Origin of the sequence: Streptomyces sp. NPDC002209 (assembly GCF_042890265.1) — a bacterium.
Taxonomy (GTDB): domain Bacteria; phylum Actinomycetota; class Actinomycetes; order Streptomycetales; family Streptomycetaceae; genus Streptomyces.
In genome coordinates, this window is record NZ_JBIARX010000005.1 from 55,248 (window position 1) to 110,306 (window position 55,059).

The 55,059-nt window shown below is 72.8% G+C and carries 55 protein-coding genes (2 of these 55 running past the window's edge); 23 read left to right on the forward strand and 32 right to left on the reverse strand.

Translation table 11 applies throughout. The features are described from left to right. A protein-coding gene (locus ACFYXK_RS11865) for a CoA-binding protein (protein ID WP_383519240.1) crosses the window boundary here: on the reverse strand, positions 1-119 show its 5' portion. Its footprint begins 286 nt before the window's first position; only the first 119 of its 405 coding nucleotides appear in the window; it begins with the start codon at positions 117-119; the stop codon falls past the left edge of the window. Positions 120-295: 176 nt separating this feature from the next. On the opposite strand from ACFYXK_RS11865, the gene ACFYXK_RS11870 reads away from it, so the two are divergent. Continuing rightward, positions 296-715: a hypothetical protein gene (locus ACFYXK_RS11870; RefSeq protein ID WP_389411002.1), complete on the forward strand. Its 420-nt coding sequence runs from the start codon at positions 296-298 to the stop codon at positions 713-715. On the opposite strand, the gene ACFYXK_RS11875 is transcribed toward ACFYXK_RS11870, so the two are convergent. Then, a complete protein-coding gene (locus ACFYXK_RS11875) occupies positions 712-2,001 on the reverse strand; it encodes an IS110 family transposase (protein WP_389411003.1) in 1,290 nt (429 codons plus the stop codon). The two genes, ACFYXK_RS11870 and ACFYXK_RS11875, sit on opposite strands and share 4 nt — an antisense overlap. 543 nt (positions 2,002-2,544) lie before the next feature. Between ACFYXK_RS11875 and ACFYXK_RS11880 the strand changes: the two genes are divergently transcribed. From ACFYXK_RS11880 to ACFYXK_RS11890, 3 genes are all read left to right on the forward strand, one after another. Then, positions 2,545-3,171 (forward strand): YigZ family protein, encoded by a 627-nt coding sequence (locus ACFYXK_RS11880; protein WP_054225047.1) that lies wholly within the window; start codon positions 2,545-2,547, stop codon positions 3,169-3,171. A 136-nt stretch (positions 3,172-3,307) separates the two neighbouring features. Beyond that, a complete protein-coding gene (locus ACFYXK_RS11885) occupies positions 3,308-4,474 on the forward strand; it encodes an exonuclease SbcCD subunit D (RefSeq protein ID WP_389411004.1) in 1,167 nt (388 codons plus the stop codon). Beyond that, entirely contained in the window at positions 4,471-7,482 is a 3,012-nt protein-coding gene (locus ACFYXK_RS11890) for an AAA family ATPase (RefSeq protein WP_389411005.1), read from the forward strand. The genes ACFYXK_RS11885 and ACFYXK_RS11890 overlap by 4 nt, the downstream gene beginning before the upstream one ends. Here the strand turns inward: ACFYXK_RS11890 and ACFYXK_RS11895 are convergent. Next, the gene (locus tag ACFYXK_RS11895; protein ID WP_030300211.1) at positions 7,472-7,918 is read right to left on the reverse strand and encodes an Lrp/AsnC family transcriptional regulator; all 447 of its coding nucleotides are present in this window, start codon (positions 7,916-7,918) and stop codon (positions 7,472-7,474) included. The two genes, ACFYXK_RS11890 and ACFYXK_RS11895, sit on opposite strands and share 11 nt — an antisense overlap. Before the next feature lie 94 nt (positions 7,919-8,012). Between ACFYXK_RS11895 and ACFYXK_RS11900 the strand changes: the two genes are divergently transcribed. Continuing rightward, complete coding sequence (locus tag ACFYXK_RS11900) at positions 8,013-8,540, forward strand: rhodanese-like domain-containing protein (RefSeq protein ID WP_389411006.1); 528 nt, start codon at positions 8,013-8,015, stop codon at positions 8,538-8,540. A 129-nt stretch (positions 8,541-8,669) separates the two neighbouring features. Here ACFYXK_RS11900 and ACFYXK_RS11905 read toward each other — a convergent pair whose 3' ends face one another. From ACFYXK_RS11905 to ACFYXK_RS11920, 4 genes are all read right to left on the reverse strand, one after another. Continuing rightward, positions 8,670-10,373 (reverse strand): DUF885 domain-containing protein, encoded by a 1,704-nt coding sequence (locus ACFYXK_RS11905; protein WP_389411007.1) that lies wholly within the window; start codon positions 10,371-10,373, stop codon positions 8,670-8,672. Positions 10,374-10,533: 160 nt separating this feature from the next. After that, positions 10,534-11,988 carry a GNAT family N-acetyltransferase gene (locus ACFYXK_RS11910; protein WP_389411008.1) on the reverse strand — a complete coding sequence of 485 codons (1,455 nt, stop codon included), beginning with the start codon at positions 11,986-11,988 and terminating at the stop codon, positions 10,534-10,536. A gap of 173 nt (positions 11,989-12,161) precedes the next feature. Further along, positions 12,162-13,757 (reverse strand): alkaline phosphatase D family protein, encoded by a 1,596-nt coding sequence (locus ACFYXK_RS11915; RefSeq protein ID WP_389411009.1) that lies wholly within the window; start codon positions 13,755-13,757, stop codon positions 12,162-12,164. A 106-nt stretch (positions 13,758-13,863) separates the two neighbouring features. Continuing rightward, positions 13,864-14,715: an alpha/beta fold hydrolase gene (locus ACFYXK_RS11920; RefSeq protein ID WP_389411010.1), complete on the reverse strand. Its 852-nt coding sequence runs from the start codon at positions 14,713-14,715 to the stop codon at positions 13,864-13,866. A gap of 368 nt (positions 14,716-15,083) precedes the next feature. Between ACFYXK_RS11920 and ACFYXK_RS11925 the strand changes: the two genes are divergently transcribed. Beyond that, positions 15,084-15,845, forward strand: a complete 762-nt coding sequence (locus tag ACFYXK_RS11925) for a GntR family transcriptional regulator (protein WP_389411011.1) — start codon at positions 15,084-15,086, stop codon at positions 15,843-15,845. 543 nt (positions 15,846-16,388) lie between these two features. On the opposite strand, the gene ACFYXK_RS11930 is transcribed toward ACFYXK_RS11925, so the two are convergent. From ACFYXK_RS11930 to ACFYXK_RS11940, 3 genes are all read right to left on the reverse strand, one after another. Beyond that, the gene (locus tag ACFYXK_RS11930; RefSeq protein WP_389411012.1) at positions 16,389-17,546 is read right to left on the reverse strand and encodes an ROK family transcriptional regulator; all 1,158 of its coding nucleotides are present in this window, start codon (positions 17,544-17,546) and stop codon (positions 16,389-16,391) included. A gap of 116 nt (positions 17,547-17,662) precedes the next feature. Continuing rightward, positions 17,663-18,313 carry a response regulator gene (locus ACFYXK_RS11935; RefSeq protein WP_383519265.1) on the reverse strand — a complete coding sequence of 217 codons (651 nt, stop codon included), beginning with the start codon at positions 18,311-18,313 and terminating at the stop codon, positions 17,663-17,665. Between the two features lie 4 nt (positions 18,314-18,317). Then, complete coding sequence (locus ACFYXK_RS11940; protein WP_389411013.1) at positions 18,318-19,493, reverse strand: sensor histidine kinase; 1,176 nt, start codon at positions 19,491-19,493, stop codon at positions 18,318-18,320. A 108-nt stretch (positions 19,494-19,601) separates the two neighbouring features. Here ACFYXK_RS11940 and ACFYXK_RS11945 point away from each other — a divergent pair, with 108 nt between their 5' ends. The 3 genes from ACFYXK_RS11945 to ACFYXK_RS11955 are packed head-to-tail and all read left to right on the forward strand — an operon-like array spanning position 19,602 to position 21,764. Further along, on the forward strand, positions 19,602-20,513 hold the full coding sequence (locus ACFYXK_RS11945; RefSeq protein ID WP_389411014.1) for an ABC transporter ATP-binding protein: 912 nt from the start codon (positions 19,602-19,604) through the stop codon (positions 20,511-20,513). Between the two features lie 26 nt (positions 20,514-20,539). Continuing rightward, entirely contained in the window at positions 20,540-21,289 is a 750-nt protein-coding gene (locus ACFYXK_RS11950) for an ABC transporter permease (protein WP_389411015.1), read from the forward strand. A 40-nt stretch (positions 21,290-21,329) separates the two neighbouring features. Then, positions 21,330-21,764 (forward strand): hypothetical protein, encoded by a 435-nt coding sequence (locus ACFYXK_RS11955; protein WP_389411016.1) that lies wholly within the window; start codon positions 21,330-21,332, stop codon positions 21,762-21,764. A gap of 5 nt (positions 21,765-21,769) precedes the next feature. On the opposite strand, the gene mug is transcribed toward ACFYXK_RS11955, so the two are convergent. The 5 genes from mug to ACFYXK_RS11980 all read right to left on the reverse strand — a co-directional run bounded on the left by mug (position 21,770) and on the right by ACFYXK_RS11980 (position 27,049). After that, positions 21,770-22,324 carry a G/U mismatch-specific DNA glycosylase gene (gene mug, locus ACFYXK_RS11960; protein ID WP_389411328.1) on the reverse strand — a complete coding sequence of 185 codons (555 nt, stop codon included), beginning with the start codon at positions 22,322-22,324 and terminating at the stop codon, positions 21,770-21,772. Beyond that, positions 22,321-23,754 carry an adenylosuccinate lyase gene (gene purB, locus ACFYXK_RS11965; RefSeq protein ID WP_030300188.1) on the reverse strand — a complete coding sequence of 478 codons (1,434 nt, stop codon included), beginning with the start codon at positions 23,752-23,754 and terminating at the stop codon, positions 22,321-22,323. Before purB ends, mug begins: the two co-directional genes overlap by 4 nt. A 71-nt stretch (positions 23,755-23,825) precedes the next feature. Continuing rightward, positions 23,826-24,617, reverse strand: a complete 792-nt coding sequence (locus ACFYXK_RS11970) for an SGNH/GDSL hydrolase family protein (RefSeq protein WP_389411017.1) — start codon at positions 24,615-24,617, stop codon at positions 23,826-23,828. A 69-nt stretch (positions 24,618-24,686) separates the two neighbouring features. Further along, positions 24,687-25,712 carry a hemolysin family protein gene (locus ACFYXK_RS11975; protein WP_389411018.1) on the reverse strand — a complete coding sequence of 342 codons (1,026 nt, stop codon included), beginning with the start codon at positions 25,710-25,712 and terminating at the stop codon, positions 24,687-24,689. Then, positions 25,709-27,049 (reverse strand): hemolysin family protein, encoded by a 1,341-nt coding sequence (locus tag ACFYXK_RS11980; protein WP_389411019.1) that lies wholly within the window; start codon positions 27,047-27,049, stop codon positions 25,709-25,711. Before ACFYXK_RS11980 ends, ACFYXK_RS11975 begins: the two co-directional genes overlap by 4 nt. A 197-nt stretch (positions 27,050-27,246) precedes the next feature. Here ACFYXK_RS11980 and ACFYXK_RS11985 point away from each other — a divergent pair, with 197 nt between their 5' ends. Next, entirely contained in the window at positions 27,247-27,672 is a 426-nt protein-coding gene (locus tag ACFYXK_RS11985) for a GNAT family N-acetyltransferase (protein WP_389411020.1), read from the forward strand. 60 nt (positions 27,673-27,732) lie between these two features. Here the strand turns inward: ACFYXK_RS11985 and ACFYXK_RS11990 are convergent, their stop codons facing one another. Then, positions 27,733-28,398, reverse strand: coding sequence for a class I SAM-dependent methyltransferase (locus ACFYXK_RS11990; protein ID WP_389411021.1), 666 nt, complete (start codon positions 28,396-28,398; stop codon positions 27,733-27,735). A gap of 247 nt (positions 28,399-28,645) precedes the next feature. Here ACFYXK_RS11990 and ACFYXK_RS11995 point away from each other — a divergent pair, with 247 nt between their 5' ends. Beyond that, positions 28,646-29,239 (forward strand): hypothetical protein, encoded by a 594-nt coding sequence (locus ACFYXK_RS11995; RefSeq protein ID WP_389411022.1) that lies wholly within the window; start codon positions 28,646-28,648, stop codon positions 29,237-29,239. Between the two features lie 69 nt (positions 29,240-29,308). Here the strand turns inward: ACFYXK_RS11995 and bioD are convergent, their stop codons facing one another. The 3 genes from bioD to bioB are packed head-to-tail and all read right to left on the reverse strand — an operon-like array spanning position 29,309 to position 32,589. Next, positions 29,309-30,028 (reverse strand): dethiobiotin synthase, encoded by a 720-nt coding sequence (gene bioD, locus ACFYXK_RS12000; protein WP_389411023.1) that lies wholly within the window; start codon positions 30,026-30,028, stop codon positions 29,309-29,311. Between the two features lies 1 nt (position 30,029). Then, complete coding sequence (locus ACFYXK_RS12005) at positions 30,030-31,343, reverse strand: adenosylmethionine--8-amino-7-oxononanoate transaminase (protein ID WP_389411024.1); 1,314 nt, start codon at positions 31,341-31,343, stop codon at positions 30,030-30,032. Then, the gene (gene bioB / locus ACFYXK_RS12010) at positions 31,336-32,589 is read right to left on the reverse strand and encodes a biotin synthase BioB (RefSeq protein ID WP_389411025.1); all 1,254 of its coding nucleotides are present in this window, start codon (positions 32,587-32,589) and stop codon (positions 31,336-31,338) included. The genes ACFYXK_RS12005 and bioB overlap by 8 nt, the downstream gene beginning before the upstream one ends. 156 nt (positions 32,590-32,745) lie before the next feature. Here bioB and ACFYXK_RS12015 point away from each other — a divergent pair, with 156 nt between their 5' ends. Then, positions 32,746-33,918, forward strand: a complete 1,173-nt coding sequence (locus ACFYXK_RS12015; RefSeq protein WP_383519296.1) for an 8-amino-7-oxononanoate synthase — start codon at positions 32,746-32,748, stop codon at positions 33,916-33,918. A 4-nt stretch (positions 33,919-33,922) separates the two neighbouring features. Here the strand turns inward: ACFYXK_RS12015 and ACFYXK_RS12020 are convergent, their stop codons facing one another. Beyond that, positions 33,923-34,147: a DUF397 domain-containing protein gene (locus tag ACFYXK_RS12020; protein ID WP_389411026.1), complete on the reverse strand. Its 225-nt coding sequence runs from the start codon at positions 34,145-34,147 to the stop codon at positions 33,923-33,925. A gap of 12 nt (positions 34,148-34,159) precedes the next feature. Further along, the gene (locus ACFYXK_RS12025) at positions 34,160-35,044 is read right to left on the reverse strand and encodes a helix-turn-helix domain-containing protein (RefSeq protein ID WP_389411027.1); all 885 of its coding nucleotides are present in this window, start codon (positions 35,042-35,044) and stop codon (positions 34,160-34,162) included. 194 nt (positions 35,045-35,238) lie between these two features. Between ACFYXK_RS12025 and ACFYXK_RS12030 the strand changes: the two genes are divergently transcribed. Continuing rightward, the gene (locus ACFYXK_RS12030) at positions 35,239-35,688 is read left to right on the forward strand and encodes an ATP-binding protein (RefSeq protein WP_266669249.1); all 450 of its coding nucleotides are present in this window, start codon (positions 35,239-35,241) and stop codon (positions 35,686-35,688) included. A gap of 7 nt (positions 35,689-35,695) precedes the next feature. Here the strand turns inward: ACFYXK_RS12030 and ACFYXK_RS12035 are convergent, their stop codons facing one another. Beyond that, positions 35,696-36,085 (reverse strand): VOC family protein, encoded by a 390-nt coding sequence (locus tag ACFYXK_RS12035; RefSeq protein ID WP_389411028.1) that lies wholly within the window; start codon positions 36,083-36,085, stop codon positions 35,696-35,698. A gap of 339 nt (positions 36,086-36,424) precedes the next feature. Here ACFYXK_RS12035 and ACFYXK_RS12040 point away from each other — a divergent pair, with 339 nt between their 5' ends. From ACFYXK_RS12040 to ACFYXK_RS12070, 7 genes are all read left to right on the forward strand, one after another. Then, complete coding sequence (locus ACFYXK_RS12040; protein ID WP_030300160.1) at positions 36,425-36,727, forward strand: urease subunit gamma; 303 nt, start codon at positions 36,425-36,427, stop codon at positions 36,725-36,727. Between the two features lie 14 nt (positions 36,728-36,741). Next, on the forward strand, positions 36,742-37,053 hold the full coding sequence (locus ACFYXK_RS12045; protein ID WP_267000816.1) for an urease subunit beta: 312 nt from the start codon (positions 36,742-36,744) through the stop codon (positions 37,051-37,053). Further along, a complete protein-coding gene (locus tag ACFYXK_RS12050) occupies positions 37,046-38,767 on the forward strand; it encodes an urease subunit alpha (protein WP_389411029.1) in 1,722 nt (573 codons plus the stop codon). Before ACFYXK_RS12045 ends, ACFYXK_RS12050 begins: the two co-directional genes overlap by 8 nt. A 30-nt stretch (positions 38,768-38,797) precedes the next feature. Next, the gene (locus tag ACFYXK_RS12055) at positions 38,798-39,472 is read left to right on the forward strand and encodes an urease accessory protein UreF (protein WP_389411030.1); all 675 of its coding nucleotides are present in this window, start codon (positions 38,798-38,800) and stop codon (positions 39,470-39,472) included. 51 nt (positions 39,473-39,523) lie between these two features. After that, positions 39,524-40,210 carry an urease accessory protein UreG gene (ureG, locus tag ACFYXK_RS12060; RefSeq protein WP_389411031.1) on the forward strand — a complete coding sequence of 229 codons (687 nt, stop codon included), beginning with the start codon at positions 39,524-39,526 and terminating at the stop codon, positions 40,208-40,210. After that, positions 40,207-41,082: an urease accessory protein UreD gene (locus ACFYXK_RS12065; protein WP_389411032.1), complete on the forward strand. Its 876-nt coding sequence runs from the start codon at positions 40,207-40,209 to the stop codon at positions 41,080-41,082. The genes ureG and ACFYXK_RS12065 overlap by 4 nt, the downstream gene beginning before the upstream one ends. Positions 41,083-41,273: 191 nt before the next feature. After that, positions 41,274-42,938 (forward strand): alpha/beta hydrolase, encoded by a 1,665-nt coding sequence (locus ACFYXK_RS12070; protein WP_389411033.1) that lies wholly within the window; start codon positions 41,274-41,276, stop codon positions 42,936-42,938. 76 nt (positions 42,939-43,014) lie between these two features. On the opposite strand, the gene ACFYXK_RS12075 is transcribed toward ACFYXK_RS12070, so the two are convergent. From ACFYXK_RS12075 to ACFYXK_RS12100, 6 genes are all read right to left on the reverse strand, one after another. Then, positions 43,015-43,725: a lysophospholipid acyltransferase family protein gene (locus ACFYXK_RS12075; protein WP_389411034.1), complete on the reverse strand. Its 711-nt coding sequence runs from the start codon at positions 43,723-43,725 to the stop codon at positions 43,015-43,017. Positions 43,726-43,913: 188 nt separating this feature from the next. Further along, on the reverse strand, positions 43,914-44,072 hold the full coding sequence (locus tag ACFYXK_RS12080) for a hypothetical protein (protein ID WP_266669261.1): 159 nt from the start codon (positions 44,070-44,072) through the stop codon (positions 43,914-43,916). Positions 44,073-44,104: 32 nt separating this feature from the next. Beyond that, entirely contained in the window at positions 44,105-45,067 is a 963-nt protein-coding gene (locus ACFYXK_RS12085) for a cytochrome c oxidase assembly protein (protein WP_389411035.1), read from the reverse strand. Positions 45,068-45,175: 108 nt separating this feature from the next. After that, positions 45,176-46,201 (reverse strand): 6-phosphofructokinase, encoded by a 1,026-nt coding sequence (locus ACFYXK_RS12090; protein WP_389411036.1) that lies wholly within the window; start codon positions 46,199-46,201, stop codon positions 45,176-45,178. A gap of 214 nt (positions 46,202-46,415) precedes the next feature. Then, a complete protein-coding gene (locus ACFYXK_RS12095) occupies positions 46,416-47,144 on the reverse strand; it encodes a glutamine amidotransferase (protein ID WP_327131155.1) in 729 nt (242 codons plus the stop codon). Between the two features lie 19 nt (positions 47,145-47,163). Next, positions 47,164-48,402, reverse strand: a complete 1,239-nt coding sequence (locus ACFYXK_RS12100; RefSeq protein WP_053790204.1) for a MurT ligase domain-containing protein — start codon at positions 48,400-48,402, stop codon at positions 47,164-47,166. 123 nt (positions 48,403-48,525) lie between these two features. Between ACFYXK_RS12100 and def the strand changes: the two genes are divergently transcribed. Next, complete coding sequence (gene def, locus ACFYXK_RS12105; protein ID WP_389411037.1) at positions 48,526-49,089, forward strand: peptide deformylase; 564 nt, start codon at positions 48,526-48,528, stop codon at positions 49,087-49,089. Positions 49,090-49,118: 29 nt separating this feature from the next. Here def and ACFYXK_RS12110 read toward each other — a convergent pair whose 3' ends face one another. Then, on the reverse strand, positions 49,119-49,763 hold the full coding sequence (locus ACFYXK_RS12110; RefSeq protein WP_030300130.1) for a TetR family transcriptional regulator: 645 nt from the start codon (positions 49,761-49,763) through the stop codon (positions 49,119-49,121). A 192-nt stretch (positions 49,764-49,955) separates the two neighbouring features. Here ACFYXK_RS12110 and ACFYXK_RS12115 point away from each other — a divergent pair, with 192 nt between their 5' ends. Next, entirely contained in the window at positions 49,956-51,188 is a 1,233-nt protein-coding gene (locus tag ACFYXK_RS12115; protein WP_389411038.1) for an acyl-CoA dehydrogenase family protein, read from the forward strand. 58 nt (positions 51,189-51,246) lie between these two features. Here ACFYXK_RS12115 and ACFYXK_RS12120 read toward each other — a convergent pair whose 3' ends face one another. Then, entirely contained in the window at positions 51,247-51,999 is a 753-nt protein-coding gene (locus ACFYXK_RS12120) for a hypothetical protein (protein ID WP_389411039.1), read from the reverse strand. Between the two features lie 444 nt (positions 52,000-52,443). Between ACFYXK_RS12120 and ACFYXK_RS12125 the strand changes: the two genes are divergently transcribed. Continuing rightward, positions 52,444-52,629 carry a DUF5999 family protein gene (locus tag ACFYXK_RS12125; protein WP_030300124.1) on the forward strand — a complete coding sequence of 62 codons (186 nt, stop codon included), beginning with the start codon at positions 52,444-52,446 and terminating at the stop codon, positions 52,627-52,629. Positions 52,630-52,773: 144 nt separating this feature from the next. Here the strand turns inward: ACFYXK_RS12125 and ACFYXK_RS12130 are convergent, their stop codons facing one another. Then, positions 52,774-54,876, reverse strand: a complete 2,103-nt coding sequence (locus tag ACFYXK_RS12130; protein ID WP_389411040.1) for an ATP-binding protein — start codon at positions 54,874-54,876, stop codon at positions 52,774-52,776. Positions 54,877-54,960: 84 nt separating this feature from the next. Then, positions 54,961-55,059: the final stretch of a fibronectin type III domain-containing protein gene (locus tag ACFYXK_RS12135; protein WP_389411041.1), read on the reverse strand. It continues 858 nt past the right edge of the window; 99 of the gene's 957 nt are visible here — the last part of the coding sequence; its start codon lies off the right edge, out of view; it ends in the stop codon at positions 54,961-54,963.

Below are 55,059 nucleotides of genomic sequence, written 5' to 3' on the forward strand. Positions count from 1 at the left end.
TGGAGCGTGCGGGCCACTCCGTAGGCCGCCCGGTCCTCGTTGTTGGACAGGCCCACCACGGCCCAGGTGTCGCCGAGCTCGGTGAGGATCTTGCGGATGGTTGCCGGGTCGCCGTACACGGGTGCCGCCTCCTGTTGCCTTCGGACACGGTCCGGTGCTCCGGTCCGCACCCGTCACCAACCGAAAGGACGCATGTCCGATTCCCCGTAGACACCTCAGGGTCCTAACTGGTCAAGTCGCACGCCCATAGCCGCTGTGTAGCCTGTCGATCTGTTCGAACGGCAGGAGGGCGCGGGTGGACGTCGAAGGAGCGCATGCGGGGATCCAGCTCCCTGAGGGGCCCTGGTGGGACTGGGACGGCGGACAGCTCAGGCTCGCTGCCAACTACGACCTGTCGTATTACCACTGCCTGGAACTGGTCTTCGGTGATCCGCTCTTAGCCAACTGCCCGTCGGCGTTTCACGATCCGACCTTCCGCGCACCGTCGCGCGACGAGCTCCTCAGAGTCACTCGTCAGCTCGGCGAGAAGCCGCCCGTCGTGGTCGCCTTCGAGGCCGACGCGGGAGGGCAAGAGCCAGTCTCGTGCCTGATCGCCGCAGAGCGACTCGACATCGTCCAGGAAACCGTCCTGCGCCACTGGCGTGAGGATGCAGTACCCGGTCAGCGCTTCGCTCCCTGGGTCCGGTCCCCGGACCAGCGGGCGGTCTCTGGTTAGGCGGCCGCAGCGCCCACCTGGTCGGGCGGAGCTGGGAAGGCAAGGGCCTCGTCATATCTCTGGTCCTGCTGGAGGCAGTGGTAGAGCTGGCCGATCATGCGGTTGAAGAGGTTGCGCTGGGCGGCGGCGTGCCAGTCCGCATGGTTGTCGCGGCGGCGCCGGTAGTGGGCCTTGGCGCCGGGTGAGGCGGTGATCGCGGAGAACGCCCACAGGTATCCGGCGTGGTTGAGGCGGTCGTTCTTCACCCAGCGTCGGGTGATGCTGGACTTTTTGCCGGAGGCCCGGGTGATGGGTGAGGCGTCGGCGTATGCCTTCAGTCCACGGGCGTCGGCGAACCGTTTTCGGTCGTCTCCGATCTCGGCGAGCACCCGGGCGCCGAGCTGGGTGCCGAGGCCGGGGAAGCTGAGGATGATCTCAGCGTCCGGGTGCTGAGGGAACGCCTCTTCGACTGCCTCGGCCAGGTTGTCGGCGGCGGTGCAGGCGGCCTCCAGCTGGACCAGGAGGGCAAGCATCTGCTTGCCGAGCGCGTCCTCGACCAGCTGCGGCTGGTGGGCCCACTCGGTTCGGAAGACCTCACGCAGCCGCTCGGCGTCGGCGGCGATGCCCCGCTGACGACCGGCCCGCTTGAGCGCGGCCTGTAACTGCGTACGAGTCAGCCGAGCAGCCTTGGTCGGGGTCGGCGCCGTCTTCAAGAGCTCGTGCGCCTCGGGCCGGCAGAGCCCGTTCTTCCAGGATTCGACGGCCGCGAGGGCGGCCGGGTAGTACTCGCGAAGCAGGGAGCGGAGCTGGTTGGAAGTCTGCTGCCGGTTCCAGGTGGCGTCCTGCTGAGCGCGCGCGAGGACGGCGACGGCGCGGGCAAGGTCACTGTCCTGGGGAAGTGGCCGGTGGGCGTGCATGTCGGTCCGCAGCACGTTTGCCAGGACTAGGGCGTCGCCGGGGTCGGACTTCTTGCGGGAGACGGAGTGCCGGTCGCGATAGCGGGCGGCGGCCATCGGGTTGATCGCGAACACCTGCCGTTTGCCGGTCCTCAGCACAGTGACGAGCAGGCCGCGGGAGGTTTCGATCGCGACCGGGATCGGGTTGCTTTCGGTGTCGCCGTACTCGGCGAGCAGGTCCAACAGGATCTTGTAGCCGGCCGCGTCGTCGGTGATGTGCCGCTTGGCCAGTAACTGGCCGCTGTCGTCGACCAGGGCGACGTCGTGAGTCTTCTCCGCCCAGTCGATGCCGCAGTAGATCAAGATTCTTCCCCTCCCAGTGTTCGGTGTTTGCGCTGGTTGCGAGCGCATGCGGGCCACGCAGCGACCTAATCCCAGGACTCGGCGCGAGGGCCGGTCCGCCACCTCAGTAGCCGTTCGTGGCACCAGCTCGCCCCGCGGGCCTCGGTCTATTCGGGAGCTCAAGAAAGCTCGGGCGTATTGAGAGGTCACCGTGGGGCGGGCTCGCACCACCAACACCAACGAGTGATCTAGGTGATGGTGTTGACGGGTGAGGGTGTCGGGTGGCGCCGATCTGCCTGGAGACCTCAAGGATCCTGGCGTCAGTAGGCGTCCACCCGGCACCCACAGGCACCAACACCCATCAGGGCACCGTGGCTGTACTGCGAGGCGCCGGGCGCCGCCGTTCTCCACTGAGGCGCCAGGCCGGGTAGGAACAAGGCGTACGCCCGGAGCCCACACAGCACAACTACGGCGAGCACCAGAACCGCCCACCGGTCTACGGGGAGGCTTCACGAGCCCGGGTGGAGCCAGATGTGACGGCCCTGGTGCTCGAGCGGCCAGCCCGGTTCTCCTCCGGCCGGACCGCTCTTAACCACGGATTAGGGTGGAGCGGTGAAGTCAGACCAGTACGTGACGGTGGCCCGCGAGGGCGTGCACGAGTCCGAGATCAACCGCTCGCGCTTCCTGTGCTCGCTCGCGCCCGCCGCGACCGAGCAGGAGGCGCAGGAGTTCATCGCGCGCATCCGCAAGGAGCACCCCACCGCCACGCACAACTGCTTCGCGTACGTCATCGGGGCCGACGCCTCCGTCCAGAAGGCCAGTGACGACGGCGAGCCCGGCGGCACCGCCGGGGTGCCGATGCTGCAGATGCTGATGCGGCGCGACATCCGGTACGCGGTGGCCGTGGTCACCCGCTACTACGGCGGCGTCAAGCTCGGCGCCGGCGGCCTGATCCGGGCCTACGGCGGCGTCGTCGGCGAGGCCCTCGACGAGCTCGGCACCCTCACCCGCCGCCGCTACCGGCTGGCCACCGTCACCGTGGACCACCAGCGGGCCGGCAAGACCCAGAACGACCTGCGCTCCACCGGCCGGACCGTGGTCGACCTGCGCTACGGGGCCGCGGTCGAGATCGAGGTCGCGCTGCCCGAGGCCGACCTGCCCGCCTTCGAGGCCTGGCTCGCCGACAGTACGGCGGGCAGCGCCACCCTCACCCTCGGCGGGGAGACGTACGCCTCCTGAGGACGAGCCTGCGCCGACGAGTCCTGGGGGCCCCGGCGACGCGTTAGCGTAGAGGGGCTCAGCGAGCGGGAGACGACCGGGACGACCAGGGGGACGGAAGAAACATGTGCGGCGAGACGTCCGGCGGGGCCGGCGAGTGAGGCTCCTGCACACCTCCGACTGGCATCTCGGCCGGTCCTTCCACCGCGTGAACCTGCTCGGGGCCCAGGCCGACTTCATCGACCACCTGGTCGAGACCGTCCGCGAGCAGGAGGTCGACGCCGTCCTCGTCGCCGGCGACGTCTACGACCGGGCCGTGCCCCCGCTGCCCGCCGTCGAGCTCTACGACCGGGCCCTGCACCGGCTCGCCGACCTCGGCGTGCCCACCGTGATGATCTCCGGGAACCACGACTCCGCCCGCCGGCTCGGCGTCGGCGCCGGGCTCATCGGCCGGGCCGGGATCCACCTGCGGACCGACCCCGAGGGCTGCGCCGACCCCGTGGTGCTGGCCGACGCACACGGTGACGTGGCGCTGTACGGACTGCCGTACCTGGAGCCCGCCCTGGTGAAGGACAGGTTCGGCGCGCAGAAGGTGAGCCACGAGGCCGTGCTGGGCGCGGCCATGGACCTGGTCCGGGCCGATCTCGCCGCCCGCGCCCCCGGCACCCGCTCCGTCGTCCTCGCCCACGCCTTCGTCACCGGCGGGCTGGCCAGCGACAGCGAGCGCGACATCGCCGTGGGCGGGGTCGAGGCCGTGCCGGCCGCCGTCTTCGACGGGGTGGACTACGCCGCCCTCGGCCACCTCCACGGCTGCCAGACGATCAACGAACGGGTCCGTTACTCCGGTTCCCCGCTCGCCTACTCCTTCTCAGAGGCCGACCACCGCAAGAGCATGTGGCTGGTCGACCTCGGCCCGGACGGCGAGATCACCGCCGAGCGCATCGACACCCCCGTGCCGCGGCCGCTCGCCCGGATCCGGGGGCGGCTCGAGGACCTGCTCGAGGAGGCGTCGTTCGCCGCGTACGAGGGCTCCTGGATCGAGGCCACCCTCACCGACCCGGTCCGGCCCGAGGACCCCATGGCCCGGCTCGCCGCCCGCTTCCCGCACACCCTCAGCCTCGCCTTCGAGCCCGAGGGCCGCGAGGACGACGGCGGGGCCTCGTACGCCCAGCGGCTCAAGGGGCGCAGCGACCAGGAGATCGCCGAGGACTTCGTCGCCCACGTGCGGGGCGGCGGCGCCGCCGACGAGGCCGAACGGGCCGTGCTGCAGGCCGCCTTCGAGGACGTACGGACGGGCGACGGCCGGCAGGAGACCCACCGATGAGGTTGCACCGGCTCAGGATCACCGCCTTCGGCCCCTTCGCCGAACCCCAGGAGATCGACTTCGACGCGCTCTCCGGAGCAGGGATCTTCCTGCTCCACGGGCCCACCGGCGCAGGGAAGACCTCCGTCCTCGACGCCGTCTGCTACGCCCTGTACGGATCGGTGCCCGGCCCCCGCCAGGCCCCCGGCACCAGCCTGCGCAGCGATCACGCCGACGCCGGGACGCCCACCGAGGTCACCCTCGAACTCACCGCGGGCGGGCGGCGCCTGGAGATCACCCGGCGTCCCGAGCAGGACCGGCCGAAGAAGCGCGGCACCGGCACCACCAAGGACAAGGCGCAGAGCTGGCTGCGCGAGTACGACGGGGAACGGTGGCAGGCGCTCAGCCGTTCCCACCAGGAGATCGGCGAGGAGATCGAGCAGCTGCTCGGCATGAGCCGCGAGCAGTTCTGCCAGGTCGTGCTGTTGCCGCAGGGCGAGTTCGCCAAGTTCCTGCGGGCCGACGAGGCGGCGCGGGGCCGGCTGCTGGGCCGGCTCTTCGACACCCGGCGCTTCGCCGCCGTCGAGACCCTGCTCGCAGAGCGCCGCCGCGACGCCGAGGCCAAGGTGCGCTCCGGCGACGAGAAGGTGCTCGGTACCGCCCAGCGGCTCGCCCAGGCCGCCGGGGACAGCCCCGATCTGCGGGCCTGGCCGCTGCCCGGGCACCAGCCCGGCGATCCCGGGCTGGCCGGGGCGATCCGGGCCTGGGCGGCCGTAGCGCGCTGTGCGGCCCGGGAGCGGCTGACCGTCGCCGAGTACGCGCTGGCCGCCGTCGAGGGCCGGCACGCCGCCGCCCGGCGGGCCGCCGAGGAGGCGCGGGAGCTCGACCGCCTCCAGCGCCGGCACGCCGAGACGGCCCGCCGGGCCGCCCTGCTCGCCGAGGCAGAGCCCGAGCGGGACCGGGTCCGCGCCCTGCTGGACCGGGCCCGCCGGGGCGCCCTGGTGGCCCCCGCCCTGGAACTGCGCGGAGCCGCGTCCGCGGCGCACCTGTCCGCCGCCCACGCGGAGGCGGCTGCCCGCGCGGAACTCCCGCCGGCCCTCGCCGAGGCGGGCACCGAGCAGCTGTCCACCGTGGAGCAGCGGCTGCGCGAGGACCTCGGCGCGCTCGGCGCCGCCCAGCGGTCCGAGCAGCGCAGCGCCGAGATCGGCCGCGAGCGGGCCACCTTGGAGCGGGAGGCCCGCGACGCCGAGGAGCAGCTGCGGGAGTCCGCCGACTGGCTCGTCCGCTGGGAGGCCACCCGGACCGTGCTGGCGGAGCGGGTGGACACCGCCCAGCAGGCCGCGACGCTGGCCGAGCAGCTCGCGGGGCGGCTGGAGCCGGCCCGGATGCACCTGACCGCCGCCCGGCGCCGGGACGAGCTGGATGCCACCGCGGAGCGCGCCGAGGGCGAGCTGCTCTCCGTGCGCGAGGAGTCGACCGCCGCCCGGGAGCGCTGGCTGGAGCTCAAGGAGACCCGGCTGCGCGGGATCGCCGCCGAGCTCGCCGAGGCGCTGGTGGCGGGGGAGGCGTGCACGGTGTGCGGATCGGCGGAGCACCCGGCTCCGGCGCGCCCGGCCCCCGGGCACGTGGACCGGGCCGCCGAGGACGCCGCCCACGCCGGCTACGAGCAGGCCGAGCAGCGCCGGGCCGCCGTCGAGCGGAAACTCGCAGCCGTCCAGGAGGCCCGGGCCGAGGCCGCCGCGGCCGCCGGGGAGGCCACCACCGGGGAGCTCCTCGAGCTGACCTCGGACCTGAGCTCCCGGCACGCCGCCGCCCATGCCGCGGCGGCCGGACTGCACGCCGCCCGGGAACGGCTGGCCCGCGCCGAGCGCGAGCACACCGTGCGCAGCTCCGACCGGCTGGACGCGGAGCGCCGCTCCGCGGCCCGGGCCACCCTGCGCGACTCGCTGGACCAGGAACAGGCCAAGCTGGAGGCCGAGCTGGCCCTCGTTCGGGGGGACGCGCCCACGGTCGCCGCGCGCGCCCGGCTCCTGGAGGAGCGGGTCCGGATGGTCACCAGGGCGGCCGCCACGCTGCGCCGGGCCGAGGACACCGCGGCGCGGCTGAAGGAGGCCGACGCCCAGCTCGCCGACGCCGCCTTCAAGGCCGGGTTCGACACCGTCGAGGCCGCCGCCGACGCGGTGCTCCCGGACTACGAACGCACCGCGCTCCAGCGGAGGCTGGACACCTGGCAGGCGGAGGAGGCCATGCTGGCGGACCGCCTCGGCGAGACCGACACCGTCGCCGCCGCGACGCTGCCCCCGGCCGCGCCGGATGCCGCCGAGGCGTACGAAGCCCGGGCGGCGGCGAAGCTTCGTACGGCAGGGTCCGCCGTGGATGCGGCCCGGGTCCGCTGCGCCGAGCTGGACCGGCTCTCCCGGCAGGCGGAGCAGGAGCTGCGCGCGCTCGGTCCGCTGCGCGAGGCGTACGACCGCGTGGCCCGGCTGGCCGGACTGACCGCCGGCACCTCCGCCGACAACGAGCGCAAGATGCGGCTGGAGGCGTACGTCCTGGCCGCCCGGCTGGAGCAGGTCGCGGCCGCCGCGACGGTGCGGCTGCTGCGGATGTCCGGCGGCCGCTACACGCTCGTCCACTCCGACGCCAAGGCGAGCGGACGCGGTCGTTCCGGCCTCGGGCTGCACGTGGTGGACGCGTGGACCGGCAGCGAGCGGGACACCGCCACGCTGTCGGGCGGCGAGACCTTCTTCGCCTCGCTCGCCCTGGCCCTCGGCCTGGCCGACGTGGTCACCGACGAGGCGGGCGGCATGCGCCTGGACACCCTCTTCATCGACGAGGGCTTCGGCAGCCTCGACGACCAGGCGCTGGACGAGGTGCTCGACGTCCTGGACTCGCTGCGCGAACGGGACCGCAGCGTCGGCATCGTGAGCCACGTCGCCGACCTGCGGACCCGGGTGCAGGCCCAGCTGGAGATCGTCAAACAGCGCGGCGGCTCCGTGGTGCGCCACCGCACCGCGGCCCTCACGGACTGAGCGGGCGGCGGGACAGCGGCGAGGAGTACACGATGCTGGTGGTGACGGCGCCGAGGCCCGCGATCCGGCCCGCGACCTCCTCCAGATTCCCCATCGAGCGGGCGGCGACCTTGAGCACGAAGCAGTCGTCGCCCGTGACGTGATGGGCCTCCAGGATCTCCGGGGTGGCCTCCAACAGGTCGTGGAACGGCTTGTAGTTGCCGTGCGGATAGCGCAGCCGGACCAGCGCCAGGATGGACTTGCCCAGCTTCTCCGGGTCCACCACGGCGGTGTAGCCGGTGATCACGCCCGCCTCCTCCAGGCGGCGCACCCGCTCGGTGACCGCACTCGCGGACATGGAGACGGCGCGCGCGAGCTCGGCGAAGCTGGCCCGGCCGTCCTCCTGGAGGGCGGTCAGGATGCGCCAGTCGGTGGCGTCAGGGGAATAGTCGGTCATGGAGCAGATGTAGCAGGGGAATCCCCGGCCGAACAAGAGGAAGGCCGGGGAAAGGCACTTCCCGAGTTGATCACCGGCTCGTAGATTCTGAGCCATGACGACGACACAGCACACCGACGCCCCGGCCGCCTCCCCCGCTCCCGCCGCCAACCCCGTGCTCCGGGTGCCCCCGGCGGCCCCGGCCGCGGCCGCCGCCTACTTCGCCGCGAGCCTCGCCTTCCACGCGGACGTGTCCGATGTCGCCGCCGCCTTCAGGGCGCACCGCGAGCAGGGCGCCGAGCTCGGCTTCCAGCTGGTCGACTCCCGCTCCACCCCGGCCTGGGACCAGGCGCACGTGCCCGGCGCGATCCACCTGCCGACCGCCCTCATCCCCGGGCAGGCCGAGCAGCTCCTCGACAAGAGCCTTCCCGTGGTCACGTACTGCTGGGGCCCCGGCTGCAACGGAGGCGCCCGGTCCGCCCTCGCCCTGGCCCAGCTCGGCTTCCAGGTCAAGGAGATGCTCGGCGGCATCGAGTACTGGATCCGCGAGGGCTTCGAGGTCGAGACCTGGCAGGGCAGCCAGCAGCGCGCCGAGGCGGACCCGCTGACCGCGCCGACCGACTCCGACGACTGCGGCTGCTGACCCGCCGATCCCGCGCCGGAACGCCGAACGGGCCGCCCGCTCCCTCGCAGGGGGAGCGGGCGGCCCGCGTCGCACGACGGCAGACGGCAGACGGCAGACGGCTGACTGCCGTCTGCCGTCTGCCGTCGGTCAGAGCTTCGACAGCTCGTCCACCAGGTCGTCGAGGCCCAGCGAGCCCTGCGACAGCGCCGCCATGTGCCACGCCTTCAGGTCGAAGGAGTCGCCGTGCGCGGCGCGGGCGTTGTCCCGCCCGAGCAGCCAGGCCCGCTCGCCCAGCTTGTAGCCGATCGCCTGCCCCGGCATCGACAGGTAGCGGGTCAGCTCGCTCTCGATGAAGTCCGCCGGCCGGCCGTTGTGCAGGCCGAAGAACTCCTGCGCCAGGTCCACCGTCCAGCGCTCGCCCGGGTGGAACGGCGAATCCGCCGGGATCTCCAGGCCCAGGTGCATGCCGATGTCCACGATGACCCGCGCGGCGCGCATCATCTGGCAGTCCAGGTAGCCCAGGCGCTGCTCGGCGTCCTTGAGGTAGCCCAGCTCGTCCATCAGGCGCTCCGCGTACAGCGCCCAGCCCTCGACGTTGGCGCTGACGAGGCCGACGCTGGCCTGGTAGCGGGAGAGCTGGTCCGCGACGTGCGTCCACTGCGCGAGCTGGAGGTGGTGGCCCGGGACGCCCTCGTGGTACCAGGTGGAGACCAGGTCGTACACCGGGAAGCGGGTCTGGCCCATCGTCGGCAGCCAGGTGCGCCCCGGGCGCGAGAAGTCCTCCGAGGGGTTGGTGTAGTACGGGGCCGCCGCGCCGCCCGGCGGGGCGATCATGGACTCCACCCGCTTCACGCGCTCGGCGAGCTCGAAGTGCGTGCCGTCGAGGTTCTCGATGGCCTCGTCCATGATGCCCTGCAGCCAGGCCTGGACCTCCTCGACGCCCTCGATGTGGGTGCCGTGCTCGTCGAGGTGCTTCAGCGCCTCCCAAGGGCCGACGCCCGGCAGGATCTTGGCCGCCTCGGCCTTCATCTCGGCGAGGAGGCGGTGGTATTCCGACCAGCCGTAGGCGTAGGCCTCGTCCAGGTCCAAGTCCGTGCCGTTGAAGTACCGCGACCAGCGGGCGTAGCGCTCGCGGCCCACCGGGTCCGGGGCGCCGGCGACGGCGGGTGCGTACACGTCGCGCATCCAGTCGCGGAGCTCGGCGAGGGCCTCGGTCGCTCCGGCGGCCGCCTCCTCCAGCCCGGAGCGCAGCGACTCCGGGCCGCGGGACGCGAATTCGCCGAAGAAGCTCTCGCCGTCACCGTCCTCGCCCACCCAGGTGGTGAGCTGGCCGATGAAGGTCCCGGTGGCGCGCGGGCCCCCGTACAGGCCGCGGTCCAGGCCGAGTCCGAGGCTCTCGCGGTAGCCGGCGAGGGCGGCGGGAACCGCCCGCAGCCGCTCGGCGATCGCCGCCCAGTCCTCTTCCGTGTCGGCCGGAGTGAGGGTGAAGACGTCGCGGACGGAGTGCGCGGGCGAGTGGATGTTGCTGACGGCCCGCAGGTCCTCGTCCGCCTCGTACACGGCGAGTTCGGCGGTGAGGCGCTCGCGCAGCAGGCGGGCGCAGCGGCGCTCGGCGTCGCTGTCCGCGCCGGGCAGCCGCTCGGCGGCGTCGAGGCGGGCGAGGGTGGAGCGGGACAGGTCGGCGGCGGCCGCACGGCCCGCCGGGGAGAAGTCCGGGAGCCGGCTGGAGCTCGCGGCGACACCGAGATAGGTGCCCGTGATCGGATCGATGGCGATGAGGTCGTCGACGTATGCGTCGGCGACCTGGCGGGGCAGCCGGGAGGCGCTGTCGCTGCGAAGGGTCTCTGACATGCGGCCATCTTCGTACGGCGGACCGCCCCGCGTCATCACCGTTCGCTTTCAGCCTGCTGACGTGCGCGGGAGCGGCGGACCGACCCCTGCTCCCGCACCGCCGAGCGGGTCCGGCCGGGGGCGACTTCGCGCCACCCGGCCGGATCCCACGGGCTCGGGCTCAGCGGGGGTGGTTCTGCGGGCGCTGCGCGCGGGGCAGTTCGTACGGGACGCGGGAGACGGCCGGCGCGGCGTCCAGCCGGGCCGTGATCACCAGCGTGCCCTCCTCGATCTGGTAGTCGAGCGGGAGCCCGAGGCCGCGCATGGCCGCGACCATGCCGGTGTTGGCGGCCTGGGTGACGGCGTACACGCTGTCGCAGCCGGTCTCCACGGCCATCGCGATCAGGCGGCGCAGCAGTTCGGAGCCGATGCCGCGGCGCTGCCAGTCGTCCTCGATCAGGAGCGCGACCTCGGTCTCGTCGCCGTCCCACAGCAGGTGGCCGAGGGCGACGAGCTTGCCGGAGGCCGTGGTGGCGGCGAGGGTGCGGCCGAAGCGGGGGCTCAGCAGGTGGCCGAGGTAGCGGTCGGCGTCGGCGACGGGCCCGTGGTAGCGCAGGCCCAGGGTGCGCTCGGAGCAGCGGTCGTGCATCGCGCGGGCGTCGGCCAGGTCGGAGCCGTCGGCGCGGCGCACGGTGATCTCGTTGCCCTCGGGCAGGGTCAGCACGTCCTGGCTGCGCGGGACGCGCGGCCCGAGCCGGGTGTCGAGCTCGACGAGCGCCCGGGCCCGGGCGAACTCGGTCGGGGTGAAGGGCAGGTAGGGGCGCTCCACGGTGATGGCTCCGCCGGAGGGGTCGCGCAGCCGCATCACCGTCGACTCCAGGACGCCCTCGACCGGGGCGTGGGCGGCCGCGTTGGGGCGGCCGGAGAGGGTGGTGGCCGGGATCGAGTGGATGGTGCAGCGGCCGAGCAGCTGGCGCAGCGCGAGGGGCAGCTCGGCGGCGTCCAGGGCGGTGCGGGTGGCCAGGCCCAGGACGCGGGTCGGGGTGTCGACCAGGTCGTGCGCGTCGGCGCGCTCGATCCAGGTGCTGTGGCCGCCTGCGCCGGCGATGGCACGCGAGAGGTCGGCGGCTGCCACCTGCTGCGGGGAGCGCAGCAGGAACTCGTCGACGGTGCCGCCCTCGGGGAGCGGGTGGGTCTGCAGGGTCAGGATGTCGACGCCGTGGTGGGCGAGCGCGGTGCACACGGCGGCGAGGCTGCCGGGCTCGTCCCGTACGGTCGTCCGCATCCGCCACAGCGAGGTGGTGGCGCCGGTCGCGGTCTGCGACGCGGACTGCGGCGCGGCCCCGGACTCCGCCCCGGCCCGGACCGCGCCGGGGGCGGTATCGGACGGCGCCGTACTGAGCGGCGGCGGCGCATGGCTGTGGCGGCGTGCCCACCAGGTGTGGAACGCCGCCGTGACCAGGAGTGCGACGGCCGACGCGACGAGCAGGACCGGGCCCTTCGGGCCGTGCACGACGAGATTGGCGATGCCGTCGGCGACCGCGACGGCGCAGAACAGCGCGGCCAGTTCGACGATGTCGCGGCGCCAGTGGTGGCGGTGGTGGCGGTGTGCGGGGGTGTGGATGCGTTCAGTCATGCATGCCACTGTGGCGCAGGGGTGTTGCGTGATCACGAACGATCTGTGACCGACTGGTTAAGTGTCCGTCTGGCCGATTTCGCCCTGTTTTCCGGCGGGATTCCGGATCCGCGATCTGGGATCCGGGATCCGCGATCCCGCAGGCCCCCGGGCCTGCGCTCCTGCCCGCATTCCTACTGGCCCACGCGCCCGGGCTGGAGCGTCGTGGTGAAGAGTACGCCGCCGCCCTGGCGGCGCAACCTGACGGTGAGCTCCCCGCACTCGCCGTCGATGCCGACCTCCCCGTAGTACGGGGGGTTCTCGGACGGTGACATGTTGGCGAGCGGGGCCGATTGGACGTACGCGGTCTCGGGCCCGAACGTGGCGTCCAGCTTCCCGGCGGGGAACCCGCCCGCGCCGACGGGACCGGAGACGAACTCCCAGAACGGTGCGAAGTCGGTGAAGGCGGCCCGCTCGGGGGCGTAGTGGTTCGCAGCGGTGTAGTGGACGTCGGCGGTGAGCCAGAGGGTGCCCGTGATGCGCTGGTGCTTGATGTGGCGCAGGAGTTCGGCGATCTGCAGCTCGCGGCCGAGCGGGGCGCCCGGGTCTCCCTGGGCGACGGCCTCGAAGTTCGCGGCCCCGTCGGGTACGACGATGCCCAGCGGCATGTCGGCGGCGATGACCTTCCACGTGGCGCGGGAGCGCGACAGCTCGCGCTTGATCCAGGACAGCTGCTCCTGGCCGAGGATTCCGATCGGGTCCACGGTCTGGCGGCCGGGGGAGTTGGCGTCGCGGTAGGTGCGCATGTCGAGGACGAAGACGTCGAGCAGCGGCCCGTACCGCATCACCCGGTACATCCGGCCCTCGGCGCGCCCGCCGCGGAGGTCGGTGACGGGGAAGTACTCGCCGAAGGCCTGGCGGGCGCGGCCGGCGAGCGTGTCGACGTCCCGCACGGTGTAACGGGGGTCGTCGATCACCTGGCCGGGGTACCAGTTGTTGCGCACCTCGTGGTCGTCCCACTGGGCGAGGACCGGCACCTGGGCGTTGAAGTCGCGCAGGTTGCGGTCGAGCAGGTTATAGCGGAAGTTCCCGCGGAACTCGTCGAGGGTCTCGGCGACCTTCGCCTTCTCCTCGGTGGTGATGTTGCGCCAGATGCTGCCGTCGCGCAGCGGGACGGCGGCCTGGATCGGCCCGTCGGCGTAGATCGTGTCCCCGCTGAAGAGGAAGAAGTCGGGGTCGCGCTGCCGCATCTCGTCGAAGATGCGGTAGCCGCCGAGGTCGGGGTTGATGCCCCAGCCCTGGCCCGCGAGGTCGCCCGACCACACGAAGCGCACGTCGTGGCGGCGAGAGACGGGGGAGGTCCGGAAGGTGCCGCGGACCGGCTCTCCGGCGCGGCGCGGGTCGTCGGGGTCGGCCAGGATCACCCGGTAGTGGATCTGCTGCCCGGGCGGGAGGTCGCGCAGGGTGGTGGTGCCGGTGAAGTCGGTGGCGGGGCCCAGGAACGGACCCCCGTGGCGCCGGACGCCGTAGCGGAACGACTCGCTCGGGGAGGTCTCGACGTACATCCGCGCCGGCCGGTCGGAGCGCGTCCAGACGGTGGCCGAGTGCGCGGTGATCTCACCGGACTGGGTGCCCCACGGCGCGCTCGGGCGCCCGGAACGGGTGAACGCCGGGGCGCCGACGGGCGCGGCCAGCGCGGGCGCGGCCAGCGCGCCGGACAGGGCGAGGCCCACCGGCACGGCGAGTGAACCGCCGAGCAGGGAACGTCGGGAGTGCGGAATCGGTGCCATCGGAGCGTCTCCAGAGGCCGGCGGGGACGGGTCGGACCAGTGTGCCGCCGCACACCGGCCCGCCCGCGTCGCGCAACCGAACCGTGGATGAACAGCCGTCAGCCGCTCAGCCCGTCTGGCCGGTTGTGGCGCGCACCGTGTCCAGAACCACACGGGAGACCATCGCCGGATCGTCGTTCATCGGGACGTGCCCGCATCCGCGGAGCCGGATCAGCCGGGCGTCGGGCACCGCGTGCTTGGCGCGTACGCCCTGGCGCGGCAGGAGCAGCCGGTCGCGGGAGCCCCAGGCGATGGTGACCGGCAGGCCGGGCACGTCCGAGGTGAACCGTACGGAGCGCCCCGCGGCCAGGGTCTCGTCGAAGCCGGTGGCCTCGCGCAGGGCGAGCGTCTCGGCGACCACGGCCTGCGGTGAACGGCGGGCCGGGTGGGCGTAGATGGTGCCGGTGAGCGCGGCCCGGCCGGCGGCGCTGCGCGAGAGCCGCTCCAGGGTGGAGTGGGGCAGCGTGAGGGCGCCGACGCGCATCGCGCGGAGCGTGGCGAAGGCGTACTTGCGCTCGGCCTCGGTCCAGAAACCGGCGGGGGAGAGCGCGGTGACCGAGCGGACCAGGTTCCTGCGGCCCATCTCGAGCGCGAGGAGGCCGCCGAGCGAGTTGCCGACGACGTGCGGGCGTTCGACGCCGAGCGCCGAGCAGAGCGCGCCGAGCGCGGGGACGAAGGTTCCGAGGTCGTACGCAACCCCCTCGGGCAGCGGCTCGGAGACGCCGAAGCCGGGCAGGTCGACGGCGATCACGTCGTGCTCGGCGGCCAGGATGTCGGTCACCGGGTGCCAGGCCTGGAGGTGGTGGCCGATGCCGTGCAGCAGGAGAAGCGGTGCCCCGGCGCCCTTGCGCTCGTAGGCGACGGTGGCGGTGCGGGGGCCCAGCGGCGATTCGATCGGGAAGGAGACCGTTGCGGTCATGCTGCTCCTCGTCGGGTGGACGCGTGTGAGACAGGCTGTCAGTAATGACTAACGCCATGATTACCGCCCGGTAGCCCGGTGGGACAAGCCTTCCGCGAATGTCCGCGTGCGTGTCGGTGTGCGTGTCGGCGCGACGGTCGTCGTGCCGGCCGTTGCGACGGTCGGAGTGCCGGTCGGAGCGAGCGAGAACATCGCATGAACGGCTTGATACGTATGCCCGATCTGCCCGGTAAAGGGGTGAGGATTGGTCTTGACCAAGGGGGTGTGCCGTCCTATCGTCGCAGGGATAGTGCAGGAACCTTTAATAAACAAGGGCGCGGAACTGCCGCTGGAACACGGCGATTGCAGCGATGGCAGGAGGAGTCAGGGTGGGGACCACGCAGCTCGAAACGGTGCCGGAGCCGAAGTACTGGCACCTCAAGACCGTCCTCAGCGAGGCGCTCGACCGCGACTTCTCCGTGGGCGAGGTCCTGCCGAACGAGCGTGAGCTCGCCGCCCGCTTCGGAGTCGCCCGCGCGACCCTGCGGCAGGCCCTGGAACAGCTCGAACTCGAAGGCCGCCTGCAGCGCCGCCGCGGCGTCGGCACCACCGTCGCCCCGCCGCGGGTCGGCGTGGCCGTCGGCAGCACGGGGCACAGCTGGCCCGGCGAGAGCGCCGACGGCTGGGAGATCGTGGACGTGGCCGAGGCCGTCCTGCCCTCCGCCGCCGTCCTGAAGCTCCTCGGCGGCGCCGCCGACCAGCCCGTGCACACCGTGCGCCGGACCCGGGTCTCCCACGGCCAGCCCGTCGCCGCCGAGCTGCTGTACGTGCCGGCCGCCTCCGTGCCCGGCCTCTCCGCCATCGACGCACCGGCCGGCCCCGCCCGGGCCCGTGCCGTGCTGCGCGAGCTCCAGCGGCTCGCCCTGGACGGCCAGGACCGCTCGGTGGAGCTCGGCTCGGCGCGCGCCGACGACGCCAAGGAACTCGACCGGCTGCCGGGCGCCCCGGTGCTCGTGGTCACCACCCGCTACATCACCGCCGCGGGAACGGCCGCCGTCTCGGTCGCCACGTACCGCGCGGACACCTGCCGCCTGACGTTCGGCGACACGGGAGACGTGGAGATCACCCACGAAGCCCGCGTCGCCTCCTGACCCCCGCGCCCTGCCCGAACCCGAACGGCCCTGCCCGGAACCCACCGGCACAGGGCCGTTCGGCGTCCCCGGCCCACCGCATCCCCCCGGACGCGGACCGATACCCCGCCGCCCGCCGCGCCGAGCCGCGGACCGGGAGCCCGGGGTCGGGGACCGGAGCCCGCCGGTCGGATCCCGGGGAACGGATCCCGCGGACGGGAGCCCGGGGACCTGAGCCCGCCGGTCGGAGCCCGGGGGCGGCGGCCGGGGAACGGAGCCCGGGGACCGCGGACCGGAGCCCGGGGACCTGAGCCCGCGAACGGGAGCCCGGGGAACGGATCCCGCGGACGGGAGCCCGCGGACCTGAGCCCGCGGACCTGAGCCCGCTGGTCGGAGCCCGCCGGTCGGAGCCCGGGGACGGCGGCCGGGGAACGGATCCCGGGGACCGGAGCGAGCGGACGGGAGCCCGCGGACGGGAGCCCGCGGACCGGAGCCCGGGGGTCGGTGGCCGGGGGGGCGTGCGGCGGCGCCGGGCCCCGGCCCCGGCAGTCGGCCGGGTCGCGGTTAGCGGCGGCGGGTCGTGACCGTCTTCTCCACCGCGAAGAGCTCTTCCTCCACGTGGTCCAGCGCCAAGCGCAGGGCTCCCGTGGCCACCGCGGCCTCGCCGAGCAGGGACTGCGCCACGCGCGGAGGGCGCAGGCAGTAGCGCTCCAGCTCCCGGCGCAGGGGATCCAGCACCCCGTTCAGCCCGGCCGCCCAGCCGCCGACCACGACCAGCTCCGGATCCATGGCCAGCACCAGCGCCGCCACGTCGTGCACCAGACGCTGGATGAAGCGCTCCACCGCGGCCACCGCCTGCTCGTCGCCCCGCTTGGCCATGGCGAACACCTCGGCCACCGCCTGCTCGTCCAGCGGATGCAGCGGTTCGCCGGTCGTGGACAGCAGCTTTTCGGGCGTGACGTCGCGGCCCAGCAGATGCAGCGCACCGATCTCGCCGGCCGCCCCGCCGAACCCGCGGTGCAGCCTGCCCCCGATCAGGGAACCCGCCCCGGGGCTGAGCCCCGCCATCACGAACACCATGTCGTCGGTGTCCTGCGCCGCGCCCTTCCAGTGCTCGGCGACCGCGGCCGCATTGGCGTCGTTCTCCACCTGGACCGGACAGCGGAACGAGCGCCGCAGCCGCTCGCCGAGCGGCAGCCCGGTCCAGCCGGGCAGGGCCGTGCCGAGGCGTACGGTGCCGTCCGCCTCCACGATGCCGGGGCTGCCGACGCCGACCGCCCGGAGGGAATCGCGCGGTACGCCGGCCCGCCGCAGCAGATCGGCCACCGCCGCCCGCACCCGCTCGAGCCGCTCGTCGGCGGAGGCCGTCTCGGCGACCTCCTTGGTGCCGGCGCCGATCACCCGCCCGTCCAGCCCGGACAGCAGCACCGCGATCCGGTGCGAGCCGATCTCGATGCCGAGGAGGTGCCCCGCCTCGGCCCGGAACCGGTAGCGCCTGGCAGGCCGCCCCTGGCGTCGCGCACCCTCCTCCGCGCCCGCCTCGACGACCAGCCCGGTCCCGACCAGCCCTTCGACCACGCCTTCGACGGTCGGCCGGGACAGCCCGGTCACCCGAGTGAGGTCGGTGAGTGTCGGCGATTCCGCCGCCCGCAGCGCACGCAGCACCACGGCCGAATTGATCCGCCGGAGCAGAGAGGGATCCCCGCCGGTCAGCTGCCCCAACGTGTGTCCTCCCAGCTAGCGAGCTTGTCTGCCGGATCGTACTGCGCCCCCGGGGCCGGGGCGAGAACCAGCCCCCCATCGGCCGGAACCGGCTGTTCCCTTCGAGCCGGTGAGGCTCACGCCGGGGCGACGAATCCCGACTCGTACGCCGCGATCACGGCCTGGGTCCGGTCCCGAGCCCCCAGCTTGCCCAGAATCGCGCTCACATGGGACTTCACCGTCTCCGTGCCGACGATCAGCTCGCGTGCGATCTCGACGTTCGTCAGCCCTCGCGCCATCAGCCGCAGCACCGCCTCCTCCCGCTCGGTCAGCGCAGCCCGCTCCAACGCTGCCCGCGCCTGCCGGTTCCCGTACTCCGCTGCGAGAGCCCGCACGGCCGCGGGGAACAGCAGCGTCTCGCCCTCCGCCACGAGCCGCACCGCGTGCACGATCTCGGAGGGCCGGGCCCGCTTCAGCAGGAACCCGTCCGCCCCGGCCCGCAGGGCCTGGTACACGTACTCGTCGTTCTCGAAGGTGGTCACCACGAGGATCTTCGGCGGGGAGTCCACCGTGCGCAGCACCGCCCTGGTCGCCTCGATCCCGTCGAGGAGCGGCATCCGCACATCCATCGCCACCACGTCCGGCCTCAGCTGCCGGACGAGTGGGACGACAGAGGCGCCGTCGGCCGCCTCACCCACCACTTCGATGTCCGACTGGGCCTCCAGGACGGCACGCAGACCCGCACGCACCAGGGGTTCGTCATCGACGAGCAGAACGGTAACCGGCATCCGGTCAGCGTATTCGCTCCAGTGGAAGCCGGGCGCGCACTCTCCAACCGCCCTCGAACGGCCCCGTCTCGGCCTCCCCGCCGAGCAGTGCGGCCCGCTCCCGCATCCCGCGCAGCCCGCTGCCCCTGCCGGGGATGAAGGCGGGCCCCTCCGGCAGCGGGTTCGTCACCTCCATGTCCAGCCTGCCGACGGCCATTTCCACCCGGACCCGGACCGGCACCGGACCGCAGTGCCGCAACACGTTCGTGAGCGCCTCCTGCAGGATCCGGTAGGCCTCCCGGGTGACCGGGCCCGGCAACTGTTCCAGCCGCCCGGTCAGTTGCGCGTCCACCTCCGCCCCCGAGGCCCGCGCCGACTCCAGCAGCCGGTCGGCCTCCGCCAGTGTCGGCCGCTGCGAGGCGGGCTGCGGGGACTCCCGCAGGACCAGCAGGACCCGTTCCAGATCCTCCAGCGCGACCCGGCCCGTCTCCTCGATCGCGCCCAGAGCCCGGTCCGTGAACTCCGCGTTCCCGGCGGCCCGGGCCGCACCTGCCTGCAACACGGCAACCGTCAGGGCGTGTCCGATCGAATCGTGCAGCTCCCGCGCGATGCGGGTCCGCTCCAACAGCTGCTCGGTGCGGGCCTCCAGGGCGGTGAGCCGCTCGGCCGCCGAAGGCCCCAGCAGTCGGCGGGCGACCGCGGTGACCAGCTCGCCCAGCAGCACGACTATGACGATGAGAAGGGCCGGCGGCACCGGAACGAGCAAGGCGGCGGCCCAGCGCGGCGGAGCGAAGGGGATCATGAGTTCCGAGTCGAGCGGGTGTCCGAGGGCCGCCGCGATCAGTTCGACCGTCACCAGCGGGAGCCATACGGTCGCGGCCATGGCGGCGAGCGCGATGACGAGCCGTGCCTCGAGCCACATCAGCGTCCGCCACCTGTCGCCCCACCGTGCCGACGGCGCGGCACTGATGCCGCTGTCGGGGGCGCCGCGGCCGTGCGGCGTGAGCAGGAACTGCGCCTGCAGCCCTTCCGCCAGCCGCACCCAGGGCACCAGGCCGAACGGTATGACGATGACCAACGGCATCCACGGCCACGCAGGCTTTATGAACATCCACAGCGCCAGCAGCAGCATGGGCACGCACAGGTGCAACCAGCGTGAGTAGGTCACCGGTTGGAGCGGAGCACGGAGCAGTCGGTACATGCCCCCATCGTGGCAGCGCGCGGCCCGCTGCCGTCTCCCCCACGTGGGGGAGACGGCACCCTCGCACGGGGGAGGGAAGGGGGTGGGTCGGGCGGCGAGTCTTGAGCCATGAACAGCATCGAGATCCGAGAACTGACCAAGGAATACGGCCGCACCCGGGCCGTGGACCGCCTCACCTTCGACGTACTGCCCGGGCGGGTCACCGGATTCCTCGGCCCCAACGGAGCCGGGAAGTCCACCACGATGCGCCTGCTGCTCGGCCTGGACCGGATCACATCCGGAACGGCCACCATCGGCGGCGCGCGGTTCACCGACTTCCCCGACCCGCTCCACCGGGTCGGCGCACTCCTGGACGCGCAGGCGGCCCACGGCGGGCGCACCGCCCGGGACCACCTCCGCTTCCTCGCCGCCGCCAACCGCATCCCCGTGCGCCGGGTCGAAGAGGTACTGGAGCAGGCCGGCGTCGCCTCGGCGGCCGGGCGGCGGATCAAGACGTTCTCGCTCGGCATGCGCCAACGCCTCGGGATCGCCGCCGCCCTGCTGGGCGATCCCGCGGTACTGCTGCTGGACGAGCCGACCAACGGCCTCGACCCCGAAGGCATCATCTGGATCCGCGAGCTGATGCGGAGTCTCGCCGCCGAGGGCCGTACGGTGCTCGTCTCCAGCCATCTGATGTCCGAGACCGCGGCGCTCGCCGACCACCTGGTCGTGCTCGGCCAGGGCAGGCTGCTGGCCGACTCCTCCATGGAGGAGTTCATCGAGGCCCGCAGCACCCCCAAGGTGCGCCTGCGTACCTCCGACCCGGTCCGGCTACGGGCGGCCCTGGCCCGGGACGGCTTCGCCATGGCGAGAGCCGATGACGTGCGCTGGACCGTCGACGGCATACGGGCCGAGCAGCTCGGCGGCATCGCAGCCCGCGAGGGCATCCCCGTGCTGGAACTCTCCGACGAACGCGCCTCGCTGGAGCAGGCCTACCTCGACCTCACGGCCGATCACGCCCAGTTCACCGCCACCCACTGACTTCCCCTGACACAGGAGGCCTCGCCATGAGCACTGCTCTGCCCACCGTTCCCGTCCTGCACTCGGAATGGATCAAGATACGTTCCCTCCGCGGCTCCCTCGGGGCGCTGATCGCCGTCCTCGCCGTGACAGTGGGGATCCAGGTGCTGGCGGCCGCGGCGACAGGCCAGGCCGAAGCCGGCAGCACGGGGGACGATCCGCTCCTCGGGGCCTTCTACGGCATCAACTTCGGCCAGATAGCGGCCTTCGCCTTCGGGGCGAGCGCGCTGTCCGCCGAGTTCCACAACGGCGCGCTGCGCACCTCGCTGACCGCGGTGCCGGACCGTACCCGCTTCTATCTGTCGAAGATCGTTGTCGTGGGCGTACTCGCCTTCGTGGTCGGCCAGGCGACCGGCCTTCTCACCTTCGTCCTCGGCCAGGCGGCGATGGGCCGCCACGCGCTCTCGCTGGGGGATCCGGGCGTCCTGCGCGCCGTGTTCGGCAGCGGTGTGTACCTCACGCTCATGGCTCTGTTCGCGGCTGGACTGACGGCGGTGCTGCGCAGTGCGGCGGTCGTGCTGAGCGTGCTCATACCCTTCGTCGTCATGGCTCCGTTCATCATCGGCCAGGCCGCCGGCGGTGCGGCCGAGTTCCTGCCGGACCAGGCGGGGCAACTCGTCTTGCACGCGGACTCCGCCGGTCGGCTGGGTCCCTGGAGCGGCCTCGGCGTGCTGGCGCTGTGGGCGCTGGCCGCGGTGGCCGGCGGCTGGACGGCGGTGGGCCGGCGGGATGCGTGACGCCGCGCCAGTTGTCAGTGGGCCCCGGGATACTGACGGCATGACCACGGCAGAGCATCTCGACACGATCGACCGGCTCCGGACGCGTGACTTCCCCGAAGTCCGGGGCAGGTCCGAAGTGGGCACCAGCGGGCCCGGCTACCACCTCGCCGAGCTCGGCGGGAGCCGGTGGTACGGGGACGAGGACGCGGCCGACCGCCTGGCACACGAGGACCAGGTGGCCGCCGAGTACGAGGCCCTGACCCAGCGGCTGGAGGAGCGGTGGGGCAAGCCCGACCGGTTCACGCTCGACAGCCTGAAGCTGCGGACGGAGTCCGGGGAGGTGGCGCAGCCGTGGCAGGAGATCGGCGACACGAGCGACCACCTGCACCTGTGGCGGGCCGGGGACCGCTGGGTCGCGGTCTACGAGGCCCGGTGGGGGGCCGACCACTCACCGCAGCTCATGGCCGCGGTGACCGTGATCGACCCGCCCTAGGGCCGCTAGGGGGCTGCCTCGGGGGTTGCCTCGGCGGCCATGCGGAGGCGGGCGTACTCCTGGGCCATGGACTCTGCCGTCCAGTGCGCGTTGAGGCCGCTTGGGTTGGGGAGCGCCCAGATGCGGGTGGAGCCGATGGTCCGGTCCTGGGGGCCGATCTGGGCCTTTCGCTCGCCGAATGCGGTGCGGTAGGCCGTGACCCCGACGACCGCCAGCCACTGCGGGCGCAGATCTTCCACCTTGGCGGTCAGGATGCGGCCGCCCTCGCGGAACTCCTCGGCGCTCAGCTCGTCGGCCCGGGCCGTGGCGCGGGCGACGACGTTGGTGATGCCGAGCCGGTGGGTCAGCAGCTCCTCCTGCTCCGCGGGGGCGAAGCGGCGCGGGGTGAAGCCGGACAGGTGCAGGACGGGCCAGAAACGGTTGCCGGGGCGGGCGAAGTGGTGGCCCGTTGCGGCGGAGAGGAGACCCGGGTTGATCCCGCAGAACAGCACGCGCAGACCGCCCGCGACCACGTCCGGGATGACGCGGTCACGGGCGGCGCTCAGCTCCTCGGGGGTCAGAGGATCGACCCCGGCGTGTATCCGGCGGCCTCCGGGTGCTGCTTGGCGATCGCCTCGATGCGGGAGACCACCGCGGCGACCTGGTCACCGGCGGCGCCCGTGAAGGACAGCTTGTCGGCCATCAGGGCGTCGAGCTGGGCCCGGTCCAGCGGCATCCGCTCGTCGGCGGCCAGCTTGTCCAGCAGCTCGTTGCGCTCGGCGCCCTGCTCGCGCATGGCGAGCGCGGAGGCCACCGCGTGCTCCTTGATGACCTCGTGGGCGGCCTCGCGGCCGACACCCGCCCGCACCGCGCCCATCAGGACCTTGGTGGTCGCGAGGAACGGCAGGTAGCGGTCCAGCTCGCGGGCCACGACCGCCGGGAAGGCGCCGAACTCGTCGAGGACGGTCAGGAAGGTCTCCAGCAGGCCGTCGAACGCGAAGAACGCGTCGGGCAGCGCCACCCGGCGGACCACGGAGCAGGAGACATCGCCCTCGTTCCACTGGTCGCCGGCCAGCTCGCCGGTCATCGAGGCGTAGCCGCGCAGGATGACCATCAGGCCGTTGACGCGCTCGCAGGAGCGGGTGTTCATCTTGTGCGGCATCGCGGAGGAGCCGACCTGGCCGGGCTTGAAGCCCTCGGTGACCAGCTCGTGGCCGGCCATCAGGCGGATCGTCTTCGCGATCGACGAGGGGGCGGCGGCCAGCTGCACCAGGGCGGTGACCACGTCGTAGTCGAGCGAGCGCGGGTAGACCTGGCCGACGGAGGTGAAGGCCTGGGCGAAGCCGAGGTGGGCGGCGATCCGCTGCTCCAGGTCGGCGAGCTTGGCGGCGTCGCCGCCGAGCAGGTCGAGCATGTCCTGGGCGGTGCCGACCGGGCCCTTGATCCCGCGCAGCGGGTAGCGGCCGAGCAGGTCCTCCAGGCGGTCGTAGGCGACCAGCAGCTCGTCGGCCGCGGTGGCGAAGCGCTTGCCCAGGGTCGTCGCCTGCGCGGCGACGTTGTGGGAGCGGCCGGCCATGACCAGCTCGGCGTGCTCGCCGGCCAGCTTGCCGAGACGGGCGAGGACGGCGACCGTGCGGTCGCGGGCCAGCTCCAGCGAGAGCCGGATCTGCAGCTGCTCGACGTTCTCGGTGAGGTCGCGCGAGGTCATGCCCTTGTGGACGTGCTCGTGACCGGCGAGGGCGTTGAACTCCTCGATGCGGGCCTTCACGTCGTGCCGGGTGACCTTCTCGCGCTCGGCGATGGAGGCGAGGTCGACCGTCTCCAGGACACGCTCGTAGTCGGCGAGGGCGGCGTCCGGGACGTCGATGCCGAGGTCCTTCTGGGCGCGGAGCACGGCGAGCCACAGCCGCCGCTCCAGCGTCACCTTGTACTCGGGGGACCACAGGACGGCGAGCTCCGCGGAGGCGTAGCGGCCGGCCAGGACATTGGGGATGCGGGGCTTGGCTGTCACGTGTAGGGATTCTACTTGGGCCGCAGCTGTGCGTTTACGCAGGTGGCGACCCCGCCCCGGATTGTGCCTTGCTACGAGAGCCGCTCGCCCGCGGCCGCCTCGTACGGCAGCAGCTCCGGGCGCTTGGCCGGACGTCCGTCCCCCGACGAGCGGCCCGTCAGCCGGCGGCCGACCCAGGGCAGCAGGTGCCGGCGCGCGAAGCTCAGGTCCTGGGAGCGGCGCACGGCCCAGCCCGGGGGCACCGCGGCCGGGAGCTCGGCGCGCCAGTCCTGCTCGGGCGGCAGTCCCAGTGTCTGCCAGACCGCCTCCGCCACCCGGCGGTGGCCCTCGGCGGTCAGGTGCAGCCGGTCCACGTCCCACATGCGGGGGTCGGCCAGCACACCGGCCCCGTACAGGTCCACGACCAGGGCCCCGTGCCGGGCGGCCAGCTCCTCGATGACGGCGAACAGCTCCTCCATGCGAGGCCGGAAGCGGTCCATCACCGGCCCGTTGCGCCCGGGGGAGCGCATCAGCACCAACGTCTTGCACGTGGGTGCCAGCAGCTCCACGGCCTCCTCCAGGTGCCCGCGCACCCGGCCCATGTCGACCTTCGGACGCAGGGCGTCGTTCAGGCCTCCCACCAGGGTCACCAGATCGGCCCCCATCGCCGCCGCGACCGGGGCCTGGTCCTCGGCGATCTGTCCGATCAGCTTCCCGCGGACCGCGAGGTTCGCGTAGCGGAAGCCGGGCTCGCGCGCCGCGAGGCGGGCGGCCAGCAGATCGGCCCAGCCCCGGTACGAGCCGTTGGGCAGCAGGTCGGACATGCCCTCGGTGAAGGAGTCGCCGACCGCGACGAAACTGGTGTAAGACGCATTCATCTTCATGGCGAAGCGATGCTACCGCCCAGTACCCCGGCCGCGCAGGGCCGGGGCACCACCCGCGGTGGCAGCCGCTCAGGCGGAGGCCGGCCTGCCGAACAGCTCGCGCAGCACGTCCTCCATCGTGACCAGGCCCGTCATCGCCCCGCCCGAGCCCATGACCGCCGCCAGGTGCGTCCGGCTGCGCCGCATCGCGGTCAGCACGTCGTCCAGCGGGGTCTCGGCCCGCACCTGGGCGATCGGGCGCAGCACGGACGCGGGGAACGGCTGGTCCCGCTCCGGTCCGTCCGCGTCCAGGGCGTCCTTGACGTGCAGGTATCCGAGGATCCTGGCCTGGGCGTCGATCACCGGGAAGCGGGAGTACCCGGACTCGGCCGACAGCCCCTCCAGTCCCGCCGGCGTGATGCCCTCCCGGGCCACCACGACCCCGTCCAGCGGCAGCACCACGTCGGTGACCGGCCGGCGGCCCAGCTCGAGGGCGTCGTGCAGCCGCTCGCTCGCCCGGTCGTCGATCAGCCCCGCCTCGCTGGAGTCCCGCACGATCCGCGCGAGCTCGTCGTCCGAGAAGGTCGCCGCGACCTCGTCCTTCACGTCCACCCGCAGCAGCCGCAACAGGAGGTTGGCGAAGGCGTTGATCGCGAAGATCACCGGCCTCAGCGCCCGCGCCAGGGTCACCAGCGGCGGACCGAGCAGCAGCGCGGTGCGCACCGGCTCGGACAGGGCCACGTTCTTCGGCAGCATCTCGCCGAAGAGCATGTGCAGGTACGTCGCCAGCGCCAGGGCCACCACGAACGAGATCGCGTGCGTCAGCCCGGACGGCACCCCGAACAGGTCGAACAGCGGGGTCAGCAGGTGCGCGATGGCCGGTTCGGCCACCACACCCAGGACCAGGGTGCACAGCGTGATGCCCAGCTGTGCCGCCGCCATCAGCGCCGACACGTGCTCCAGGCCCCACAGCACGGCGCGGGCCCGCCGGTCGCCCTGCTCCGCGTACGGCTCGATCTGGCTGCGCCGCACCGAGATCAGTGCGAACTCGGCGCCGACGAAGAAGGCGTTGACGACCAGGGTCGCCAGGCCGATCAGCAATTGGAGCGCCGTCATCGGGCTCCCTCCCCACCCTTGTCCTGCGACGGCTCGACGGGCGCGTGCAGCAGCACCCGCGCCGCCCGCCGTCCGGCGGCGTCCACCACGTCGATCCGCCAGCCGCCCAGCTCCATGCTGTCGCCGACGGCCGGGATCCGGCCCAGCTCGGTCGCTATCAGCCCGGCCAGCGTCTCGTACGGGCCGTCCGGTACGCGCAGTCCGATCCGCTCCAGCTGGTCGGTGCGCGCGGAGCCGTCGGCGGAGTAGAGCCGGCGCCCGGAGGCGTCCGTACCGGCCGGGGCCAGGTCCGGTGTCTCGTGCGGGTCGTGCTCGTCGCGGACCTCGCCGACGACCTCCTCGACGATGTCCTCCAGGGTGACCACGCCGGCGGTGCCGCCGTACTCGTCGATCACCACGGCCATCGTCTGGCGGCCGGACAGCAGGTCCAGCAGCCGGTCGACGGTCAGCGACTCCGGCACCAGCAGCGGTTGGCGCAGCAGCTGGGAGACGGTACGGCGGCGCCGTTCCTCGGCGGGCAGCGCGAGCACGTCCTTGATGTGGACGGTGCCGACGACGGTGTCGAGGTTGCCCCGGTAGACCGGGAAGCGCGACAGGCCGGTCGCCAGCGTCGCGTTCGCCACGTCCTCGGCGGTGGTCTGCACGTCGAGGGCGGTGACCTGGACGCGCGGGGTCATGACGTTCTCCGCGGTCAGGTCGGCCAGGTTCAGGGTCCGTACGAACAGCTCGGCGGTGTCCTTCTCCAGCGCGCCCGCCTTGGCGGAGTGCCGTGCCAGCGCCACCAGCTCCTGCGGGGTGCGCGCGGAGGCCAGCTCCTCGGCCGGCTCCATGCCGAACCGGCGGACCATGTGGTTCGCCGTGCTGTTCAGGTGGCTGATGAACGGCCGGAAGGCGCGGCTGAAGAGGCGCTGCATGGTGGCCACTCGCTTGGCGATGGCCAGCGGGGAAGAGATCGCCCAGTTCTTGGGCACCAGCTCGCCGACGACCATCAGGACGACGGTCGACAGCACCGTGCCGAGGATCAGGGCGGTGGAGGAGGCGGCGCCGGCCGACAGTCCCATGGCCTCGAAGGGGCCCTGGAGCAGGGCGGCGATCGACGGCTTGGAGATCATGCCGATGACCAGGCCGGTCACGGTGATGCCGAGCTGGGCGCCGGAAAGCTGGAACGTCAGGCTGCGCACGGCCGCCAGGGCGCTCTCCGCCCCGCGCTCGCCGCGCTCGACGGCTTGTTCGAGCTCGCTGCGCTCGACGGTGGTCAGCGAGAACTCCGCCGCGACGAAGACTCCGCAGGCAAGGCAGAGCAGCAGCGCCACGAGGAGCAGGAGCACTTCGGTCATCGGTCGGTCACCTCCGTTCCATGATCAGCCCGGAGGAGGGGTATCGCGCGATGTCGGGTACTGGGGGGCTCGCCCATGGGCGGACGCTCACACCTTTCGATCGGGTCGGTCGGCTTGCTGTCCACAAGGGTAAAGGACGGGCAAAGAGATCGGATCATTCGTGGGACGGAGCGACACCCGGATGATGGGATCCGGACATGAGCGATCTTCACATCGGTCCTGCTTCGGCCGCCGATCTCACCGCCGTGCTCGACTTCTGGAAGACCGCTGCCGAGGGAACGAGTATCAGCGACGACCTCGCCGGGGTCGAGCAACTCCACGCCCGCGATCCGCACGCCCTGCTGCTCGCCCGGCGCGAGGGCGAACTGGTCGGCACCGTGATCGCCGGGTTCGACGGCTGGCGCTGCCACCTCTACCGGCTCGCGGTCCACCCGGCACACCGCCGCCGGGGCATCGGATCGGCGCTGCTGACCGCCGCGGAGGAGCGTTTCGAGGCGCTCGGCGGACGGCGTGCGGACGCGATGGTGCTGGACCGCAACGAGCAGGCGCACGGGGCGTGGGACGCGGCCGGGTACCACCGCCAGGACGCCTGGACCCGCTGGGTCAAGCCGCTGCACGGCTGAGACCCGGCGGGGCCGGAGCGGGCCCACCCGGCCCGGCCCGCACGGGGCCGGGCGACCCCCCTATGCGGGACCGCGGCGGGCGGAGCCGATCACGCAGTACGAGGTGGGGAACGCCGGTCCGCGCTCGGGCAGCCGGAAACTGCGGTACGAGACGACCCGGAAGCCGGCGGCCTCGATCGCGGCGGCCGGGTCCCGGGAGGTGTGGCACCCGCCGAAGAGGCCGGGCCACACGGTCCGGTCCAGCGTGCGCTGGACGGCGGCCATGCCGCGGGTGGGCGCCCGGCCGTGCTCGAAGAACCGAAGCTCGGCGTCGGGACGCAGCACCCGGTGGAGCTCTGCGAGCGAGCGGGGCAGGTCCCGGACGGTGCACAGCACGAGGGAGGCGACGGCGGCGTCGAAGGCCTCGCTCTTGACCGGGAGGGCCTCGGCGACACCCGGCACGACGTCGACGGGTACCTCGGCGCGCAGGGCGGCGTCGGCCGCGAGCCGGCGCAGTCTCCGTTCCGGTTCGACGGCGACGACCTCGGAGACGGCGCGCGGGTAGTGGGTGAAGTTGAGGCCGTTGCCGGCGCCGATCTCGATGACCCGGCCGGACACCCCGTGCAGGAGCTCGCCGCGGAGGGCGGCGATCCCTCCGCGGGTGTCGGCGGCGGTGCTGAACCGGGCGTAGAACCGGGCGAAGAGCGGGTGGTCGACGCGATCCGGGTCTCGGTGCGGTGTGGCCATGGCGGGCCTCCGGGGCGGGGTGGCGGCGGGTGCGGTTGCCCTGCCGGGCTGTTCCCCGTCCGGGCGGCCCGCAAAACCGGCGCCGACGGGACGGGACCGCCGCGCGCGGCGGCGCCACGGCACGCGTCGCGGACGGCCGTCCGCACGTGGATCGAGTACGGGTACTCAGGAGCCCGGGATCCGACGTGGGGACAATCGGGGGATCCGCCCCTACGCCGGGGCCCCGCACGGGCACAGTGGAGACCCCGTGACGTCCCGTACCACCCCCGCCGGCGCCGTGCTGCTCGCCGCAGGACTGCTCGCACTGACCGCCTGCGGCACCACGGCGTCCGGGAGCGGCGCGGCCGCGGACCCGCCCCCGGTGCCGTCACCCGGCCGGACCCCGGACCACGCCGCCCGGGCGGCGGCCGCGGTGGCCCGCCACGACGAGCTCTTCCCCGAGGTGGCCCCGACGGGGTCGGCCACGCCGGGAGAACCGCCCACGGACCCCGGGGCGCGCAAGTACGCGGAGAACCACGCTTACAAGAACGAGGCCACGCTCACGCCCGCGACCAAGTGCCGGGGCGACGCGCACGCCGCGCGGATCAGGAAGGCGCTGGGCGGCGACGACGGGAAGGGCGCACCGAAGTCGAAGGAGGAGCTCAGCGGGCTCCTGACCGAGCTGGGCTACCGGCCGGAGACCGGGGACGTGTACGCATCGAGCACGGGCAACCTCTCGTTCGTCCTGTCGATCCCGGAGAGCGGGCCGTGCGTGACGGGCCGTGTGACCGCGCCGATGAGCGTGAAGGCGCACGGGGTCTACATGGAGGGCGGCTGCCACGAGCCCCGCGGTGGCCACTGAACGCGCCCCGGCCGCAGCGGCCCGGCGGGCCTGGTGGCGCCGCCGGGCCGGTGAGGTCCGGGTCCGGGATCAGGGCTGCCAGGCCGTCAGGAACGACTCCGGGGACCAGCTGCCCGCGAGGGCGGGGGACAGCCAGGTCGGGGCCGCCGCACGGAAGGACTCCGGGGACAGGGACCCCGAGGCCTCCGGGACGGCGCCCAGCAGCGGGAGCCCCGAGGACGACGGGAGGTCCGCCAGGTTGCAGCGGCAGGCCAGGTCCGGCTCGGCCGGCCAGCTGCCGATGACCACGCCCATGGCCTCCAGCTCCCGCGCCCGGAGCGCCTCGGCGGTCAGGGTCGTGGAGTTGAGGGTGCCGAGGGCCGCCGGGGCGACCACCAGCACCGGGGCGCCGAGGAGGCGGGCCGCATCGGCCAGCGTGTGGCCCTCCTCGTCGAAGCGGACCAGGAGGCCGCCCGCGCCCTCCACCAGGACCAGGTCGTGGGACCGGGCGAGCCGGCCCGCCGCCTCCGCGACGGCGCTCGGCGAGACCGTGGGCAGGCCCGCGCGGCGGGCCGCCGTGTCGGGGGCCAACGGCTCCGGGTAGCGGGCCAGTTCCACTGCCGTGACCGTCGGGCCGGCCAGCCGGACCGCTTCCGCCGCGTCGCCCGGCTCGGTCGCGTCCACGCCGGTCTGCGCGGGCTTGAGGACCGCCACCGAGCGCCCCGCCGCCACCGCGGCCGCCGCGATCGCCGACGTGACCACCGTCTTGCCGATCTCCGTGCCCGTGCCCGAGACGATGAGTACCGTCATGTCAGCCCTCCGCCGCCGCCGCGCACACGGCGCGGCAGATGCGGGCCACGTCGCCGTCGCCCGTGACGAACGGCGGCATCACGTAGATCAGGTCCCTGAACGGGCGCACCCACACGCCTTCGCGGACCGCCGCCCGGGTCGCCGCGGCCACGTCGACCTCGTGGGTCAGCTGGACCACGCCGATCGCACCGAGGACGCGTACGTCCCGGACACCGGGCAGGTCCCGTGCCGGGGCCAGGCCCTCCACGAGCCCCGCCTCGATGCGCTTGACCTCACGCTGCCAGTCCTGGCCGAGCAGCAGGTCGATCGAGGCCAGCGCCACGGCCGTGGCGAGCGGGTTGCCCATGAACGTCGGCCCGTGCGCGAGGACCGGGACGGCGCCCCGGGAGATCCCGTCCGCCACCCGCTCCGTGCACAGCGTCGCCGCCAGCGTGAGGTAGCCGCCGGTCAGGGACTTGCCCAGGCACATCACGTCCGGGGTCATCCCCGCGTGGTCCGCCGCGAACAGGGCGCCGGTGCGGCCGAAGCCCGTCGCGATCTCGTCCAGGATGAGCAGGACGTCGTACTCGTCGCACAGTTCGCGCAGCACCCGCAGGTAGCCCGGGTTGTGGAAGCGCATGCCGCCCGCGCCCTGGACCACCGGCTCCACGATCACCGCGGCCAGCTCGTCCGCGTGCGCGGACAGCAGGGAGCGCAGGTGGTCGACGTACGCGGGGTCCACGGGCGCGTCGAAGCCGCTCGGCGGCACATCGGCGAACAACTGGCGCGGGAGGATCCCCGACCAGAGCTCGTGCATGCCGCCCTCGGGGTCGCAGACCGCCATCGGCGTCCACGTGTCACCGTGGTAGCCGCCGCGCCAGGTCAGCAGCCTGGTCTTGCCGGGCCGGCCGATGGAACGCCAGTACTGGAGGCACATCTTCACCGCGACCTCGACCGAGACCGAGCCCGAGTCGGCGAGGAAGACGTGCTCCAGGCCGGCCGGAGTGATCTCGACCAGCCGGGCGGCCAGCCGGACGGCGGGCTCGTGGGTGAGCCCGCCGAACATCACGTGCGACATCCGGCCGAGCTGGTCGGTCACGGCCTCGTTCAGCACCGGGTGGTTGTAGCCGTGGATCGCCGACCACCAGGAGGACATGCCGTCGACCAGCTCGTCCTGCCCCTGGGAGGGCTCGGCCAGCCGCAGCCGGACGCCCGAGGCGGAGGAGACGGCCAGCGGCTCCTGCCGCCCGGGCATCGGGCCGTACGGGTGCCAGACGTGCTGCCGGTCCAGCGCGAGCAGTTCCGCGGCCGGCATCGGGTGGCGCTGGTCAGGCATTGGGCGCGAGGTCCGTCCCTGCGCCCCGGCGGCGGACCGCCACGAGGTCCGAGCGGACCTCGCCCGCCGCAGCCTGAGCCGGAGCCCCGGCGGGCACGGGAGCCGACGCCGCGACCGCCGCCTGCGCGGGGACGGCCTCGTGGCCCGAGCAGCCGCCGCACGCCGAACCGCAGCCCGCCTCGGCAGCCGAGGAGCCGCACGGTCCCTGGGCGGCCGCGGCCCTGGCGGCCGCCAACGCGTCCGCACGGTGCGCCGGGAGGGTCGTCGTACCGGCGCCCTCCACCTCGAAGCCGGCGTCCGCGATCATGTCGAGGTCGGCCTGGCCCGCCTGGCCCTCACTGGTGAGGTAGTCACCGAGGAAGATCGAGTTGGCGATGTTCAGCGCGATCGGCTGCATCGAGCGCAGGTGCACCTCGCGGCCGCCGGCGATCCGGACCTCCACGTCGGGGCAGACGAACCGGACCATCGCCAGGATCCGCAGGCAGCGCTGCGGGGTGAGGTTCCACTCCTTGGCCAGCGGGGTGCCCTCGAAGGGGATCAGGAAGTTGACCGGCACCGAGTCCGAGTCCAGCTCGCGCAGCGAGTAGACGACGTCGACCAGGTCCTCGTCGCTCTCGCCCATGCCGGCGATGAGACCGGAGCAGGCGGACAGGCCCGCCGCGTGCGCCTTTTGCACCGTGTCGACCCGGTCCGCGTAGGTGTGGGTCTTGGTGATCTGGCCGTACGTGGCCTCGGAGGTGTTCAGGTTGTGGTTGTAGGCATCGGCGCCCGCGTCCTTCAGACGCTCCGCCTGGCCGTCCGAGAGCAGACCGAGGCACGCGCACACCTCGACGCCCTCGTTCTGCTCCTTGATCGCCTCGATCGTCTTGCCGACCCGCTCGACGTCGCGGTCCGTCGGACCGCGCCCGCTCGCCACCAGGCACACGCGCTTCGCGCCGCCCGCGACACCCGCCGCGGCGGCCTGCGAGGCCTCGTCCGGCTTCAGCCACGTGTACTTGAGGATCTCCGCCTTCGACCCCAGGCGCTGGGAGCAGTAGGAGCAGTCCTCCGGGCAGAGCCCGGACTTCAGGTTGACCAGGTAGTTCAGCTTGACCCGACGCCCGAACCACTGGCGGCGCACCTTGCCGGCCGCGGCCACCACGTCGAGCAGTTCGTCGTCAGAGGTCGCCAGCACGGCGAGTGCCTCTTCGCGGGTCGGCAGCTCGCGCCGCAGCCCCTTGTCCACCAGGGTGTTCAGCAGGTCCATGACGCCGATCCTGGACCACACCACCACTCCCGGCCAAGGAGAGATCGCACAACATGGCCGGAACGGAGTGTGTGTATCGCCACACCTGGCACTCGGGTGACGGCCGTTAGGGTCAGGCACGTCTGTGGACAGCCGACAAAACACGAGGACCCGCCGATGCCCCAGCACAGCCCCGAGCCCGATGACGTGTTCGCCTGGATCGACGACGCGGAGCGGGCCCGTGAGAAGGCCGGGCTCGTCCGGACGCTGCGCCCCCGCCCGGCCGCCTCGCCGCTGCTGGACCTCGCGAGCAACGACTACCTCGGCCTGTCGCGGCACCCCGAGACCGTGCGCGGTGCGCGCGAGGCGGCCGAGCGGTGGGGCGCCGGGGCCACGGGATCACGCCTGGTGACCGGAACGACCGAGCTTCATGCGGAGCTCGAGCGGGAGCTCGCGGCCTTCTGCGGGTTCGAGGCGGCGCTCGTGCTGTCCTCCGGGTACGCCGCCAACCTGGCGGCCGTCACCGCGCTCAGCGACCGGGGCACCCTCGTCGTGTCCGACGCCGGCAACCACGCCTCGATCGTCGACGGCTGCCGGCTCTCCCGCGCCGCGACCGAGGTGATCCCGCACTCCGACCCGGAGGCCGCGCGCAAGACGCTCGCCACGCACGAGGGCAGGGCGCTGCTGGTCAGCGACTCGGTGTTCTCCGTGGACGGGGACGCCGCCCCGCTCGCCGCGTACGCGGCCGCCTGCCGGGAGGAGGGCGCGGCCCTGGTCGTGGACGACGCCCACGGGCTGGGCGTGCTCGGGGAGGGCGGTCGCGGAGCCCTGCACGCGGCCGGACTCGCGGGCGCGCCCGGGGTGGTCGCCACCCTGACGCTGTCGAAGTCCCTGGGCAGCCAGGGCGGAGCGGTGCTCGGTCCGGCCAAGGTGATCCGGCACCTCGTCAACACGGCGCGCACCTTCATCTTCGACACCGGGCTGGCACCGGCCGCCGCGGGTGCGGCGCTGGCGAGCCTGCGCCTGCTCCGGCGGGAGCCGGAGCGCGCCGGCCGGGCCCGCGAGGTGGCCGGCCGGCTGTACGGGCGGCTCACCGCGTCCGGCCTGACCGCGGCCCGGCCGGACGCGGCCGTGGTGTCGGTACGGGCCCCGTCGGCTTCGGCGGCACTGCGCTGGGCCGCCGACTGCCGCGAGGCAGGTCTGTCCGTGGGATGCTTCCGTCCGCCGTCGGTGCCGGACGGCATCTCCCGGCTGCGGCTGACCGCACGGGCCGATCTCACGGGGGACGAGATCGACCGGGCCGTCGAGACGATCCTGGGGACCGCTCCGGCCGGAGCCACGGACCGCTAGGGCGTCACGCGAGCACGTCCGCCCGTACGGATGCGAGGAAGCCGTCCCAGGCCGGCCCGGTGAAGAGCACGGCCGGGCCGTCCGTCCGCTTGGAGTCGCGGACGGCCAGCAGGCCGCTGCCACTGAGGACGGCCGTTTCCACGCAGTTGTTCATTCCGGTGCTGCGGCTGCTCCGCCGCCACCGCGCTCTGATCAGAAGTCCGCTGGTGGAGAGGGGGGTTGCGGACACGGGGGTGCCTCCTTACGCGTCGTCAGCGAGTGAGCTGATGAGATCCGACGAGTCCTGGGGCGGGAGGGCGTGCGCCTGGATGGTGCGGAACGCGGCGCTGTACGCCTCGAGGTCTTCCTTCCGCTCCAGATAGAGGCTACTCGTCAAATGGTCGAGTACCACCACATCCAGATCGGCGATGTTCGGAAATGAGAAAATAACGAACGGTCCGGTCAGGCCGAGATGACCCCCCACGCTGAACGGCAGTACCTGCAGCCGCACTTGGGGCAGCCGGGCCACCTGCACCAGATGCCGCAATTGCGCCGCCATCACCCCGGGGCCGCCGATCTGCCGCCGCAGTACCGCCTCGTCCAGTACGGCGCTCAGCTGCAGCGGCGGATCGGCCCGCAGCACCGACTGCCGGGCCAGCCGCACGTCGACCAGCGCGTCGACCTTGGGTTCCGGCAGCCCGCCGAGCGCGGCCCGGGTCACCGCGCGCGCGTACTCCGGGGTCTGAAGCAGGCCGGGCACCACGGAGAGTTCGACCGTACGGGCCGAGCGGGCGCCCGCCTCCAGGCTGATGAAATCCCGGTACTCCTGCGGCAGCAGCCCGCGGTAGTCGTGCCACCACTGGCGGCCGCGCCCGGTGTCCCCGCCCGGACCGGGGCCCGCCGCCGAGGCCGACAGGGCCTCCAGCAGCGCCCGCTGCTCGGGGCTGACGACCTCTGCGTAGACGTCGAGGAGGAGGCGGATGTCCTCTGGTTTCACGCCACTGCGCCCGGTCTCGATGCGGCTGATTTTCGACTGGTGCCACCCTGCGATCCGGGCCGCCTCACCACTGGTGAGTCCGGTCCGGTCGCGCAGCGCGCGCAGTTCCTCGCCGAGCTTGCGCCGACGCACCGCGGGACCGTGCTGCATACCCGCCTCCTTCCACCGGCACAGCTCGCACCAGTCTGCCGTCCAAATACGCTCTTCCGTAGCAGAGTTCACTGCATTGAGCGACAGATATATGCAGATCTTGGGGGAACGGCCGCACCGGCGGGACGATGGGTGGCACTCTGGCGTCCAGCACAGATCCGGGGTTTCGCCCCGGTGGGAAAGGGACCGTCGTCATGGCAGATCACCAGGAAGCATCCGTCACTCTGCCGAGCGATCCCGCTTCGGTCGCCACCGCCCGCCGCTACGTCGCGGAGGTGCTCGGCGAATGGGGACTGCCCGACGAGGCCGACACCGCCGACAGCGTCCGGCTGATCGTCTCGGAGCTCGCCACCAACGCCGTGCAGCACACCTTCGGCCAGTCGCCCACCTTCACCGTGGACATCCGCCTCGAGCGCGGGGAGTGGCTCCGCGTCGGGGTGACCGACAGCCACCCGCGCTGGCCCAAGCGGCTCCCGGCCGCCGTCCAGCAGGACAACGGTCGGGGGATGGTCATCATCCGCTGGCTCACCGCCGAAGCCGGCGGCCGGCTCTCCGTCAGCCCCACCGAGGACGGCGGCAAGACCGTCTGGATCGCCCTGCCCTGGCCCGTCGGGGCTCCCGCGAAGAGCGTCACCGGCTGTTGAGCGGCGCTCAGCCCTGCCCGCGCTCCGCGGCGCTGCGCTCGATGCACAGCTCGTTGCCCTCCGGATCGGCGAGCACGGCCCAGCCGGAGCCGTCCTCCCGGCGCCGGTCGTCGACCAGCTTCGCCCCGAGCCCGATGAGCCGCTCGACGGTCTCGTCCCGGGTGCCGGTGGGCGGCTGGATGTCCAGGTGGACCCGGTTCTTGACGGACTTGGCGTCCGGTACCCGGATGAACAGCAGACCCGGGACCCCGGGTTGCGCCGGGTCCAGCAGGATCTCGTCGTCGCCCTCCCGGTCGTCCGGGTGGATCGGGAAGCCGGTCACGGCGGACCAGAACTCGGCGGTCCTGTACGGGTCGAGCGCATCGAAGGTGATGTGGCGCACCGGGTTGACGAACATGCATCTCCTCTGTGGCGGGTCCAGCGGCGCCGGCCGGGGGACCGTAGGTCCGGTCCGTATACGGAACCGGCTGCGGGCGGCCCGGGAGTTGAACCGGGTGCCTGCCCGAAACGTGGGTTAACGCAGCGGAAAAGCGCGGCGCCTAGCGTGGCGGCCACGGGCTTCCGTCAATGATCACCCATCCGCGGGTAAAGCGGCGGTGCTCGGCACGGAAAGCCTTTCCCTGCGTTGGGCAAGACATGCTTGGCGCAGATATGCGCAGGTCAACAGAGTGTTGAAGGTCGCTAGGGTCGGCCCGGCATGATGTCGATCTTGTCCTGGAAGCTTGGTGAGTTACGAGTGCAACTGACACCGCACGAGCAGGAACGACTGCTCATCCACGTGGCCGCCGACGTGGCCGAGAAGCGCAGGGCGCGCGGGGTCCTCCTCAACCACCCCGAAGCGGTCGCCCTGATCACCTCGCACATCCTCGAAGGGGCGCGCGACGGGCGGACCGTGGCCGAGCTCATGGCTTCCGGGCGCACCGTCCTCGGCCGCGCCGAGGTGATGGAGGGGATCCCCGAGATGATCCACGACGTCCAGGTCGAGGCGACCTTCCCGGACGGCACCAAGCTCGTCACCGTCCACGACCCGATCGTCTGAAGGGGAGTACCCGCATGATCCCCGGCGAAATCGTCCACGGGGACGGCCCGGTGCGCCTCAATGAGGGCCGTCCCGTCACCCGCCTCACCGTGCTCAACGCCGCCGACCGGCCCGTACAGGTCGGCTCCCACTACCACTTCGCCGAGGCCAACCCCGGCCTCGACTTCGACCGCCGGGCCGCCCGCGGCCTGCGCCTCAACATCGCCGCCGGGACCGCCGTGCGCTTCGAGCCGGGCATCCCGGTAGCCGTGGAACTCGTACCGCTGGGCGGGCTGCGGACCGTACCGGGCCTGCGCGGCGAGACCGGAGGGCCGCTCGATGGCTGAGCTCGACCGCGGGGCGTACGCCGACCTCTTCGGACCGACCGCCGGCGACCGGATCCGGCTCGCGGACACCGACCTCTTCGTCGAGATCGAGCAGGATCTCAGCGGCGGCCCCGGACGCTCCGGCGACGAGGCCGTGTTCGGCGGCGGCAAGGTGATCCGCGAGTCCATGGGCCAGGCCCGGACCACCCGCGCCGAGGGCGCCCCCGACACCGTGATCACCGGAGTCGTCGTCCTCGACCACTGGGGCATCGTCAAGGCCGACATCGGCATCCGCGACGGCCGCATCTGCGGCATCGGCAAGGCCGGCAACCCCGACACGATGGACGGGGTGGATCCCGCACTCGTGATCGGCCCCGAGACCGAGATCATCGCGGGCAACGGGAAGATCGTCACCGCGGGTGCCATCGACGCCCACGTGCACTTCATCTCCCCGACCGTCGTCGACGAGGCCCTGGCCTCCGGCATCACCACCCTCGTCGGCGGCGGCACCGGACCCGCCGAGGGCACCAAGGCCACCACCGTCACCCCCGGCCCCTGGCACCTCGCCCGGATGTTCGCGGCCCTGGAGTCCTACCCCGTCAACATCGGCCTGCTGGGCAAGGGCAACACCATGTCCCGCGAGGCCATGCACTCCCAGCTGCGCGGCGGCGCCCTCGGGTTCAAGATCCACGAGGACTGGGGGTCCACCCCCGCCGTCATCGACGCCTGCCTGAGCGTCTGCGATGAGACCGGCGCCCAGGTCGCCATCCACACCGACACCCTCAACGAGGCCGGATTCGTCGGCGACACCCTCGCCGCCATCGCCGGGCGGACCATCCACTCGTACCACACCGAGGGCGCGGGCGGCGGGCACGCACCCGACATCATCACCGTGGTCTCCGAGCCGAACATCCTGCCCAGCTCCACCAACCCGACCCGGCCGCACACCGTCAACACCATCGACGAACACCTCGACATGCTGATGGTCTGCCACCACCTCAACCCGGCGGTCCCCGAGGACCTCGCGTTCGCCGAGTCCCGGATCCGGCCCTCGACCATCGCCGCCGAGGACGTCCTGCACGACCTCGGCGCCATCTCCATCATCTCCTCCGACGCCCAGGCCATGGGCCGCGTCGGCGAGGTCGTGCTGCGCACCTGGCAGACCGCCCACGTGATGAAGAAGCGGCGCGGCTTCCTGCCCGGCGACGGACCCGCCGACAACCACCGCGCCCGCCGCTACGTCGCGAAGTACACGATCAACCCCGCCGTGGCCCAGGGCCTCGCGCGGGAGATCGGCTCGGTGGAGACCGGCAAGCTCGCCGACCTGGTGTTGTGGACACCGGCCTTCTTCGGGGTCAAACCCGAAGTGGTCATCAAGGGTGGCCAGATCGCGTACGCCCAGATGGGTGATGCGAACGCCTCCATCCCCACCCCCCAGCCGGTGCTGCCCCGCCCGATGTTCGGCGGCCACGGCCGGGCCCCCGGGCTGAACTCGGTCAACTTCACCGCGCAGGCCGCGCTCGACGACGCGCTGCCCGAACGGCTCGGACTCGGCAAGCAGTTCGTGGCGATAGAGAGCACCCGCAAGGTGAGCAAGGCGGACATGCGCAACAACGACGCCATGCCGAGGGTCGAGGTCGACGCCGACACCTTCACGGTCACCATCGACGGGGAGGCCGTGGAGCCCGCGCCCGCGGCGGAACTGCCCATGGCCCAGCGCTACTTCCTGTTCTGACATGGGACCTCTTGCGAAGGGCGCGACCCGATGAGCCGCGCCGCACTGCTCGTGCTCGCCGACGGGCGCTTCCCCGCCGGCGGGCACGCCCACTCGGGCGGGGCCGAGGCCGCCTGCAAGGCCGGCCGGATCCACGACGCCGCCACCCTCGAGGAGTTCTGCCGCGGCCGGCTGCACACGGCCGGACTCGTCGCCGCCGCACTCGCGGCGGCCGCGGCCCTCGGACTCGACCCGGCGGTCCTCGACACGGCCGCCGACGCCCGCACCCCGTCGCCCGCGCTGCGCACCGCGGCCCGGCGGCTCGGCCGGCAGCTGCTGCGGGCCGGCCGGGCCACCTGGCCCGCCGCCGAACTCGACGCGCTCGCCACGGCCTTCCCGCGCGGGGCGCACCAGCCGGTGGTGCTCGGGCTCACCGCCCGGGCGGCCGGGCTCGGGCCGCTGGACGCCGCGCACGTGGCGGCGTACGAGAGCGTCGGCGGACCGGCCACCGCGACCGTGCGACTGCTCGGCCTGGACCCCTTCGAGGCGAGCGGGGTCCTGGCCCGCCTCGCCCCCGAACTCGACGACGTCGCCGCGCACGCCGCGCAGGCCGCGCACCGGGCGCTGTCGCAGGGCCCGGACGCGCTGCCCGCGGCCTCCTCCCCACTGCTGGACATCGCGGCCCAGAGCCATGCCGACTGGCCGGTACGGCTCTTCGCCTCGTGACCGGCTCCCCACCGCTCCCCGACCGCCCCCACGATCGACTCCGGAGACCCCATGCATCTCGACCACGGCGTGACCTACCCCCAGCGCCACACCCACAGCGCCGAGCCGGTACGGGCGGACGGCTCGCGCCGCGCCCTGCGGATCGGCCTCGGCGGACCCGTCGGCTCCGGCAAGACGGCCACCGTCGCCGCCCTCTGCCGCGCCCTGCGCACCGAGCTGTCCATGGCCGTGGTCACCAACGACATCTACACGCGTGAGGACGCCGAGTTCCTGCTCCGCGAGGCCGTGCTGCCGCCCGAGCGGATCAGCGCGGTGGAGACCGGTGCCTGCCCGCACACCGCCATCCGCGACGACATCTCCGCCAATCTGGAGGCGGTCGAGGAGCTGGAGGAGACGGTCGGCCCGCTCGACCTGATCCTCGTCGAGTCCGGCGGCGACAACCTCACCGCCACCTTCTCCCGCGGCCTCGTCGACGCCCAGATCTTCGTCATCGACGTGGCGGGCGGCGACGACATCCCGCGCAAGGGCGGACCCGGCGTCACCACCGCCGACCTGCTCGTCGTCAACAAGACCGACCTCGCCCCCTACGTGGGCTCCGACCTGGACCGGATGGCCCGCGACGCCGCCGAGCAGCGCGGCGAACTCCCCGTCGCCTTCCAGTCGCTGCGCGCGCAGGACGGCGTGGCGCCGGTGGCCGCATGGGTGCGCGAGCGGATCGCCGCCTGGGCCGCGCGGTGAGCCCCACGGCGGCCCCCGCGCCTCCCGCCGCCCCGCCGGCCCCGACTCAGGCCCTGACGCCGGCCCCGGCCCCGTCTGCTTGCGCTGCGTCCGCTCCTCCTGCACCCGCCCTCGCCCCGGCCGGTGTACGGGCCACCGCCCGGATCCGCGCAGTCGCCGACGGCCGCGGCGGTACCGCCCTGCCGCTGCTGGCCGGTGAGGGACCGCTCGCGCTGCGCCGCACCCGCGGCACGGCCGGCGAGGCCGGCGTGATGCTGGTCGGCGCGATGAGCGCCCCGCTCGGCGGGGACCACCTCACGGTGGAGGCCGCCGCCGGTCCCGGGGCCCGCCTCGCCCTGGCCTCGGCGGCCGCCACCCTGGCGCTGCCCGGCCGCGGTGGTGAGCCCGCGCGGTACGACGTACGGCTGACGCTGGCCGAGGACGCGGCCGTACGGTGGCTGCCGGAGCCGCTGGTCTCCGTACGCGGCAGCGATCTGCGGGTGCACACCAGGGCCGAACTCGCCCCCACGGCCCGGCTGCTGCTGCGCGAGGAGCAGGTGCTGGGCCGGACGGGGGAGGAGCCGGGCCTGCTGCACAGCAGGCTCGCCGTGTCCCGGGGCGGGGTCCCGCTGCTGGACCAGGAGCTGGCCTGCGGTCCGGGGGCGCCGGGCGGCTGGGACGGGCCGGCGGGGCTGGCGGGCCACCGGGCGCTCGGTCAGCTCCTGGTCGTGGACCCGGCCTTCGCCGTGTCGCCGCCGGCCGCCGCGGTGCTCGGGGAGTTCGCGGCCGTCACTCCGCTGGCCGGTCCCGCCGTCCTCGTGACGGCTCTGGCCCCGGACGGGCTGCGGCTGCGCGAGGTACTCGACGCGGCGTGGCGCACCTACGGCTGGTAACCGCTGAGCAAACCTGGGACGAATGCGACACCGCTCAGCGGTACACGCCTTTCCGGTTATCGGGTTGGCAAAGAACGCGACCTTGGTCTGTTGTCAGGTGTAGGTCAGACGAAAGGATCCACCTGCACAGACCGACTGCACCGACCAACCCGGCCTCCTCAGGCCGGGCCTGACGCAGGGGGAACAACCACGTGATACGCACTGCAGCGCTGGGGAGCGCTGCCACTCTGATCACCGGAGCGCTGGCCGCGAGCCTGCTGCTGGCCCCGCCGGCCGCCGCGGCTTCGTCCACCCAGAACACCCCGCTCCCGGAGGCGCTGGGCGTCCAGCTCGCCGCGGCCCGCGCCGCCGCCACCGGGATCGAGTGGAAGGACTGCCCCGCGGACTGGGGCTTCGAGGCCCCGATCCAGTGTGGCTGGGTCAAGGTCCCGCTCGACTACGCGAAGCCGTTCGGCAAGACCATCGAGCTCGCGGTCGACCGCGCCGTCAGCACCGGCACCAAGCAGGAGCGCCAGGGCGCGCTCCTCTACAACCCCGGCGGCCCCGGCGGTTCCGGCATGCGCTTCCCGCGCCGGGTCACCACCAAGTCCGCGCTCTGGGTGAACAGCTCCAAGGCGTACGACTTCGTGGGCTTCGACCCCCGCGGCGTCGGCCACTCGGCGCCCATCTCCTGCATCGACCCGCAGGAGTTCGTCAAGGCTCCCAAGGCCGACCCGGTCCCGGACACCAAGGCCGACAAGAACGCCCAGCGCAAGCTCGCCGCGGAGTACGCGGACGGCTGCAAGGAGCGCAGCGGCGACATGCTGCCGTACATGACCACGCCGAACATCGCGCGTGACCTGGACGTCATCCGTGCCGCCCTGGGCGAGAAGAAGCTGAACTTCATCGGCGTCTCCTACGGCACCTACATCGGCGGGGTCTACGCGACCCTGTTCCCGACCCACGTGCGCCGCATGATCGTCGACAGCGTCGTCAACCCGGCGCAGGAGAACATCTGGTACGAGGCGAACCTCGAGCAGGACGTCGCCTTCCAGATGCGCTGGAACGACTGGCAGGACTGGGTCGCCAAGAACGACAACGTCTTCCACATCGGCGACACCCGCGCCAAGGTCGAGGCCAAGTGGCAGGAGCTGCGCGCCAAGGCCAAGGCCAACCCGCTCGGCGGGGTCGTGGGCCCGGCCGAGCTCATCGGCTTCTTCCAGGGCGCCCCGTACTACGACTCCTCCTGGGTGCCCGTCGCCCAGGCGTTCAGCGCGTACGTGGCCGGTGACGAGAAGCCGCTGATCGAGGCGATCTCCCCGGACATGTCCGACATCAAGGGCAACATCGCCTCGGAGAACGGCAACGCGGTGTACACCGCGGTCGAGTGCGCCGACGCCAAGTGGCCGACCAGCTGGGCCAAGTGGGACAGGGACAACAGCAAGCTGCACGAGAAGTACCCGTTCCTGACCTGGTCCAACGCGTGGATGAACCTGCCCTGCGCGACCTGGAAGTCCAAGCAGAGCAAGCCGATCGAGGTCGGTGCCAAGCACGGCCTGGCCCCGGTCCTGATCGTCCAGTCCGAGCGTGACGCGGCCACGCCGTACGAGGGTGGCGTCGAGCTGCACCGCCGCCTCGCCGGCTCGCGCCTGATCACCGAGCAGAACGCCGGCTCGCACGGTGTCACCAGCCTGGTGAACCCCTGCATCAACACCCGGGTGGACGCCTACCTGCTCGAGGGCAAGGTCGACGCCGCGGACGTGAAGTGCGGTCCGCACGCCACTCCGGTCGCCCCGGCCCCGGCCACGGCGAAGTCGCTCGCCACGGCCCCGGCGTCGGCCCTGCCGGCGCTGGAGGAACTGCCCGCCGTCCGCTAAGGCCTGCGGTGGCATGAAGCAGTACTGAGCACGGCCGGCACAGCACAACACGGCACGGCACAGCACGGGAGAAGGCTCAGCGCGTCTTGCGCCGGGCCTTCTTCCGCGCTTCCTCCTCCTCCGCCTTGACCTCGGCGGCGTACCGGTCGACGTACTCCTGGCCGGACAGCCCGAGGACGGCGTACATGATCTCGTCGGTGACGGCCCGCAGCACGGCCCGCTCGCCCTCCAGCCCCGCGTACCGCGAGAAGTCCAGCGGCCGGCCGAAGCGGATCGTCACGCGCCGGATGTTCGGGATCTTCTGCCCGGGCGGCTGGATCTCGAAGGTGCCGACCATCGCGCACGGTACGACGGGCACCCCGGCCCCGAGCGCCATCGCGGCCACGCCCACCTTGCCCTTGTACAGCCGCCCGTCGTGCGAGCGGGTGCCCTCGGGGTAGATGCCCAGCAGCTCGCCCTTGGCCAGTACTCCGAGCCCCTCGCGCAGCGCGGCCTGTCCGGCGTCCTTGCCCGACCGGTCCACCGGGATCTGCCCGGCAGTGCGGAAGAAGAACGCGGTCAGCCGCCCCTTCACCCCGGGGCCCGTGAAGTACTCCGCCTTCGCGAGGAACGTGATCCGGCGTTTGAGGATGGCCGGCATCAGGAAGTGGTCGGAGAAGGACAGGTGGTTGCCCGCGATGATCGCGGCCCCTTCCGGCGGGATGTTCTCCAGTCCCTCGATGCGCGGGCGGAACAGCAGCCGCAGCAGCGGACCGAGCAGCACGTGCTTGAGCAAGAGGTAGAACACCGGGGCATTTTCCCTTCACCTGGGCGTCAGGTCAGTGTGCCGTACACGGTGCCGGATGGGCATGGCGCACCGGAATCCGACGGCCTCCGCAGGAACGGACGGCGTTGCCGGGAGTTCCTGCGGAGGCCGGCCGGACTCGGCAGAAAGCGCCGGACCGGAGGAGGGGCAGGTGGTGCGGGTGCGTCGGTTCACGTCTTGCTGGACGCCGCCATGCCGGCGGTCAGCAGCCCGAGGACCACCCAGGCGAACCACAGCCAGCCGTTGCTGCCGAGGGCCACGGAGTACGTGGCGACGGCCACCAGAGCGGCGAAGGTCATGACGGCCATCGCCTTAACGGATCCGGTCATGCCCCATGGTCGCGCGCGGAGGTGCTCCTCCGCTACTGGCCACGCGCTTGGAGCGAGGCGAGATAGGAGTTGTACGCCTCCAGCTCCTGGTCGCCGTCGCGGTCCGCGGCCCGGTCCGCGCGCTTCGCCGCCCGCTGCTCGGAGTGGTACCACTGGTAGACCAGCGCGATCAGCACGAGCACCGACGGGATCTCGCTGAAGGCCCAGGCGATGCCGCCGCCCCACTGCTGGTCGAGCAGCGGGTCGATGCCGAGGGAGGCCGGCGGGTTCGCGTACGTCTTGATCATCGGCTCGCTCGCCATCATCACGGCGATGCCGAAGAAGGCGTGGAACGGCATGCCGGCGAAGAGCTCCAGCATCCGCATCACGTAGCCGGGGCGGTGCGGGCCGGGGTCCACGCCCATGATCGGCCAGAAGAAGATCAGGCCGACGGCCAGGAAGTGCACCATCATGCCGATGTGCCCGGCCTTGCTCTCCATGAGGAAGTCGAAGAGCGGCGTGAAGTAGAGGGCGTAGAGGCTCGCGATGAACATCGGGATGGTGAACACCGGATGGGTGATCACCTTCATGTAGCGGCTGTGCAGCAGCATCAGCAGCAGCTCGCGCGGTCCCTTGCGGCCGCGGGCGGCGGGCGGCAGCGCACGCAGCGCCAGCGTCACCGGTGCGCCCAGCAGCAGCAGGATCGGCGAGAGCATGCTGATGACCATGTGCTGGACCATGTGCACGCTGAACATGACCATGCCGTAGTCGTTCAGCTTGGTGCACATCATCAGCGCGATGCTCAGCACGCCGGAGACGAAGGCGATGGTCCGGCCCAGCGGCCAGGCGTCCCCGCGCCGGCGCAGCCGCACCACGCCCCACAGGTACAGGCCGAGGCCGACGAGCGAGCCGATCAGGAAGAAGGCGTCGAAGGAGAACTCCAGCCCGCGCCCGAGAGTGAACGGCGGCAGGTCCATGTCCATGTGCATGTCCATGCCGTGACCGCTGTGATCCATCTGTTCACTCCCTTGACCTGTGGTGCCCCACCACAGTAATGCCGCCCCCGGACGCGAAATCGTCCGGGGGCACCCGTTAAGGGAGTGACGCGCAGAAGGGGGGAAACATCACAGAACGTTCTGCGCCTCGTCGTAGCGCTCCGCCGGGACCGTCTTGAGGGTCTGCACGGCGTCGGCGAGCGGGACCATCTCGATCTCGGTGCCGCGCAGCGCGGTCAGCATCCCGAACTCGCCGCGGTGCGCCGCCTCGACCGCGTGCCAGCCGAAGCGGGTGGCCAGGACCCGGTCGTACGCGGTGGGCGTACCGCCGCGCTGGACGTGGCCCAGGATGACCGGGCGGGCCTCCTTGCCCAGGCGCCGCTCCAGCTCGACCGCGAGCAGGTTGCCGATGCCGGCGAAGCGCTCGTGGCCGTACTGGTCGGTGCCGCCTTCCCGGAAGTCCATGGAGCCGGCGCGCGGCTTGGCGCCCTCGGCGACCACGACGATCGCGAACCGCTTGCCCGCGGAGAAGCGCTCGCCGACGATCGCCGTCAGCTCGTCGATGTCGAAGGGGCGCTCCGGGACGACGATGGCGTGCGCGCCGGCCGCCATGCCCGAGTGCAGGGCGATCCAGCCGGTGTGGCGGCCCATGACCTCCACGACCATCACGCGCTGGTGGGACTCGGCGGTGGTCTTCAGCCGGTCCAGGGCCTCGGTGGCGACCCCGACGGCGGTGTCGAAGCCGAAGGTGACGTCCGTCGAGGCGATGTCGTTGTCGATGGTCTTCGGGACGCCGACGATCGGCAGCCCGGCCTGCGAGAGCAGGTTCGCGGCCTTCAGCGTGCCCTCGCCGCCGATCGGGATGATGGCGTCCAGGCCGAGGTCGGCGACGTGCCCACGGGCCCGCTCCACGCCGTCGCGCAGGTGCGCGGGCTGCACCCGGGAGGAGCCGAGGATGGTGCCGCCGCGGGCCAGGATGCCGGCCACGGCGTCGAGGTCGAGCTTGCGGTAGTCGCACTCCAGCAGGCCGCGCCAGCCGTCGTGGAAGCCGATGACCTCGTCGCCGTGGTCGACGACGGAGCGGTGCACGACGGAGCGGATGACGGCATTGAGGCCGGGGCAGTCGCCGCCGGAAGTGAGCACACCAATGCGCATGGCAGGAAGAACCTTTGCAACGTGGGCCGACGACCGGACCACGTCGTCCGGTTGGAACTACGGCCACCCTACAAGCGGTGGAGCGGTGGACTGAACCATCCTCCACATGCTGGTCATGATCGTCGTACGAAACCACGTCGGCCCGGTTCCCCCTAGGGAAAACCGGGCCGAACACATGATTGCGGGGCCGCCCCGATGAGCGGTCCGCGCGGTGTTACGCGGGCTGCGTGGCCGCCGCGATGCGCTCGGCGCGCAGCGCCTCGTACCACCGGTCGTCGATGGGCGGCAGCGCGTTCACGTCGAGGGCCAGCTTCAGCAGCAGGTCCGCGATCTGCGGGTTGCGGGCCATCACGGGGCCGTGCATGTAGGTGCCGAAGACCGTGTCGTTGTACGCGCCCTCGGTGCCGTCGCCGGTGCCGTTGCCGCGGCCCATCGAGACCCGCGCGAACGGGCGGGCCGTCGGACCGAGGTGCGTGACGCCCTGGTGGTTCTCGAAGCCCGTCAGCTGGGGCAGGTTCAGGCGCGGGTCGATGTCCGCGAGGACGTCGCCGACGCACCGCTCGCCCTCGCCGCGCACGGTGACCACGTCCAGCAGGCCGAGGCCCTCCTGGCGCTCGCCCATGTCGTTGACGAACTCGTTGCCGAGGATCTGGTATCCGGCGCAGACGGAGAAGACGATCGCCCCGTTCGAGACGGCCCGCTCCAGACCGCCGTCGCGCAGCAGGCGCTCCGCGGCGAGCCGCTGCGGGCGGTCCTCACCGCCGCCGATCAGGTAGATGTCGCCCGAGGTGGGGATGGGCTGGTCGCTGCGCACGTCCACGCGCTGCACGTCCAGGCCGCGCTGGCGCGCCCGGCGCTCCACCACGAGGGCGTTGCCCTGGTCTCCGTACGTGCTCAGCAGGTCCGGGTAGACCCACACCAGACGCAGGCTGTTGTCGCTCATGCTCTTGTCCTTGAGGGTTCTAGTTGCCGACGCGGCGGCGCACGTCCTGGAAGGCGGTGTAGTTGGCGATCAGCTCGATCTGCCCGGGCGGCGCCAGCTGCACGGCCTCGTCGAGGGTCTCGCACACCCGGAAGTCCAGGCCCGCGACCTCGAGGCGGACCGCCAGGTCCAGCTTGCGGTCGCCGATCACGAAGATCGGGTGACCGGCCAGGCGCGGGTAGTCCACGTCCCAGAGCCAGGAGGTGTCCGTGCCGTCGGCGCCGCGCGCGTTCACCGACAGGATCACCGGCGTCGGCGGCGGGTCGATCAGCGAAAACGTTTCGAGCCAGCCCGCCGGGTTCTTGGCGAGCAGCAGGCGCAGCTCGCGGCCCTGGAAGTTGACCACGTCGTAGCGGCCGGCGACGGCCTGCACCTGGTACATCCGCTCCAGGGCGACCTGCGGCGGGACGCCGAACACGGCGGCCACGGCGGCCGAGGTGGCGGCGTTCGCCTTGTTGGCGCGGCCGGGCAGCTGGAGGTGGATCGGCCAGGCCGAGCCGTGCGGGTCCAGCACGTGGTCCCCGGACAGCACCCAGCTCGGGGTGGGGCGCCGGAAGCCGCACTCGCCGCAGAACCAGTCGTCGCCGGGGCGCTGCATGACGCCACCGCAGGAGGGGCACGACCAGGCGTCGTCCTTCCACTCCTGGCCGGCGGCGACCCACACCACGTTCTGCGAGGAGGAGGCCGACCACACGATGAGCGGGTCGTCGCAGTTCGCGACGATGACGGCCTTGGAGCCCTGGAGCCCCTCGCGCCACTTCTCCGCGAGCATGCGGGTCTCGGCGGCGCGGTCCAGCTGGTCGCGGGAGAGGTTCAGCAGGGCGATCACCTTGGGGGTGACGTCCCGGGCCACCCCGGCGAGGTACTTCTCGTCCACCTCGATGACGCCGTACTTGGCGTCCGAGCCGCCCGCGAGGGCGGAGGTGATGCCGGCCGGCATGTTGGCGCCGAGGGCGTTGGAGACGACCGGGCCGCTGGCCCGCAGGGCCTCGGCGATCAGCCGGGTCGTCGTGGTCTTGCCGTTCGTCGCGGAGACGAGGACGACGTCGAGATGCTGCGCGAGCGCTCCGAGAAGATCGGGGTCGAGTCTGAGTGCGACCTTGCCACCGATCACCGATCCGCTTCCGCGTCCCGCGGCCCGCGACACCGCCGCCGCGGCCTTGCCCGCCGTCACGGCCAGCTTGGCCCGCGGCGAAAGCGGCTCTGTGTTGCCTGCCATCGTCCCTTGTCCTCCTTGCGTCGGTCGGCCCCAGCCTATCCAGTACCGGCCGGGGCCTTGACCGCGGCGCCCCCGGGGCGCCGCGGATCTCCTCATATATTCGCCCGTCGTACCCTTACGGCCATGCGACAGCGCCCCATTCCCGGTACCACCGGCCTCGTCCGCACCATGAGCCTGCTGGGTGATCCGGTTCTCCACTCGGCCTGCGCGGAGGTCACCGCATTCGGCCCGGCCCTCGACCGGCTCATCGAGGACATGTTCGCGACGATGTACGCCGCCGAGGGCGTCGGCCTCGCCGCGAACCAGATCGGCGTCGCACAGCGGGTGTTCGTGTACGACTGCCCCGACGACGAGGACGTGCGCCACGTCGGGCACATCGTCAACCCGCGCCTGGTGGAGACCGACGGGGACGAGTTCCGCGGCCCCGAGGGCTGCCTGTCGCTGCCGGGTCTGGAGGCGGGCACGGTCCGGTACGACCGCGCGGTCGTCGAAGGGGTCACCTCCGACGGCGCGCCCGTACGGATCACCGGCACCGGGTTCTTCGCCCGGTGCCTCCAGCACGAGTGCGACCACCTCGACGGCACGGTCTACGCGGACCGCGTCACCGGGCTGCGCGCCCGGCGGCTGCGGCGGGCGATTCGCAAGACGCCGTGGGGCGCGCGGGCCGCGGCGGCCCCGCAGGACTGAGCCGGGTCCCCGGCCGGGGACCCCGCTCCCTAGAAGCCCGGGCCGTCCAGGCGGTTGCCGGCGGTGGCCAGCCGGCCCCACAGCAGGTCGGTGAGTCCGGTGACCAACTCCGCACGCTCGCACGGGCGCTCGCCGAGCCACCAGTCGCCGGCGGCGTGCATCATGCCGACGATGCCGTGGCCCCAGATGCGGGCCAGGCGTTCGCCGCCGGGGCCGAGGTCCACGCGCTCGCCGATCACCTGGGCGAGCTCCTCGCCGAGCCGGCGCAGCAGCGGGGCCGAGTGCAGGCCCACGTCGAAGCCGCGCTCGGCGGCGTGCGAGTCCTCGGCCGGGTGCATCAGGAACCGGTACACCTGCGGGCGGGCCTCGATGGCCGTGAGATAGGTGTCGAGGGTGGACTCCACCCGGCTGCGGCGCTCGGCCGGGGCGTCGAGCGCGGCCCGCAGCGAGTCGAGCAGGGCGTCGGTGTGCCGCACGGCGAGGGCCTGGTAGAGCCCCGCCTTGTCGCCGAAGTGCCGGTAGAGGATCGGCTTGGTGATGCCGGCCTCCGCCGCGATGGCGTTCATGGAGGCCTTGGGGCCGTCCCGGAGGACGACCCGGTCCGCCGCTTCGAGCAGCTCCCGCCTGCGGCGCTCGGCCGCTCCCGGTTCGCCGGCCTGCTGAGTGGTCTCCATGACGTGTTTCTCTCCCCGCCCTTGCGATGGTGCGTGACGCCCACGCAACGTAACACCCCGCACACCCTCGTGAAGGAATCGGCCGCCCCGCGGGCGATGCTGCTTGACAGTCCCTACTCGTCGGTAACAGACTGTGGCCACCGTAGGGGTTACCGCTAGTAACGCACTGGTGGATGCACAGCTGGAGGGGACATGGCGGAGTTCACCATGGAGCTCAATGACGACCAGAAGCAGGTGCGGGACTGGATCCACGGCTTCGCGGCCGAAGTGATCCGGCCCGCAGCCGCGGAATGGGACGAGCGCGAAGAGACTCCGTGGCCCGTCATCCAGGAGGCCGCGAAGCTCGGGATCTACTCGCTCGACTTCTACGCCCAGCAGTTCTTCGACCCTACCGGCCTCGGCATCCCGATGGCGATGGAAGAGCTGTTCTGGGGCGACGCGGGCATCGCCCTGTCGATCGTGGGCACCGGGCTCGCCGCCATCGGCGTCGTCGCCAACGGCACCGAGGAGCAGATCGGCACCTGGATCCCGCAGATGTACGGCACCCCGGACGACGTGAAGGTCGCCGCCTTCTGCTCCTCCGAGCCGGACGCCGGATCCGACGTCGGCTCGATGCGGACCCGGGCCGTCTACGACCAGGCCAAGGACGAGTGGGTGCTCAACGGCACCAAGACGTGGGCGACCAACGGCGGCATCGCCAACGTCCACATCGTCGTCGCCGTCGTCGACCCGGAGCTCGGCACGAAGGGGCACGCCTCCTTCATCGTGCCGCCGAACACCCCGGGCCTGTCCCAGGGGCAGAAGTTCAAGAAGCACGGCATCCGCGCCTCGCACACCGCCGAGGTGGTCCTGGAGGACGTCCGCGTCCCCGGCTCCTGCCTGCTCGGCGGCAAGGACAAGCTGGACGAGCGCCTCGCGCGGGCCCACGAGCGGGCCAGGGCCGGCGGCGGTGGCGAGCGCGTGAAGAACGCCGCCATGGCCACCTTCGAGGCCTCCCGCCCGGCGGTCGGCGCCATGGCCGTCGGCACCGCGCGCGCCGCGTACGAGGTCGCCCTCGACTACGCCAAGACCCGTACCCAGTTCGGCCGCCCGATCATCGACAACCAGGGCATCGCCTTCCAGCTCGCCGACATGCGGACCTCCATCGACGCGGCCCGGCTGCTGGTGTGGCGGGCGTCGTGGATGGCGGTCGCGGGCAAGCCCTTCACCTCGGCGGAGGGCTCGATGTCGAAGCTGTTCGCGAGCGAGGTCGCCAAGAAGGTCACCGCCCAGGCGGTCCAGATCCTCGGCGGCAACGGCTTCACCCGCGAGTACCCGGTGGAGCGCATGCACCGCGACAGCGCGATCTACACGATCTTCGAGGGGACCAGCGAGATCCAGCGCCTGGTGATCGCCCGCACCATCTCGGACATGCCGATCCGCTAGCGCGCGGCCGGTACCGGCGGCGGCCCGGACACCCGGCGGTGTCCGGGCCGCCGGCCTGTCAGCGCAGCGGCGTCAAACAGGTCAGGGTCCACCCGTCGGCGCTGTACTCCGGGGGCGCGAGGAAATCGCGCGGGGCGCAGGTGCCGCCGGGCGCGTCCGCAGGCCGGGTGGCCCGGTACTCGGCGTTCGCCGAGCCGCAGTCCGTGGTCAGCAGCTTCATGTCGTGCAAGTCGCCCTCGTTGCGGACGCACTGCCCCGTGATCAGCGCGGGCGGCTTCTCGTCCCCGGCCGCCAGGCCGATCAGCACGAGCGTGGGCGGCGTCAGGGCGATGAGCACGATCACCACGAGGAAGGCCAGCGCCAGCGGACGGCGCAACAGCGGCTTGCCCGGCTCCAGTGCGGGCCGGAAGCCGCCCGTCGGGGGAGCGAGCCCGAGGAAGGCCGCCCGCGCGCCGAGGTTCATCAGCAGGGTGACCGGCGTGATGAAGAAGGACAGCGGGCCCCACCAGCCCTGCCAGAGCGTGTCCGCGGACATCCTGCGGTAGGTGGCGAGTCCGCAGTCGCGGCAGAACGGCCCCTCCTGGCGCAGGAACCGCATCAGCACGAGCATGCCCTGGTGCCCGCGTACGGTGGCCGGCGCGGCCGGCAGGCCACCGCACAGGCGGCAGCCGTACGCGGCCTGCGGCAGCGGGTGGTGGCCGTAGGGGCCCGCCGCCTGCTGCGGCATCGTGTACGGGGCGTAGGGGCCGCCCTGCTGCGGGGTGTACGGGTGGTACGGGCCGGCGCCGTGCTGCGGTGGCGGAGTGGCCACGGGTCTCTCCTCGGTCTCGCGGTGATCACCGGGCGGCGGTGATCACGGCACCCTAGCCCGCGCCCGCCCGCGGCAGCCGGGCGACGGCCCGGGAGGGGCGCGTCGCCGAACGTGATCCTGCCCACGCCCGGGGACGCCGTGAACGGCGTTCCGACGCGCGTCGCCGGCGCCGCCGCGATGATCGTCCGCGCGGGCGGGACCCGTGCGCCGTGGCGTACCCGGTCCGCTGCCGCCGGCCTCACCCCGAGGGCGGCAGAGGCGTTCGGTGAACGATCCGGATACCGGGCATGAGCGCATGGTAATCGGGCATACACACCCTGAACTGGACCCCCGAAATGGGTTCCGTCCGGGGGCGGCGATCAGTAATACTCACCGCCACCGTGGATCGCGGATTCGACCGGGTGACCACCGGCCCTCCCGCCCCACTTTGCGAGGAGGTGCGCCATGTGCTCCCACCAGCCCCCCTGCCCGTCCGCCGACAGCGCCGATCACGACGCCGCCCGCACCGTGGCCTTCCATCCCGAACAGGGCTGGAGTCTGCTCTGCAACGGCCTGGTGATCTTCGACGATACCGGTGAGCTGCTCCCCGACGGCCGCGCGGTGGAACCACGCCGCCCGGCCCTGGTCTGAGCGAGGAGGCCGCATGCGCCAGCAGCTGATCCGCAAGCCCGTCCCCAAGCCCGCACCCCGAGACCTGGACCTGCGCACACCGTCGGGCAGACCCCTCCCGTACTGACGGGAGCCCCGGCGTTACGCGGCCCCACCGGCTGGAGTTCAGCCGGTGGACGCCGCCGTCCCACCCAGGAACGCGGCCTCGTAGGCCTCGTCGCCGATCGCCGCGCGGGCCTGCCGCTCGCCCCGGTCCCGCAGGGCCGTCAGCGAGGGTGAGCCCATCTGCGGCCGGCCCACCGTGCGCCACCAGGCGTGCCCCGTGCCCAGCAGCCGCGCCGCGAGCTCCCCGTCGCCCAGGGCCGCCACCGCCGCCGCGAGCAGGTCCAGGCCGAGAGCTATCCCGAACCGGTCGCCGAGCAGCCGCTTGCCCGAGAGCATCGCCCGTACGTGGCGTGCCGCCTCCCCGTGGTGGCCGAGCCCGAGCGCCGCGACCGCCAGCACGTAGTCCGCGTACGCCCGCAGCCAGCGCTCGCCCAGCTCCGCACAGGCCTCGCGCAGCCGCCGCGCCTCCTCGGTGGCCTCCTCGAAGCGCTCCAGGTCGCACAGGGCGTAGCTGGTGGCCAGCCGGCACAGGAGCCAGCCCGGGCCGCTGGTCCGTCCGCCGTGGCCGGCCCGTGCCCGGGGCCCGGCCAGCTCCAGCGCCCGTACGGGATCCCCGGGCATCAGCACCGACACCGCGTGCAGGTAGGCCGCGCGCAGCTCCGGCTCGGGATCCGCCAGCCGGGCCGCCGCACGGGTGCACTCCGCGCCCAGCTCCCGGGCCGCGTCCATGTCCCCCTGGAGCAGGGCGGTCAGCCCGAGGGCCCACACGGCCTGGGCGTACGCGGCCCCCGTGCCGGGGGCCGTCTTCAGCGCCCGTTCCAGGAAGCCCCGGCCCTCGTGGACGTGCCCGCACGAGAACCAGAAGAACCACAGGGCCCCGGCCATCTCGAGCGCGGCCGCCGGGTCGGCGCCGAGGAGGTGCTCCAGCGCCGTCCGCAGCTGCGCGTGCTCGGCGGTCATCCTGCGGTACCAGTCCACCTGGTCCGGGCTCAGCCAGCCCCGGTCGGCGGCCTGGGAGAGCGCCGCGTACCAGTGCGCGTGCCGGTCGGCGACGGTCTGCACCTCGCCGAGCTCCGTCAGCCAGTCGTGGCCGTACTCGCGGATCGTGTCCAGCATCCGGTAGCGGGCGCCCGCGCCGCGCTCCTGGCTGCGCCGCACGACGGACTTGGCCACGAGCCCCGCGAGCACCCGCTCCACCCGGGAGGCGGGCAGCGGGCCGCCCGAGCAGATAGCCCGGGCCGCGGCCACGTCGAAGTCCCCGGTGAAGACGGACAGCCGGGCCCACAGCAGCCGTTCCACCGGCTCGCACAGCTCGTGGCTCCAGCCGATCGCGGTGCGCATCGTCCGGTGCCGGGGCTGGAGCACGGGCCGGGTGTCGGACAGCACGGAGAAGCGGGCGCCGAGGCGCTGCGCCATCTGCTCCAGCGTCCACAGCCGCAGCCGGGCGCCGGCGAGCTCCAGGGCCAGCGGGATTCCGTCGAGGCGCCGGCAGACCTCGGCCGCCAGTTCGGCCCGTTCGCGGTCCTCGAAGGCGGCGGCGGCCTGCGGGGTCGCGGCCACGGCGCGGGCACGGAACAGGGCGAGGGCGTCGCTGTCGGGTCCCTCGCAGGGCAGCGGGCAGACCTCGACGACCTTCTCGCAGGGGCTGCCGAGGGGTTCGCGGGAGGTGACCAGCACCGTCAGTCCGGGTGCGGACTGGAGGAGCTCGCCCACGAGATGGCGGCATTCGGCCACCATGTGCTCGCAGGTGTCGAGGACGAGGAGCAGCTCCTTGTCGGCCATCCACGCGCACAGCTCCTCGTCGAGGGGGCGGGCGGAGTGGTCGGCGAGGCCGACGGCGTGGGCGACGGTCATCGTGAGCAGGCCGGGGTCGCGCAGGGGCGAGAGCTCCACCCACCAGACCCCGTCGGGCCGGTCCTGTTCGGGGTCGGTGACGGCCCGCAGGGCGAGCCGGGACTTGCCGACGCCGCCCACCCCGGTGAGGGTGGTCAGCCGGCGGGAGCGCAACAGGCAGTGCAGTGCGGCGAGTTCGCCCTCCCGGCCGATGAAGCCCGCCGGGTCGGGCGGCAGGTTTCCCGGCAGGGCGCCGCGAGCCGGCTCGGGATCGCCGTCGGCCTCCGCGGAATCCGGCTCTTTTCTGTTGAACGCGTACTCACCGAACACGGATGTATTGTGCGCGATCTTCTTGTCCGGTAGTGCCGTTCGGTCCCTATTGCTGTCACGTTGCCGGGACATCCGCCGTCCGCCTCATGCCACGAGTACGATGCGCCGTTCCGCGGAGAACGCCCCCCAGTTGCCGTCGGGCAGCCTGGCGCGCAGCTTGAGCGTCCACTGCGTGCCGGCGGG

What these genes read in the sequence shown, in the direction of transcription:
- ACFYXK_RS12050 (WP_389411029.1), top strand. Translation starts at nt 37,046, where the DNA reads ATGGCTGAGCTCGACCGCGGGGCGTACGCCGACCTCTTCGGACCGACC.
- ACFYXK_RS12030 (WP_266669249.1), top strand. Translation starts at nt 35,239, where the DNA reads ATGGCAGATCACCAGGAAGCATCCGTCACTCTGCCGAGCGATCCCGCT.
- ACFYXK_RS12115 (WP_389411038.1), top strand. Translation starts at nt 49,956, where the DNA reads ATGGCGGAGTTCACCATGGAGCTCAATGACGACCAGAAGCAGGTGCGG.
- ACFYXK_RS11915 (WP_389411009.1), bottom strand. Translation starts at nt 13,757, where the DNA reads ATGGCACCGATTCCGCACTCCCGACGTTCCCTGCTCGGCGGTTCACTC.
- ACFYXK_RS11985 (WP_389411020.1), top strand. Translation starts at nt 27,247, where the DNA reads ATGAGCGATCTTCACATCGGTCCTGCTTCGGCCGCCGATCTCACCGCC.
- bioD (WP_389411023.1), bottom strand. Translation starts at nt 30,028, where the DNA reads ATGACGGTACTCATCGTCTCGGGCACGGGCACGGAGATCGGCAAGACG.
- bioB (WP_389411025.1), bottom strand. Translation starts at nt 32,589, where the DNA reads ATGGACCTGCTGAACACCCTGGTGGACAAGGGGCTGCGGCGCGAGCTG.
- ACFYXK_RS12090 (WP_389411036.1), bottom strand. Translation starts at nt 46,201, where the DNA reads ATGCGCATTGGTGTGCTCACTTCCGGCGGCGACTGCCCCGGCCTCAAT.
- def (WP_389411037.1), top strand. Translation starts at nt 48,526, where the DNA reads ATGCGACAGCGCCCCATTCCCGGTACCACCGGCCTCGTCCGCACCATG.
- ACFYXK_RS11940 (WP_389411013.1), bottom strand. Translation starts at nt 19,493, where the DNA reads ATGTACCGACTGCTCCGTGCTCCGCTCCAACCGGTGACCTACTCACGC.
- ACFYXK_RS12085 (WP_389411035.1), bottom strand. Translation starts at nt 45,067, where the DNA reads ATGGATCACAGCGGTCACGGCATGGACATGCACATGGACATGGACCTG.
- ACFYXK_RS12015 (WP_383519296.1), top strand. Translation starts at nt 32,746, where the DNA reads ATGCCCCAGCACAGCCCCGAGCCCGATGACGTGTTCGCCTGGATCGAC.
- ACFYXK_RS12100 (WP_053790204.1), bottom strand. Translation starts at nt 48,402, where the DNA reads ATGGCAGGCAACACAGAGCCGCTTTCGCCGCGGGCCAAGCTGGCCGTG.
- ACFYXK_RS11975 (WP_389411018.1), bottom strand. Translation starts at nt 25,712, where the DNA reads ATGACGGCGCTCCAATTGCTGATCGGCCTGGCGACCCTGGTCGTCAAC.
- ACFYXK_RS12095 (WP_327131155.1), bottom strand. Translation starts at nt 47,144, where the DNA reads ATGAGCGACAACAGCCTGCGTCTGGTGTGGGTCTACCCGGACCTGCTG.
- ACFYXK_RS11900 (WP_389411006.1), top strand. Translation starts at nt 8,013, where the DNA reads ATGACGACGACACAGCACACCGACGCCCCGGCCGCCTCCCCCGCTCCC.
- ACFYXK_RS12055 (WP_389411030.1), top strand. Translation starts at nt 38,798, where the DNA reads ATGAGCCGCGCCGCACTGCTCGTGCTCGCCGACGGGCGCTTCCCCGCC.
- ACFYXK_RS11970 (WP_389411017.1), bottom strand. Translation starts at nt 24,617, where the DNA reads ATGAAGATGAATGCGTCTTACACCAGTTTCGTCGCGGTCGGCGACTCC.
- ACFYXK_RS11955 (WP_389411016.1), top strand. Translation starts at nt 21,330, where the DNA reads ATGACCACGGCAGAGCATCTCGACACGATCGACCGGCTCCGGACGCGT.
- ACFYXK_RS11875 (WP_389411003.1), bottom strand. Translation starts at nt 2,001, where the DNA reads ATGCGCTCGCAACCAGCGCAAACACCGAACACTGGGAGGGGAAGAATC.
- ACFYXK_RS12035 (WP_389411028.1), bottom strand. Translation starts at nt 36,085, where the DNA reads ATGTTCGTCAACCCGGTGCGCCACATCACCTTCGATGCGCTCGACCCG.
- ACFYXK_RS11945 (WP_389411014.1), top strand. Translation starts at nt 19,602, where the DNA reads ATGAACAGCATCGAGATCCGAGAACTGACCAAGGAATACGGCCGCACC.
- ACFYXK_RS12110 (WP_030300130.1), bottom strand. Translation starts at nt 49,763, where the DNA reads ATGGAGACCACTCAGCAGGCCGGCGAACCGGGAGCGGCCGAGCGCCGC.
- ACFYXK_RS11910 (WP_389411008.1), bottom strand. Translation starts at nt 11,988, where the DNA reads ATGACTGAACGCATCCACACCCCCGCACACCGCCACCACCGCCACCAC.
- ACFYXK_RS11980 (WP_389411019.1), bottom strand. Translation starts at nt 27,049, where the DNA reads ATGACCGAAGTGCTCCTGCTCCTCGTGGCGCTGCTGCTCTGCCTTGCC.
- ACFYXK_RS11935 (WP_383519265.1), bottom strand. Translation starts at nt 18,313, where the DNA reads ATGCCGGTTACCGTTCTGCTCGTCGATGACGAACCCCTGGTGCGTGCG.
- ACFYXK_RS11895 (WP_030300211.1), bottom strand. Translation starts at nt 7,918, where the DNA reads ATGACCGACTATTCCCCTGACGCCACCGACTGGCGCATCCTGACCGCC.
- ACFYXK_RS12045 (WP_267000816.1), top strand. Translation starts at nt 36,742, where the DNA reads ATGATCCCCGGCGAAATCGTCCACGGGGACGGCCCGGTGCGCCTCAAT.
- ACFYXK_RS11990 (WP_389411021.1), bottom strand. Translation starts at nt 28,398, where the DNA reads ATGGCCACACCGCACCGAGACCCGGATCGCGTCGACCACCCGCTCTTC.
- ACFYXK_RS12080 (WP_266669261.1), bottom strand. Translation starts at nt 44,072, where the DNA reads ATGACCGGATCCGTTAAGGCGATGGCCGTCATGACCTTCGCCGCTCTG.
- ACFYXK_RS11905 (WP_389411007.1), bottom strand. Translation starts at nt 10,373, where the DNA reads ATGTCAGAGACCCTTCGCAGCGACAGCGCCTCCCGGCTGCCCCGCCAG.
- ACFYXK_RS12005 (WP_389411024.1), bottom strand. Translation starts at nt 31,343, where the DNA reads ATGCCTGACCAGCGCCACCCGATGCCGGCCGCGGAACTGCTCGCGCTG.
- ureG (WP_389411031.1), top strand. Translation starts at nt 39,524, where the DNA reads ATGCATCTCGACCACGGCGTGACCTACCCCCAGCGCCACACCCACAGC.
- ACFYXK_RS11950 (WP_389411015.1), top strand. Translation starts at nt 20,540, where the DNA reads ATGAGCACTGCTCTGCCCACCGTTCCCGTCCTGCACTCGGAATGGATC.
- ACFYXK_RS11920 (WP_389411010.1), bottom strand. Translation starts at nt 14,715, where the DNA reads ATGACCGCAACGGTCTCCTTCCCGATCGAATCGCCGCTGGGCCCCCGC.
- ACFYXK_RS11890 (WP_389411005.1), top strand. Translation starts at nt 4,471, where the DNA reads ATGAGGTTGCACCGGCTCAGGATCACCGCCTTCGGCCCCTTCGCCGAA.
- ACFYXK_RS12125 (WP_030300124.1), top strand. Translation starts at nt 52,444, where the DNA reads ATGTGCTCCCACCAGCCCCCCTGCCCGTCCGCCGACAGCGCCGATCAC.
- ACFYXK_RS12025 (WP_389411027.1), bottom strand. Translation starts at nt 35,044, where the DNA reads ATGCAGCACGGTCCCGCGGTGCGTCGGCGCAAGCTCGGCGAGGAACTG.